General features: G+C 49.8%; 51 protein-coding genes and 1 pseudogene (1 of these 52 running past the window's edge). 23 read left to right on the plus strand and 29 right to left on the minus strand.

Annotated elements, in window-relative coordinates:
- Positions 1–221 (plus strand): annotated as a pseudogene (locus BGK46_RS17860) (IS30 family transposase); the annotation flags it as partial.
- Here the strand turns inward: BGK46_RS17860 and BGK46_RS05065 are convergent.
- Positions 172–1,170: a TonB-dependent receptor plug domain-containing protein gene (locus BGK46_RS05065; protein WP_069587488.1), complete on the minus strand. Its 999-nt coding sequence runs from the start codon at positions 1,168–1,170 to the stop codon at positions 172–174. The pseudogene BGK46_RS17860 and the gene BGK46_RS05065 overlap by 50 nt on opposite strands.
- A 147-nt stretch (positions 1,171–1,317) precedes the next feature.
- Here BGK46_RS05065 and BGK46_RS05070 point away from each other — a divergent pair, with 147 nt between their 5' ends.
- The 4 genes from BGK46_RS05070 (at position 1,318) to glpD (ending at position 6,652) form a co-directional block, all read left to right on the plus strand.
- Positions 1,318–2,040: a riboflavin synthase gene (locus BGK46_RS05070; protein ID WP_069587489.1), complete on the plus strand. Its 723-nt coding sequence runs from the start codon at positions 1,318–1,320 to the stop codon at positions 2,038–2,040.
- A 293-nt stretch (positions 2,041–2,333) separates the two neighbouring features.
- A complete protein-coding gene (locus BGK46_RS05075) occupies positions 2,334–3,212 on the plus strand; it encodes an MIP/aquaporin family protein (RefSeq protein ID WP_069587490.1) in 879 nt (292 codons plus the stop codon).
- Between the two features lie 65 nt (positions 3,213–3,277).
- Positions 3,278–4,798: a glycerol kinase GlpK gene (gene glpK, locus BGK46_RS05080; RefSeq protein WP_069587491.1), complete on the plus strand. Its 1,521-nt coding sequence runs from the start codon at positions 3,278–3,280 to the stop codon at positions 4,796–4,798.
- A 312-nt stretch (positions 4,799–5,110) separates the two neighbouring features.
- Positions 5,111–6,652 (plus strand): glycerol-3-phosphate dehydrogenase, encoded by a 1,542-nt coding sequence (glpD, locus tag BGK46_RS05085; RefSeq protein ID WP_069587492.1) that lies wholly within the window; start codon positions 5,111–5,113, stop codon positions 6,650–6,652.
- Positions 6,653–6,746: 94 nt separating this feature from the next.
- Here the strand turns inward: glpD and BGK46_RS05090 are convergent, their stop codons facing one another.
- The 3 genes from BGK46_RS05090 to BGK46_RS05100 form a co-directional block, all read right to left on the minus strand.
- Complete coding sequence (locus BGK46_RS05090; RefSeq protein ID WP_069587493.1) at positions 6,747–7,607, minus strand: EamA family transporter; 861 nt, start codon at positions 7,605–7,607, stop codon at positions 6,747–6,749.
- 95 nt (positions 7,608–7,702) lie between these two features.
- Complete coding sequence (locus BGK46_RS05095; RefSeq protein ID WP_069587494.1) at positions 7,703–7,984, minus strand: hypothetical protein; 282 nt, start codon at positions 7,982–7,984, stop codon at positions 7,703–7,705.
- Between the two features lie 51 nt (positions 7,985–8,035).
- Positions 8,036–8,611, minus strand: coding sequence for a BON domain-containing protein (locus tag BGK46_RS05100; RefSeq protein ID WP_084781277.1), 576 nt, complete (start codon positions 8,609–8,611; stop codon positions 8,036–8,038).
- Between the two features lie 239 nt (positions 8,612–8,850).
- On the opposite strand from BGK46_RS05100, the gene BGK46_RS05105 reads away from it, so the two are divergent.
- Together BGK46_RS05105 and BGK46_RS05110 are read left to right on the plus strand one after the other, a co-directional pair.
- Positions 8,851–9,372 (plus strand): hypothetical protein, encoded by a 522-nt coding sequence (locus tag BGK46_RS05105; RefSeq protein ID WP_069587495.1) that lies wholly within the window; start codon positions 8,851–8,853, stop codon positions 9,370–9,372.
- Positions 9,341–10,231, plus strand: a complete 891-nt coding sequence (locus tag BGK46_RS05110) for a sigma-54 interaction domain-containing protein (protein ID WP_084781279.1) — start codon at positions 9,341–9,343, stop codon at positions 10,229–10,231. Before BGK46_RS05105 ends, BGK46_RS05110 begins: the two co-directional genes overlap by 32 nt.
- Here BGK46_RS05110 and BGK46_RS05115 read toward each other — a convergent pair.
- Both BGK46_RS05115 and BGK46_RS05120 read right to left on the minus strand, forming a co-directional pair.
- The gene (locus BGK46_RS05115; protein ID WP_175418638.1) at positions 10,174–11,814 is read right to left on the minus strand and encodes a diacylglycerol kinase family protein; all 1,641 of its coding nucleotides are present in this window, start codon (positions 11,812–11,814) and stop codon (positions 10,174–10,176) included. The two genes, BGK46_RS05110 and BGK46_RS05115, sit on opposite strands and share 58 nt — an antisense overlap.
- Before the next feature lie 151 nt (positions 11,815–11,965).
- Positions 11,966–12,946, minus strand: coding sequence for a rhodanese-related sulfurtransferase (locus tag BGK46_RS05120; protein ID WP_069587497.1), 981 nt, complete (start codon positions 12,944–12,946; stop codon positions 11,966–11,968).
- A 411-nt stretch (positions 12,947–13,357) separates the two neighbouring features.
- Here BGK46_RS05120 and BGK46_RS05125 point away from each other — a divergent pair, with 411 nt between their 5' ends.
- Positions 13,358–14,740, plus strand: coding sequence for an alanine/glycine:cation symporter family protein (locus tag BGK46_RS05125; protein WP_208759393.1), 1,383 nt, complete (start codon positions 13,358–13,360; stop codon positions 14,738–14,740).
- An 88-nt stretch (positions 14,741–14,828) separates the two neighbouring features.
- Here BGK46_RS05125 and BGK46_RS05130 read toward each other — a convergent pair whose 3' ends face one another.
- The 4 genes from BGK46_RS05130 to BGK46_RS05145 form a co-directional block, all read right to left on the minus strand.
- Positions 14,829–15,824 carry a chemotaxis protein gene (locus BGK46_RS05130; RefSeq protein ID WP_069587499.1) on the minus strand — a complete coding sequence of 332 codons (996 nt, stop codon included), beginning with the start codon at positions 15,822–15,824 and terminating at the stop codon, positions 14,829–14,831.
- Positions 15,825–16,051: 227 nt separating this feature from the next.
- Positions 16,052–17,308, minus strand: coding sequence for an NAD(P)/FAD-dependent oxidoreductase (locus tag BGK46_RS05135; RefSeq protein WP_069587500.1), 1,257 nt, complete (start codon positions 17,306–17,308; stop codon positions 16,052–16,054).
- Positions 17,305–18,684 carry an NAD(P)/FAD-dependent oxidoreductase gene (locus tag BGK46_RS05140; RefSeq protein WP_069587501.1) on the minus strand — a complete coding sequence of 460 codons (1,380 nt, stop codon included), beginning with the start codon at positions 18,682–18,684 and terminating at the stop codon, positions 17,305–17,307. The genes BGK46_RS05135 and BGK46_RS05140 overlap by 4 nt, the downstream gene beginning before the upstream one ends.
- Positions 18,677–19,018: a (2Fe-2S)-binding protein gene (locus tag BGK46_RS05145; RefSeq protein ID WP_069587502.1), complete on the minus strand. Its 342-nt coding sequence runs from the start codon at positions 19,016–19,018 to the stop codon at positions 18,677–18,679. The genes BGK46_RS05140 and BGK46_RS05145 overlap by 8 nt, the downstream gene beginning before the upstream one ends.
- A 336-nt stretch (positions 19,019–19,354) precedes the next feature.
- Here BGK46_RS05145 and BGK46_RS05150 point away from each other — a divergent pair, with 336 nt between their 5' ends.
- The 3 genes from BGK46_RS05150 to BGK46_RS05160 all read left to right on the plus strand — a co-directional run bounded on the left by BGK46_RS05150 (position 19,355) and on the right by BGK46_RS05160 (position 23,405).
- Positions 19,355–20,791, plus strand: coding sequence for a coniferyl aldehyde dehydrogenase (locus BGK46_RS05150; RefSeq protein ID WP_069587503.1), 1,437 nt, complete (start codon positions 19,355–19,357; stop codon positions 20,789–20,791).
- Positions 20,792–20,940: 149 nt separating this feature from the next.
- The gene (locus BGK46_RS05155) at positions 20,941–21,444 is read left to right on the plus strand and encodes a hypothetical protein (RefSeq protein ID WP_069587504.1); all 504 of its coding nucleotides are present in this window, start codon (positions 20,941–20,943) and stop codon (positions 21,442–21,444) included.
- Between the two features lie 377 nt (positions 21,445–21,821).
- Positions 21,822–23,405, plus strand: a complete 1,584-nt coding sequence (locus tag BGK46_RS05160; protein WP_069587505.1) for a S8 family peptidase — start codon at positions 21,822–21,824, stop codon at positions 23,403–23,405.
- Between the two features lie 86 nt (positions 23,406–23,491).
- Here BGK46_RS05160 and rihA read toward each other — a convergent pair whose 3' ends face one another.
- Positions 23,492–24,427 (minus strand): pyrimidine-specific ribonucleoside hydrolase RihA, encoded by a 936-nt coding sequence (gene rihA, locus BGK46_RS05165; RefSeq protein WP_069587506.1) that lies wholly within the window; start codon positions 24,425–24,427, stop codon positions 23,492–23,494.
- A gap of 490 nt (positions 24,428–24,917) precedes the next feature.
- On the opposite strand from rihA, the gene BGK46_RS05175 reads away from it, so the two are divergent.
- From BGK46_RS05175 to BGK46_RS05190, 4 genes are all read left to right on the plus strand, one after another.
- The gene (locus tag BGK46_RS05175; protein WP_069587508.1) at positions 24,918–26,165 is read left to right on the plus strand and encodes an HAAAP family serine/threonine permease; all 1,248 of its coding nucleotides are present in this window, start codon (positions 24,918–24,920) and stop codon (positions 26,163–26,165) included.
- Between the two features lie 314 nt (positions 26,166–26,479).
- Positions 26,480–27,217: a nucleoside recognition domain-containing protein gene (locus tag BGK46_RS05180; protein WP_069587509.1), complete on the plus strand. Its 738-nt coding sequence runs from the start codon at positions 26,480–26,482 to the stop codon at positions 27,215–27,217.
- The gene (locus BGK46_RS05185; protein WP_069587510.1) at positions 27,214–27,681 is read left to right on the plus strand and encodes a YjiG family protein; all 468 of its coding nucleotides are present in this window, start codon (positions 27,214–27,216) and stop codon (positions 27,679–27,681) included. The genes BGK46_RS05180 and BGK46_RS05185 overlap by 4 nt, the downstream gene beginning before the upstream one ends.
- Before the next feature lie 8 nt (positions 27,682–27,689).
- Positions 27,690–28,826 carry a M20 family metallopeptidase gene (locus BGK46_RS05190; RefSeq protein WP_069587511.1) on the plus strand — a complete coding sequence of 379 codons (1,137 nt, stop codon included), beginning with the start codon at positions 27,690–27,692 and terminating at the stop codon, positions 28,824–28,826.
- A 111-nt stretch (positions 28,827–28,937) separates the two neighbouring features.
- Here the strand turns inward: BGK46_RS05190 and BGK46_RS05195 are convergent, their stop codons facing one another.
- The 3 genes from BGK46_RS05195 to BGK46_RS05205 form a co-directional block, all read right to left on the minus strand.
- Positions 28,938–30,359, minus strand: a complete 1,422-nt coding sequence (locus BGK46_RS05195) for a transporter substrate-binding domain-containing diguanylate cyclase (RefSeq protein WP_069587512.1) — start codon at positions 30,357–30,359, stop codon at positions 28,938–28,940.
- 193 nt (positions 30,360–30,552) lie between these two features.
- Entirely contained in the window at positions 30,553–31,167 is a 615-nt protein-coding gene (locus BGK46_RS05200; RefSeq protein ID WP_069587513.1) for a bifunctional 4-hydroxy-2-oxoglutarate aldolase/2-dehydro-3-deoxy-phosphogluconate aldolase, read from the minus strand.
- Between the two features lie 9 nt (positions 31,168–31,176).
- Positions 31,177–32,556, minus strand: a complete 1,380-nt coding sequence (locus BGK46_RS05205) for a GntP family permease (protein WP_069587514.1) — start codon at positions 32,554–32,556, stop codon at positions 31,177–31,179.
- A gap of 152 nt (positions 32,557–32,708) precedes the next feature.
- Between BGK46_RS05205 and BGK46_RS05210 the strand changes: the two genes are divergently transcribed.
- Complete coding sequence (locus tag BGK46_RS05210; protein WP_069587515.1) at positions 32,709–33,230, plus strand: gluconokinase; 522 nt, start codon at positions 32,709–32,711, stop codon at positions 33,228–33,230.
- The gene (gene edd / locus BGK46_RS05215) at positions 33,227–35,020 is read left to right on the plus strand and encodes a phosphogluconate dehydratase (protein ID WP_069587516.1); all 1,794 of its coding nucleotides are present in this window, start codon (positions 33,227–33,229) and stop codon (positions 35,018–35,020) included. Before BGK46_RS05210 ends, edd begins: the two co-directional genes overlap by 4 nt.
- 21 nt (positions 35,021–35,041) lie before the next feature.
- Here the strand turns inward: edd and BGK46_RS05220 are convergent, their stop codons facing one another.
- From BGK46_RS05220 to hmpA, 6 genes are all read right to left on the minus strand, one after another.
- Entirely contained in the window at positions 35,042–36,049 is a 1,008-nt protein-coding gene (locus BGK46_RS05220; protein WP_139130735.1) for a substrate-binding domain-containing protein, read from the minus strand.
- Positions 36,050–36,264: 215 nt separating this feature from the next.
- Positions 36,265–36,678, minus strand: a complete 414-nt coding sequence (gene arfB / locus BGK46_RS05225; RefSeq protein ID WP_069587518.1) for an alternative ribosome rescue aminoacyl-tRNA hydrolase ArfB — start codon at positions 36,676–36,678, stop codon at positions 36,265–36,267.
- 89 nt (positions 36,679–36,767) lie between these two features.
- Positions 36,768–37,463, minus strand: a complete 696-nt coding sequence (locus tag BGK46_RS05230) for a pirin family protein (protein ID WP_069587519.1) — start codon at positions 37,461–37,463, stop codon at positions 36,768–36,770.
- A 152-nt stretch (positions 37,464–37,615) separates the two neighbouring features.
- Positions 37,616–39,484, minus strand: a complete 1,869-nt coding sequence (locus tag BGK46_RS05235) for a DUF4105 domain-containing protein (protein WP_069587538.1) — start codon at positions 39,482–39,484, stop codon at positions 37,616–37,618.
- Positions 39,485–39,589: 105 nt separating this feature from the next.
- Positions 39,590–40,072 (minus strand): DUF3015 domain-containing protein, encoded by a 483-nt coding sequence (locus BGK46_RS05240; RefSeq protein ID WP_069587520.1) that lies wholly within the window; start codon positions 40,070–40,072, stop codon positions 39,590–39,592.
- A 184-nt stretch (positions 40,073–40,256) separates the two neighbouring features.
- On the minus strand, positions 40,257–41,441 hold the full coding sequence (gene hmpA / locus BGK46_RS05245; RefSeq protein ID WP_069587521.1) for an NO-inducible flavohemoprotein: 1,185 nt from the start codon (positions 41,439–41,441) through the stop codon (positions 40,257–40,259).
- 108 nt (positions 41,442–41,549) lie between these two features.
- Here hmpA and nsrR point away from each other — a divergent pair, with 108 nt between their 5' ends.
- Positions 41,550–41,975, plus strand: a complete 426-nt coding sequence (gene nsrR / locus BGK46_RS05250; RefSeq protein ID WP_069360987.1) for a nitric oxide-sensing transcriptional repressor NsrR — start codon at positions 41,550–41,552, stop codon at positions 41,973–41,975.
- Between the two features lie 29 nt (positions 41,976–42,004).
- Positions 42,005–43,816, plus strand: a complete 1,812-nt coding sequence (locus BGK46_RS05255) for an ABC transporter transmembrane domain-containing protein (protein ID WP_371440457.1) — start codon at positions 42,005–42,007, stop codon at positions 43,814–43,816.
- Here BGK46_RS05255 and BGK46_RS17405 read toward each other — a convergent pair.
- Positions 43,813–43,986, minus strand: coding sequence for a DUF6435 family protein (locus tag BGK46_RS17405; RefSeq protein ID WP_106406577.1), 174 nt, complete (start codon positions 43,984–43,986; stop codon positions 43,813–43,815). The genes BGK46_RS05255 and BGK46_RS17405 overlap by 4 nt on opposite strands.
- 292 nt (positions 43,987–44,278) lie before the next feature.
- Here BGK46_RS17405 and BGK46_RS05260 point away from each other — a divergent pair, with 292 nt between their 5' ends.
- The gene (locus BGK46_RS05260; protein WP_069587523.1) at positions 44,279–44,644 is read left to right on the plus strand and encodes a diacylglycerol kinase; all 366 of its coding nucleotides are present in this window, start codon (positions 44,279–44,281) and stop codon (positions 44,642–44,644) included.
- Entirely contained in the window at positions 44,641–46,293 is a 1,653-nt protein-coding gene (locus BGK46_RS05265; RefSeq protein ID WP_069587524.1) for a phosphoethanolamine transferase, read from the plus strand. Before BGK46_RS05260 ends, BGK46_RS05265 begins: the two co-directional genes overlap by 4 nt.
- Before the next feature lie 86 nt (positions 46,294–46,379).
- Here the strand turns inward: BGK46_RS05265 and BGK46_RS05270 are convergent, their stop codons facing one another.
- From BGK46_RS05270 to BGK46_RS05305, 8 genes are all read right to left on the minus strand, one after another.
- On the minus strand, positions 46,380–46,787 hold the full coding sequence (locus BGK46_RS05270) for a hypothetical protein (protein ID WP_069587525.1): 408 nt from the start codon (positions 46,785–46,787) through the stop codon (positions 46,380–46,382).
- Positions 46,788–46,899: 112 nt separating this feature from the next.
- A complete protein-coding gene (locus tag BGK46_RS05275) occupies positions 46,900–47,676 on the minus strand; it encodes a substrate-binding periplasmic protein (RefSeq protein ID WP_139130736.1) in 777 nt (258 codons plus the stop codon).
- 224 nt (positions 47,677–47,900) lie between these two features.
- The gene (locus BGK46_RS05280) at positions 47,901–48,638 is read right to left on the minus strand and encodes a substrate-binding periplasmic protein (protein ID WP_069587527.1); all 738 of its coding nucleotides are present in this window, start codon (positions 48,636–48,638) and stop codon (positions 47,901–47,903) included.
- Positions 48,639–48,999: 361 nt separating this feature from the next.
- A complete protein-coding gene (locus tag BGK46_RS05285) occupies positions 49,000–49,779 on the minus strand; it encodes a substrate-binding periplasmic protein (protein ID WP_084781285.1) in 780 nt (259 codons plus the stop codon).
- Between the two features lie 217 nt (positions 49,780–49,996).
- Positions 49,997–52,861, minus strand: a complete 2,865-nt coding sequence (gcvP, locus tag BGK46_RS05290; protein WP_069587528.1) for an aminomethyl-transferring glycine dehydrogenase — start codon at positions 52,859–52,861, stop codon at positions 49,997–49,999.
- Positions 52,862–52,876: 15 nt separating this feature from the next.
- Positions 52,877–53,254: a glycine cleavage system protein GcvH gene (gene gcvH, locus BGK46_RS05295; protein WP_069587529.1), complete on the minus strand. Its 378-nt coding sequence runs from the start codon at positions 53,252–53,254 to the stop codon at positions 52,877–52,879.
- Between the two features lie 97 nt (positions 53,255–53,351).
- Positions 53,352–54,650: a serine hydroxymethyltransferase gene (locus BGK46_RS05300; protein ID WP_069587530.1), complete on the minus strand. Its 1,299-nt coding sequence runs from the start codon at positions 54,648–54,650 to the stop codon at positions 53,352–53,354.
- 28 nt (positions 54,651–54,678) lie between these two features.
- Entirely contained in the window at positions 54,679–56,079 is a 1,401-nt protein-coding gene (locus BGK46_RS05305) for an L-serine ammonia-lyase (RefSeq protein WP_069587531.1), read from the minus strand.
- Between the two features lie 654 nt (positions 56,080–56,733).
- Here BGK46_RS05305 and BGK46_RS05310 point away from each other — a divergent pair.
- Both BGK46_RS05310 and gcvT read left to right on the plus strand, forming a co-directional pair.
- Complete coding sequence (locus BGK46_RS05310) at positions 56,734–57,336, plus strand: helix-turn-helix domain-containing protein (protein ID WP_069587532.1); 603 nt, start codon at positions 56,734–56,736, stop codon at positions 57,334–57,336.
- Between the two features lie 80 nt (positions 57,337–57,416).
- Positions 57,417–57,671 carry the 5' end (the start) of a glycine cleavage system aminomethyltransferase GcvT gene (gene gcvT / locus BGK46_RS05315; protein ID WP_069587533.1) on the plus strand. Its footprint extends 861 nt past the window's final position, so only the first 255 of its 1,116 coding nucleotides appear in the window; the start codon lies at positions 57,417–57,419; its stop codon lies beyond the right edge, outside the window.

Raw genomic sequence — 57,671 nt, forward strand, 5'->3', positions numbered from 1 at the left:
TTTACGTGTGGGTGTACGTTATAAACGACAACAGTAACGGGCTGCTCAGGCAGTATATTCCCAAGGGCACTGACCTGCGTGAAATCACAGAAGAAGAGGTGATGCAAGCTGTGGCCCGCTTGAATGCTCGACCAAGAAAATGTCTTGGTTTTAGGCAGCCTAGCGTTATCTTTAACAAGTTATGTCAGGCTGCAGACGAGAGTGTTGCACTTCGCAGTTGAATCCGCGGGTATCAATGTAATCATTATAAGGCTGGTAGTGGTAATTTAAGGTGCTGGTATATTCGCGATAATGATTATCCACTGAGGCGGCATACAGCGCGGCATCGTAGCTACCATACTTTTTAATTTTGTAGGGCGTTACCGATGGCATGGCTCCCCGTCGGTTTGCCCACGGTTTTCGCCCTTGGTCATCATAGCGCGTATGGCTGAACATCATATTGTGCGCGTCGGATTGGTAGCGAACTTTACCCAGCAAACTGTGTTGACGGTAGCCAGAGAAGGTAAAAACGTCACCGTTGCCTAGCTCGATATCATCGGCATCACGTCGAGAGCCATGCAATAGCACGGACCACCCAGAGTCAGACGCACCATAGGTGGTGACACTGCGCTTCCATTGATGGTTCACACTGTTGAAACCCGCTTGCGCCATGGCGCCAATCGACGAATCTGGATCAAGAAAGTCAGTGGCCTCTTTCGTTTCCATCACAAAACTGCCTGCGAAAGCGCCAAGGCTGGCGCGAACGTTATGGTCGCCTTTGATAAGGTGTACCGAACGTAGCAGTTGAGGGTCAAGAAAAAAGCTACCATAGCGATATTGTTGAAAGCCGACGGGGGCGCCATCGACACGGATCGAGAGCGCGGAAGGGTGTGAGAATCCCCAGACATTAATGCGTTCACTACCCGGGCGCGCGCCACCATCAAGTGATACGCCCGGCATTTTCATTACCAGCTCACCGATGTTGTGGGCTTGTTCGCGTTGAATATCATCCAGCTCTAACGTGGATTTTCCCGGAGAGATAAGGGTAATTGGGTGCTTTAGCTGCTCGCCTTGTACTTTGACGGTCTCAATCTCTTTGGGAACCGATGTGTCGTCGGTACTCGCGGCTTGGGCACTCATGGAAAGCGCTGCCAAGATGGCAAAGCGTAAAAGAGGATACTGCATGCTCATAAAACTTCACTGACGCATAAAAGCGCGCACTATACGCCTAACTCGTCAATCTGGCAATGCTAATGATAGTGATTATCACTTATTGAGCGAGTGGCGAATACAGCGACTTCGCAGTATGATGAGCCAAAATTAACGATAGGAACGGCTATGTTTACTGGGATTATTCAAGCGGTCGCGACCATTGAGCGTTGCCGCGATCAGGGTGGATTACGAACTCTGGATATCCGCTTCCCCGCTGGATTTTGCGAGGGGCTTGAAATTGGTGCCAGCATCGCTATCGATGGTGTGTGTTTAACGGTTACTGAGCAGCTTGATGAAACCTTGGTACGGTTTGATGTGATGTTGCAAAGCCTTGCCGTCACCACATTAAAAGCGGTAGACGTAGGCGACACGGTTAATGCTGAACGCGCGGCCAAAGAAGGGGCAGAAGTGGGCGGGCACCCGTTATCTGGCCATATTGATTTCAATACTACCGTTCTAGACGTTCAACAGATTGACGATAACTATCGCATTCGCGTCTCTGTGCCGCATGAATGGATGAAGTACATCTTCCCGAAAGGCTACATTGCGCTCAACGGGGCCAGTTTGACGGTATCTGACGTCAATAAAAACGATGGTTGGTTCGAGGTGTGGCTGATCCCAGAGACGCGTAGAATGACAACATTCGAGGCCAAACAGGCGGGAACAGCGATCAATGTTGAAATTGAACGCGGCACGCAAGTGGTGGTTGATACCGTGCGAGATGCCATTGACGAAAAGATGGGCGCGTTGATGCCTTTGTTTGAGCGATTTTTAGCCGCGCACAACGCCGATATCGATGCGATTGGCCATGCGGCGCAGCAAGCCTTGTCCAAGTCGGACGACCAATAAACCATGGTGTTTTCCGCACCGTTAGTAGGAGAGCCGAGGCTCTCCTTTTCTTTTGGTGAGATGTTGACCGATTTTACGTGGCGTTAACGTCATCCACTCCTCCGATCTGCTCAAATTGTGCGCGAACCTGCTCAAATGATGATGTGCTTAACAAAAATGTCAGCAACAATTCATCGATATATGCTCGAACGCTCATTTTTGTTGTTATTTTGTTTTCGAGATGATGAGAGTATGCAAAATGTTAGTGTGGTTTTGAACGTGTAACCCTACTAACAGTGACAAGGATAATCATCATGAACAAAAAAGCGTCGACTTTATTAGGAGAGTGCGTTGCCGAATTTATCGGCACGGGCTTGCTCATCTTCTTTGGTGTGGGCTGTGTCGCCGCCCTAGTACTGACAGGCGCCGACTTCGGCCAATGGGAAATCAGTATTGTGTGGGGCTTCGGGGTCGCGATTGCCATTTACTGTACCGCGGGCGTTTCGGGCGCGCACATCAACCCGGCTGTCACCATTGCACTGGCTGCTTTTCACGGCTTTGAAAAAAGCAAGGTCGTGCCTTATATCGTTTCACAAATGCTCGGTGCTTTTGCCTCGGCGGCACTGGTCTACAGCCTTTATAGCAACCTCTTTGTCGAGTATGAACTGGCCAATAACATTGTACGCAGTAGCCCTGAAGCGCTAGCCACCGCGGGGATTTTTTCAACCTATGCGCATCCTGCTATTTCCTTTATGGGCGCGATGGCCGTTGAATTTGTGATTACTGCAGTCCTGATGTTTGGCATCTTGGCGTTAGGTGATGAAAACAACGGTGCCGCGCGTGGGCCAATGAACCCATTGCTGATTGGTATCCTGATTGCGGTTATTGGTGGCTCACTAGGCCCATTGACCGGGTTTGCCATGAACCCCGCGCGTGATTTCGGTCCGAAATTCTTTGCTTACCTAGCAGGATGGGATTACGCCCTAACCGGTGCGCGTGATATTCCTTACTTTATTGTCCCCATCGTTGCACCAATCCTAGGTGCTTGCTTCGGTGGCTGGTTGTATCCAAAAGCGATCGCGCCTTATCTGCCTCAAGCGGGTCACGGCTGCACGATTCCAAATCAGTGTGAAGACGATGAAGAAGCACTGGTGCAGGCAAAAGAAACTGACGCCCGTGAAGTGAATGCATAAACAATACGGATGGCGCCGATTGGCGCCAAACCGACTAAAATAACAGAGAACAAAAGGATCATATTATGTCTGAGCAAAAGTACATCGTCGCCCTTGATCAAGGCACCACTAGCTCCCGCGCTGTAGTGATGGATCATGATGCGAACATTGTCGGTGTCTCTCAGCGCGAGTTTACCCAAATTTACCCGCAAGCAGGTTGGGTTGAGCACGACCCAATGGAGATCTACGCGACGCAAAGTTCAACGCTGATTGAGGTCTTAGGTAAGACCGGGATCCGCAGTGATGAAATCGCCGGTATCGGTATTACTAACCAGCGTGAGACCACGGTGGTATGGAATAAGGAAACGGGCAAGCCTATCTACAACGCCATTGTTTGGCAGTGTCGTCGTACCGCTGAGATCTGCGAAGAGTTGCGTGGTCGTGGGCTTGAGTCCTATATCCGTGATAATACGGGTTTGGTGCTTGACCCTTACTTCTCTGGTACCAAGGTGAAGTGGATCTTGGACAACGTTGAAGGGGCCCGTGAAGACGCTGAAGCCGGTAAGTTATTGTTTGGTACCGTTGATACCTGGCTGGTCTGGAAGATGACGCAAGGCCGTGTTCATGTTACCGACTATACCAACGCCTCTCGAACCATGTTGTTTAACATTAACGATATGTGTTGGGACCAAAAAATGTTGGACGAGCTGGGTATCCCCGCATCAATGATGCCAGAAGTACGCCGCTCTTCCGAAGTGTATGGTCAAACCAACATCGGGGGTAAAGGCGGCACGCGGATCCCGATTGCAGGTATCGCAGGTGATCAACAAGCGGCCTTGTTTGGTCAGATGTGCGTTGAGGCTGGCCAAGCGAAAAACACCTACGGGACGGGCTGTTTCTTGCTGATGAATACTGGGCAGGAAAAAGTCACGTCCAATCACGGCTTGCTGACGACGGTTGCATGTGGTCCACAAGGCGAACCTGCTTATGCGCTAGAAGGGGCGGTGTTTATGGGCGGCGCCTCGATTCAGTGGCTCCGTGATGAGCTAAAAGTGTTAGAAGACGCTCATGACTCTGAATACTTCGCGACCAAAGTCGATACGTCAAACGGTGTCTATGTTGTGCCTGCCTTCACCGGTCTTGGCGCGCCATACTGGGACGCATATGCTCGAGGAACTATCGTTGGCTTAACACGTGGTGTTAACTCTAACCATATTATCCGTGCCACCTTGGAAAGTATCGCTTATCAAACACGTGATGTGTTGGATGCGATGCAAGCAGATTCGGGTATCAAGCTTGCAGCACTGCGCGTTGATGGCGGTGCGGTGGCGAATGACTTTCTGATGCAATTCCAAGCCGATGTCTTGGATACCGAAGTGCATCGCCCTGAAGTAACCGAAGTTACCGCACTGGGTGCCGCTTATCTGGCGGGTATGGCTGTAGGCTTCTGGGACGGCTTGGACGAGCTAAAAGACAAAGCAAAACTGAATCGAAGCTTTGAGCCTCATCAGGACGAAGAAAAACGTAACCGTCGCTACCGTGGCTGGAAACGCGCGGTGAAATGTGCGCAAGCTTGGGCGTCGCTGCACAACGAAGACGAAGATTAATCCTCGTTACCTCTCCTCAAGGGCGCGCATTCGCGCCCTTTTTTTATCATTCTAGCTGTCGCTTTCATGCATGTCTTAACGTCTACAAAAACAGACTGATATAGACAACCTTCCCGTCAAAACGCGCTCGACGCTACGTAATAAGCCAGTATTTAGTTTACATATCATTCAGGCTGTTAACTATTATTCTACATTAGTCACAGACGATAGGTTTTTTTCGAACATTTTTAGTGACCGAAAACGAAAGTTGATATACAGTTAAACCCATAAATAAATGTTCGTTCGCTCAAAAAGGAACAAGGTCGACTAACAATGACTACGCCAACTACTCATAACGAAACTTTACTCGATATTCTGGTCGTCGGAGGAGGCATCAATGGTGCGGGTATCGCAGCCGATGCAGCAGGCCGTGGTCTGAACGTCGGCCTGTACGACGCAAAAGATTTTGCGTCAGCGACGTCTTCTGCAAGCTCTAAGCTAATCCACGGTGGTTTGCGCTATCTAGAGCACTACGAGTTCCGCCTTGTGTCTGAAGCCTTGGCTGAGCGCGAAGTCTTGATCAACAAAGCGCCGCACATTGCTTTCCCAATGCGCTTTCGTTTGCCGCACCGCTCCTATTTGCGTCCCGCGTGGATGATTCGTTGTGGTCTGTTTCTCTATGACCATCTTGGTAAACGCTCTACGTTGCCCAGCAGCCATAAAGTGAATCTGGCCAAAACTGGCTATATGAAAGACGAAATGAAGATTGGCTTCGAATATTCGGATGCATGGGTGGATGATGCGCGCCTGACATTGCTAAATGCGCAATACACCCGCGAGAAAGGCGGCGAAGTGCGTAACTACTGCCAAGTGGTCGCGGCAGAGCGTGAGAATACGATTTGGCGTGTCACCTTGGAAGATACCCACACGGGAGAGCGATTCGAGCGTAAAGCGAAAGCCTTGGTGAATGCGACAGGCCCGTGGGTTAAGCAGTTTTATGATGATAGCCTGCACGAGAAATCACCGCGTGGTATTCGTATGATTAAAGGATCACACATTGTGGTGCCACGCATTCATCAAGACCCACAGGCGTACATCTTGCAGAACAACGATGGTCGCATTGTGTTTGTGATCCCTTATTTGGATAAATTCTCGCTGATTGGCACCACAGACGTGGAACACAAAGCCGATCCGCGTGCGGCGAAAATTGATGATGCCGAAGTGGATTATTTGGTCGATGTGGTTAACCAGCACTTTACCAAACAATTGTCTCGAGACGATGTCGTTTGGAGCTACAGCGGTGTGCGTCCATTGTGTGATGATGAGTCTGATTCACCGCAGGCGATCACACGGGATTATACCATTGAACTGGAGCAACAGGGCAATCAAGCGCCGCTCGTATCGATTTTCGGTGGTAAACTCACCACTTACCGGAAGTTGGCAGAGTCAGCCATGCGTAAACTGGCGCCTTTCTTTGACAAGATGGGTCAGCCTTGGACCGCAAATGGTGCGCTACCGGGCGGCGACTTTAGCTGCACACGCGAACAGTTGGCAGCATCGTTTATGCAGCGTTATCCTTGGTTAGCGCAAGTGACGGCACAACGTTTTGCAGATACGTATGGCACACGTACACACCAAATGCTCGCTGGGTGTCAAAGTGAAGCGGACATGGGTCGTCGATTTGCAGACGGTGTGTATCAGGCTGAGCTGAACTATCTGATTAAGTATGAGTTTGTTCAGCATGCCGAAGATGCATTATGGCGTCGTACCAAACTTGGCTTGTATCTCTCCGAAGCGCAACAAGCCGCGATTGCGGATTATATTGAGCAACAGCGAGGCAGTGTGCGTACCGTGCCGCTCAGTGAAGCGAGCTAACGCGACCGGATTGCAACAAGACTCGAACTAAGATGAAAAAGGTGCCATGACGGCACCTTTTTTAGTTTACCCACCTGTCGGCTTGTCTATTTGTTTAATGGGTGCGTGAGCGTCTTGCAGATAATGTGCTGCCGAGTGATGCGGTAATCACCATACCAATGGCGAGCCACTGGCGAAGCGCAAGCTGTTCGTCGAGCACCAACAAGCCCGCCATTGCTGCCACGGCAGGCTCTAAGCTCATCATGACACTAAAAGTTTGCTTGGGCATATTACGAAGGGCAATCATCTCTAACGAATAAGGGATGGCGCTAGAGATCAACGCGACAGCAATCCCTAAAGGCAATAAATGCCATTGCAAAATGGCGCCATCGGTCGCGATATAACCGGCTGGTACCAGATACAAAGCGGCAATACTCATGCCCAATGCCACTGTGCCACCACCGGGCGCAAGGTTGCCTGCTTTTTGGCCAAAAAGGATGTAGCCTGCCCAACAACCTCCCGCAGCAAGCGCGTAGGCGACGCCAATCGGATCAAGTGCATCCACACCAGAAAGATCGGGTAAGAGGGTGATGACTCCGCCCACCGCTAAGATAACCCACAGACTATCACGCGCTCGCCGAATGGACAGCAACGCCACGAGTAACGGGCCAGTAAATTCAAGTGCTACCGCAATGCCAAGCGGGATCCGCTCAATGGCAAGATAGAGCAGTAACATCATGCCGCCAAGACAACTGCCGTAGACGATGATGGCTCGCCAATGTCGGCCTCGCGGCCATTGGCGCCAGGGCCGAAAGACAAGGCAGAGTAGCAATGCCGAAAAGCCGACACGTAATGCTGATGTGCCTACCGGACCTACCAGAGGAAATAGCTGTTTGGCAAACGAAGCGCCAAATTGAATGGCACACATTGCGCCAAATACGCTTAAAATCGCTATGAACAGTGCGGGAGCCTGCATAATTGTTCCTCCTTGCCCTCAACAAGGCTCACCTTAACATAGCGACATAAAAAAGCCGCCCTCGAGGAGCGGCGTTTATCGCTTTCATGGCAGAGTTAGAATTTCTGCTTGGCAGAGTCATAGGCGCTTTTTAGCGAACCGAGAGCTTGCTCTGCCCCTTGTTTTATTTCATCCCATGCCTCATCGCTTGCATCTTGCAATTCATCGATGCGCGTTTTCGCTTGTGCTTTGCGGGCGCGTAAATGCTCTATGGTTTCGCGATATTCCGCTTTTGCATGCGCGGAGGCAACATCAGCCTTTGCTTCAAGTTTATCAATTTCTTGGTTCCAGCTATGTAAGCGTTCATGGAACTTATCAATCATCTCTTGGCGGCGCATAACACCTCCTCGGTTAAGTCAGTGGCATTTGGTGACGCTTAACGTCATTGCTTATGCATTTTCGGTTATCTCAAGCTTATCAACGACACGTTCCACGTCTTGTGCGTTTTCCGCCATTAATATGGCTAAATCGCGGGCCGCATCGCTTTTCACCTCGCCAGAGAGTGTGGCAACGCCATCATCAACAGACACTTCGATGTTGGTGCCGCTGATGTCTGGGTCGAGTAGCAAGCTTGTCTTCAGTGACGCCGCAATTTTGGTATCGACCACGGTCTGGCCGAGATCGGCGGCTTGGCTTGCTTGTTGCGAGACAGTGAGTTCGTTTTTAACCCCGGACACGCCGTCTATTTTTTCGACCAATCCACTGGCCAAGCTTTTATCCAGCTCAGTATCTACTTGACCTGTGAGTATCACCACACCTTGCTCTACATCTGTGTCGATATCGAAATTATTGAGGTTTGTGTTCACCAACAGCATGGTTTCAGCTTTACCGTCAATCCAAGCGTCTTTGGCTTGATCTTGCCATTGATTGTTGCTGCTTGCATGCGCGCTTGTGGCACCCAGTGCAAGTGCAAATCCCATTGCGACAAATAAAGGATGAAATCGACCTTGCGGAGTCGTCTTCATTGAACCCTCCTTATTTGATGAATTTGAGCAACCTCGTGGTGTTGCTGAAAGAATCTATTGCGAAGGCCATGCCAAAATTGCAATTTCCTGAAAAATAAATAGTTTTTATTTTTTCTTGCTGAGAGCTAAGTCAAGCGAGCTGTAATTTTTACATATAAACCTGTAAAAATGACTTTCATTGTTGAGAGAGCTGTCCGCCTATGGCACGGTAACGAAACACCCATCAAGGAGGCTCGGTGATGTCTCGGATTTCTGTCGCGCTTTTGTTAAGCGAGCAAGATATAAACTGGATGAGCGACATACTGCGTCAGGCAGATGCCGACACGACACGAGTTACGGACGTGAAGCAGGGACTTCAGGCGTGGCAAGCCGCGCCTGCGGATCTGGTAGTGTGTGATCTTGATGAATTGGGAGACGATGCGGAGCTTATCTGGCAACGGATGGAACAATCACCTGACACCGAGTGGCTTTTACTCAGCCGTGGCGACCCGCATCCCGACTGGAATGCCAAGGCGCAACAATGTGTCGCGACGGTTTTTCGTCGGCCCGTGGATCCCGAGTTGGTTCAAGCGTTTATTGATGACACGCTGATGCAGCAAGGACAATCTTGTAGAGCGAGCAAACCGATATTGACGAGTCAAGCGAACCAGTTCGGATACTTGCTTGGCAGTTCAGCGCCCATGCGGCATTTGTACCGAGTCTTAAAACGGCTGGGTCCGACCGGTGCCAATGTATTGGTTGTCGGCGAGCGGGGTGGGTAAAGAGCATGTCGCGAAAACCTTACATCGATTAGGTTGTGACCCTAACGCCCCCTTTATGGCGATTAACTGCGGAGCCCTGAGTCCTGAGTTGATAGAGAGTGAGTTGTTTGGTCATGTGAAAGGCGCATTTACAGGGGCACACCAAGACCACGCGGGTATTTTTCATCAAGCAGAAGGCGGCACCGTCTTTCTTGATGAAATCACCGAAATGCCGCAGGCGCTGCAGGTAAAGTTGCTACGTGTGTTGGAATCCGGAGAATATCGCCCAGTAGGCTCGACACACAATCAACGCGCCAATGTTCGTCTTGTCGCGGCGACTAACCGCGACCCACAACAAGCAATCGCATCCTCACGATTGCGTGAAGATATCTACTATCGCTTAGCCCAGTTTGTGGTCAATGTGCCACCCCTTCGGGAGAGAGAGGGGGACATTGAGGCACTGACGACCCATTTTTTGGCCGAACTCAATCATCAATTTCACACCCAGAAGGGGATCGAACCTCAAGCGATAAAACGCTTAAATGCCCACCGTTGGCCCGGCAATGTTCGCGAACTCAAGCATGCGATTGAGCACGGCTATTTGCTTTGTGCTGAGACGATTTTGCCCGACGACTTACCGTCAGCGGTGATCACGCCTACCAACACATCGACGGCGATGATTTTACCCGAATCGCTTACGTTAGACGCGCTAGAGCGTTTAGCGATTACCCAAACCTTGGCCCGTTGTGATGGCAATAAAACGCGAACGGCTGAAGTGCTTGGCATTAGTCCTAAAACGCTATACAACAAACTGAATCAGTATCAATCAGTCTCTTCGTCCTCAACTGCGGGTGAAAGGATCGATAGCGATCGCGGCTGAATACGAATGTCGAGCTTGCGGTCGCGATAAATTTCCCCATCGATGACATAGTCGGTGGTATGCGGAAAGCGCACGGCGACATGGGTAGCCTGTTGGTGATGTGTGAAGCGACCAACGGGCGTATCGAGTAAACTGGTAAGGGCCAGCTCAGCGAGCGAGAGAACTGCACCAGTCTTGGTTGCCGATGGGGTCAACCAAGTGACGTCGAGCTTGCCATCCGCGTGATTGGGTTGACCACGGCCTTGGGCAAGCAAGGTCGTCATTGGGGCGGCATTGGCAATAACCATGCTGGTGGTTTCAATGGTTTGAGAGGGCTGCTTATCGATACGAATCGATAAGGTCATTTTGGTATTTTGATTTGCCGCACCCAATAAGCCTTGCAAATAGGCCCATTGCCCACTTTGGTTTTTTTGTTCACGCGCCGCATAGCGGATCATTTGCTGCTCAAAGCCAACACCTACAACCAATAACGCGACACGGCCATTGCAACGTGCGGTGTCGATGCGATGAGGGGTGCCATCGAGAATCACCTCACAAGCTGCATCAATGCTGAGAAATTTTGATTTGATCCCCCAAAGTGCATGACAAAGCGCATTGGCGGTGCCAAGGGGCAGTACCCCGAGCGGCGTGTCGGTGTTGACCAGCGCACGCGCTACCGCATTGACTGTGCCATCCCCGCCTGCGGCAATCACGACATCGGCATGGTGTGCCACGGCGCGACACGCAAGTTGATAGGTACGTCGATTGTGGCGAGTATGATGGACCACCACGCGATAGCCTTCGCCTAAATAGTCTTGAATATACCGTTTGTGCTTTTGCCACTTACCACCACCCGCTGCTGGGTTGGCGATAATCCAAGCAATGGGTCGATCAAGTCTTAATGCGCCGTCTTGCTGGAAGCGTGATAGTGCCCGAAATTGGCGCCGATTAAGCTGAGCTTTGGGACGTATTGAACGAATGCTGTTTAGCACGCTGTTGAGGTTTTTGTCCGGCTCTAGGGCCCATAAATATGCCGCAGCCACCATCACAGAGCGACCACGGCCTAACGCACAGTGCACCACCACGGTCTCGCCACGCATGCGTTGCTGATGGATCCACTGCAACGCTCGCATCAGTTGGCTACGGGAAGGATACGCATGGTCGAGGACAGGCACCGAGAGGTAACTGATTTCACGGGTCTCGCTAAAACTGTTTAAGCTCTCGAATTCAGCGGTCACGTCCAAAATGCCGCCAATGCCTTGAGTTTGAATGTAGTCCAGATCGTGACGAGTCAGCCGAGCACCAACATAAAGGCCGGATGCAATTTTTTGAATAGCAGGTTCGGTATCACGATGACGTGCCCAGCGATTATAAAGGTGCGTGCAAACGAAAAATGGCGCAAATACCCCATGGATGAGGGTTGGGAGTTGGCCGGTGTATCGCTTGCGGAAAAGGCGCGGCTGATTACGCCAGTATGCAAGACTCACGGCAATAAAGGCGATGCCACTCCAAAGCAGCAGTACATCGAGAGCAAGCCAAGGTGTCCAAACTGTGACTAAAATGAGCGCAGCGCCGATGAGCGCGTAGAGTGGGCCAACGATCACATGTTCTCCTTGCAGGCCATCCGTGTGCGTATCAGTATGATTCGCCTAGGTATCGTCAATGACGACTATAGCCTAGCAGGAGAGGAGATAGAAACGAAAACGGCACGCTATCATTGCGTGCCGTGTAAAGTCTCGTGTCGTTATAGACGGATTAAGCGTCTTTCTTTTGTGCTTGTTTCTTTTGCTTTTTCATCGCACGCCGCGCTTCGATAATGTGTTTCGCTTCGCCTCCGACGTGTTGCTCTCCGCGCTCGCGAGCCAGTTGCACTTGACGTTCGCGCTCACGAAAACGCGCTTTCTGCTCCTCGGTATGCTTGTCATGACACTTTGGACAGGATACGCCTTGCTCGTAGTGCTCGCTTTCCATATCGGCTTTAGTAATGGGTAGGCGGCATGCATTACACATCGCGTACGATCCTTTCTCGAGCGAATGATTTACCGCCACGCGGCCATCAAACACATAGCATTCGCCATTCCAAAGGCTATTACTCTCAGGCACTTCTTCGAGGTATTTTAGGATCCCTCCTTCCAAGTGATAGACCTCGTCAAAGCCTTTTTCCTTCAAAAAGGCCGTTGATTTTTCGCAGCGAATGCCACCGGTACAGAACATGGCAACTTTTTTATGCTTGCTTGGATCGAGGTGCTTTTCTACATACTCGGGAAAATCACGAAAGCTTTCGGTATGAGGGTTAACTGCGCGCTCAAAGGTCCCGATTTCAATTTCGTAGTCGTTCCGTGTATCAATGACCAGCACCTCAGGATTGCTAATCAGATCGTTCCATTCCGTCGGCTTCACGTAGGTGCCGACTGTATGGCGAGGATCAATTCCCTCAACACCCATGGTGACGATTTCTTTTTTCAGCTTTACCTTGGTGCGGTTAAAAGGTTGGCTGTCTTCAAAGGACTCTTTGTAGCCAATGTCCGCAAGGCGAGCATCGTTTTTAAACCAAGCAAACAGGGCATCAATTCCTTCACGGCGGGCGGCGACGGTGCCGTTAATCCCTTCTTTCGCGAGCAGTAGCGTGCCGCGTACTTGGTTTTTTTCCATCACCTCTTGCAGCGGGGCGCGAAGGTCTTGGTAGTCATCAAGGGTGACGAACTTATATAGCGCACAAATAACGTAGGCGGACATGTTGTTTCCTCTTGCTGGCTGGAGCGTAAATCCAGTGCATGGGTTGTGGGTTTAAAAGACGCGCGAAGTATAGCGAATGGCACTGGGGCTAAACACCGGCGAAAAGTAAGGTTAAACGTTTTGTGCCCGTGTTGTTTTGGATAGGTGTGGGTCGCTTTATTTATTTGTGTTCAAATCAAAGTGCTGCGGTAATTATTCATCCTAGTGCATTACTGATGAGATCAAAGTCACGTATTGGCTGGGTTTTGGTCGCGATGTTACGGATTTATCCGTAATTTGGATGGGTTTTTAGTCACGCCAGTAAGAATTTATTGCTTTATGGTCTAATTATTTTGCTGGTTGGCGTGCATCGACTAGGCCGGAGTCTAGAGAGCAAAGTAATTAGCCAAGCATCAAGAAAGGATGCGAGACATGATTGAAGAATGGATTAACGCCTTTGTAGGTTTTATCTGGGGAAAACCGATGCTGATCTTGCTGGTCGGTGGCGGATTGTTTTTCACTCTGTACGGAAAGCTCACGCCTTTTCGTTACATGGCGCACAGCGTCAAGCTATTAACCGGTAAAGTGGATGATGGCAGCGGTCATGGTGATTTATCTCATCGCAAAGCCTTAGCGGCCGCACTGTCGGGTACGTTAGGTCTTGGCAATATCGCGGGCGTCGCACTGGCGCTGAGTGCGGGTGGACCGGGGGCGGTTTTTTGGATGTGGCTCACCGCGCTACTGGGGGTATCGACCAAGTTTTATACCTGCACACTGGGAGTCATGTACCGCCACAAAGACGCCAAGGGAAATGTACACGGTGGCCCCATGTATACGGTTCAGCATGGGTTGGGCCCGAAGTTTAAATGGTTGGCGGTGATGTTTGCCATTGCGGGTCTGATGGGATTTGTGCCGTCATTTCAGATCAACCAACTTGGCGCTGTGGTGCAAACTCAACTGTTTCCGGGAGTCGCTTGGTTAGAGAGCAGTGCCTTCTCGTGGGGGATGGGTATTGTTCTGGCCGTGTTCGTCGGCATGGTAATTTGGGGTGGCCTTAAGCGTGTCGCTGACGTCGCTGGGGCTTTGGTGCCTTTGATGGCGGGAAGCTATATGGTCATGGCGGTAGCCGCGTTGGCGCTCAATGCGGAACGTGTGCCCGGTGTGTTCCAGTCTATATTTGCCAGTGCTTTTTCACCGGATGCGATGTTTGGTGGAGTACTGAGTGTGATCATCATCGGTGTGAGTCGTGGTGCCTTTTCTAATGAGGCAGGGATTGGCACTGAAGTCATGGCACACAGTGCGGCGAAAACCAACGAGCCCGTGCGTGAAGGTTTGGTCGCGAGCTTAGGTCCTATCATCGATACCTTAATTGTTTGTAGCTGTACCGCTTTAGTCATTCTCGTGACTGGTGTGCTCGATCAAGCTGAGGGTATGCAAGGGGTGAGTTTGACCATGGCGGCTTTCAAAGCGGCGTTTGGTGCACCAGGCGCGTGGTTGCTAGCGGCACAAGTGCTGATCCTCTCTTTTACCACCGTCTTTACCTTCTGGTATTACGGCTATAAGTGCTTTGTGTATTTGTTTGGCGAAAAAGTCGGCCAGTACTACAAGTATCTGTATCTCTCACTGGTCGTTCTGGGGGCAGTGGTATCACTGGATGTGGTGTTCTTGTTCTTGATCGGTGCGTACGGATTGATGGCGGTGCCGACCATGGTCTCTGGCCTATTGTTAGCGCCGAAGGTAAACCAAGCCGCAAAGGCCTATTTCAGTGGCCGACGTTATCAGTCGCATAGCGGATCACAAGCCACTAACCTTTGAATTAATTTAACAACCAAAAGGCTGCCTAGACGGCAGCCTTTTTTATTGCGGTGAGAGCCACAGGCGTGGTAGGCGAGTACTCGCGTTATCAATCGTCGAGTGGGGCGCCAAAGATATACTTATCTGCCAGTCCGACCATACGACCAATTTCTGGCTTAGTAATGGTGTCATTGGCACCAAGCTGTAAAGCTTTAGCGCGGTTGTCTTCACTCATGATTGAGGAGAACATTACGATGGGCATGGTTTTGTAGGTGTCATTATCGCGTAAGCGCTTGACCAAGTGCATACCATCCATGCGTGGCATCTCGACATCTGAGATAATGGCATCCACAAATTCAGTAATCGCCACACCTTCTTCTTTCGCGATTTTCTCAAACTCCATCAGCTTCTCAAAGGCTTCGCCACCGTCTTTCGCAGACAAAATATTGTAGCCCGCTGAACGTAGCGTATTTTCGATCAGGCTGCGGATAAAGGCAGAGTCATCAACCACCAATACGGTTTTTGCTTCTCGCTTTTTCGCACTGGTTTCGGAAATATTGACGCTGCGGTCTTGGGTCACGTCATATTTTTCCATGCTCAACTCGGGGTTGATGTCGGCGATGATTTTTTCAAAGTCGAGAATCATGATGAGGTTGTTGTTTTTGCGAACCACTGCGACCACACAGTCTTGTTCTCCGGCTTCTAGGAATTGACTGGGTGACTCTACCGCTTCCCATGAGATACGGTGAATGCGACTAATACTGTCGATCAAAAAACCGTTCGTCATGTTGTTAAAGTCGGTGACAATCACAAACTTATTGTCTTTCTCAGGGCGGGTTGGCACCCCTAGCCACCCTGCAAGATCAATCAAGGGAGTGAGTTTTTCACGAGAAGAAAACACGCCAATCATATGAGGCTGTGCATTGGGGTAATCGGTTGTTTCAGGCACTTGAATGACTTCACGGACTTTGGCGACGTTGATGCCGTAGTAACAGGTTTTAGTACTGCCGTCCGGAAGTTGTTTCATAAGGTGAAACTCGATGATCTCGAGCTCGTTAGTGCCACTTTCCGTCAGTATTGCGTTCTTTGATGGCTCGTCGTTCATGCCTACCACATTTCCTATCGATAACAGCGAAGATTGCTGACAAACACAGCGATAAAACCAGTATAAGCCTGTGATCAATAAAGCGACAATATTTGCCAAATAATCGAACGGCGTTCTGTGGTCTATCACGCTAAATTCGGCTTGGAAATCAGCGGTAAGTTACAGCTTAGTAACAAAAAAAGCCTGCACTGAGGCAGGCTTTAGTGGTTGGGACCATGTAATTGGAATTAAGGTAACGCGACTTCAAGATGATAGTTACCGATCATTTTTCCTTGGTCATTCAAGAAGCGCGTGTAGGAGAAGGGTTCAAGATCAATGGTCGTTGGTAGACCACGTACCACTTCATTCATCACCTTTCCGGTGATGGCAGAGGTCAACATACCGGTACGGAAATGCCCACATGCATTGAGGTAACCGTCAATACCCGGCACTGCACCAAGAATTGGCAGTTCATCCGGTGAGCCCGGACGCAAGCCTGCCCAGCAGCGCTTGATATTCATCTTTTTCAGCTCGGGGATAGACTTCATGGCGCCTTGTGCCAGCTGCTTGATGTACTTGATGTCTGTGGTGGTATCAAAACCACGCTCTTCGGTGGTTGAGCCAATCAAGACTTCGCCGTTATCTTTTTGAGCGATGTAACAATCACTGGTGGTTAAACAACCATTTAAAAGCTTCGGTAGCTTCTCAGAGACGATCACTTGGCCTTTGACTGGGAAGACAGGCATTGGCATGCCCGTTGCCCACAAGCTGAGTTTTTCCGCCCATGCGCCACCCGCGTTGATCATGGTGCCACAACCTAGCTTGCCGTTTTCTGTTTCAACCGCGACAACCCGGTTACCTTGTCTCACCACACCCGTAACTTTGGTATTGAGATATAGCTCGACACCGTTTTGCCGTGCTGCTTCCAAATAGGCCTCGTTGAGGCGATAGGGGTTGATTTGGTGATCCCCCTCAAACTCCATCGCACCAATTGCCGCGCGCGACACGTTAGGCTCTTGTGCGTGAAGGTCTTCTTGAGACACCCAGCGGACATGCTCTTGGCGATCAGGTATGGCGGCCGCAATGTGCTCGGCATAGAGTTTGTCGTACTTATCAAACATGACAAACTTCAGACCGGTACGCTCAAACTTAAAGTCCACACCGTGATGCGTCATCAGGTCATCATACAATGCCGGATAGAGCTGGTTAGACAGCATCGCCATATCGAAGAACGGCTTGGGCATAATGTGCGGTTTGATCTCTGGTGATCCACCTTCGCCGCTTTCTTGCATCTGCTTAGAAAGGGTTTTAAACAGGATAACGCCGCAACCAAGGCCGGTTGACTCGCCCATCGCCCATAGGCCACCGGCTGACGCACGTGAGGCGTTTCCGGGGTATTTATAGTCCACAACGGCGATGGATAAGTCGCGCTCGCGGCTTAAATGATAAGCCACCGATGCGCCGATCACGCCGCCGCCACAAATTACGATGTCGTACTGTTTCATGCGTCATCCTCCAACGCAGCAAAAGGAATAGGGTCGAGTGGGAATCGAGGGCGAATCAAAGGCTGAGGCGACGTCGTGCTCTCATTGAGTCGGTCGTAGCAATAGTGCGCACAAGTTTTTCCTTGGCAGTCACCCATGGTGACGCGGGTACGCATTTTCAACGTAATCACATCCTTGACGCCTTGATTGATGGCGTTATCAATGTCCGCCTTTTTCACTTGTTCGCAGCGACAGATCACAGTGTCTTTTTCCGGCAAGCTGAGCAGGCCTGGGCGACGATAGCCTGCCGTATCAAAGCCTTTACGGAAACGGTAGCTCTTTTCGATCTGATGACGCAGAGCCTTAAACTCATTATCAAGATTCGGCATTGAAATATTGCGTGCCTTCAGTGCTGAATATGCCGCAATCTTTCCTTCCAACATGGCGGCTTCTGCGCCGGCAAATTTTACGGTATCACCTGCGCAGTAAACATTGTCGAGGCTGGCTCGTTGCCACTCGTCCACCACGGGGATCGCCCCGCTCATATGATCGTACTGCATATCTAGCCCCATTAGTTGTGCGAGCTGAGAGCGTGCCGCGAAGCCGTAACCCACACCAAGTACATCAGCATCTATGGTTTCGGCACGGCTAACATCTGGGTGCCAATCTTTACTGTAGGGGGCAACCGTGACTTGCTCGACTTGGGGGTCACCCGAGGCTTTAACTACGCCCCAACCGTAATGCATCGGGATATGATGGCGTTTGAGATACATCATCATGGAGAGGCCATCTAGCGCGAGCTGTGGACGGTTAAGGAGGGCGAGCGTTTCACGTGCCAAGTCTTTGAATGGCGCCGCTTCATAGATACCCGCGATATCACAACCGGCTTTGTGAAGCTGACAAGCGACCAAGACAAGCAAAGGCCCTGTGCCGGTGATCACGCAGCGGTGACCGGGACGGACCAATCCGCTTTTTATTTGAAGTTGGATACCACCCAGAAGCATCACCCCAGGCATATCCCAGCCGGGAAAGGGAATGCTGCGCTCTTGGCAACCGGTGGCGAGGATCAATTGCTCATAGTCAATCGTTGATAGCGTGTCTTCATGGGCAGTGAGGAGGTGTTGATCCGCCATTGGCCCCAGTACCCGCGTCAAACTACGTAGGTCAATCAAATCCTGATGCTGGCGATATTGTTCGCGAAGGGACTGTGACGTGGCTTTCCATTTATCATCCAAATGAGGCAGCGCGTCAGTATCTCGCCATGGACCGCGGTAGACGACGCCACCGGGTTTGGGCGCTTCATCAAGAATAATACTCGCGACCTTGTGCTTGGCCAGTGTGACCGCGGCAGACAAGCCGGCAGGTCCAGCACCAACAATAACAACAGGTTTAGACATGGGTTTCTCCTTGCTCGACGGTACTGCTTTCAAGATCCTTACTTTCAACCACAATGTTGGCTTCAGTGCGGACATCCATATCCGGCTGGACGGCGACTTGGCACGCACGTTGTTTATGGCGGCCGTTGATTTCCAGCGTGCAGCAATGACACACGCCCATGCCGCAATAGGCACTGGCTAATCGGCCATAATCATTTTTAGATAGCGCACGGATATTGCTCGCAAGCAAGGTGCTTAGCACGCTTTCTCCAGCGATGGCAGGAACCGTCTCGCCATTGACACGGATCGAGAAGGTTTTGCCAACTGCATCGGTAATGTCTTGGGATCGTTTCATCGTTTTAATTTGCTCATTGGTATGTTGTCGGGACAGTGATGACACCCATTCCACCTGTTTAAGTGAAGGGACCTTATTGTCTTATTTGTTAGGCGAGGCGTATGTTATAGCCGAGTCGTGAAATGCGTGTTACTTTTTGTTGCGTTTTCGTTATTCCTCACAAAAATTAAGGAAAAATAAAAACTATTGTGATCACTATCATGATATCGATCTGTTTTATTGAGTGATGTGAAAGTGAATACTCGTTATGGAGGAGCACGTTCTATTGCGTGAAAGGATTGGCTGTGTCATCAATGAGTGATGAGGAGCAGTAACGGTGATAATCAGGAGACGCAAATGACGGGATCAGGATCTGAATGGTTGGAAGATGTAAGAAGGATGCGCGAGACGTTCGACGCGCAGAAAGCGCAAGCCTCTCAAGTACCATTTTTAGATTACCCTTATCGGCGAGATGCGCTACTGCGCTTGCGTCAGGCCATCAAGAAAAAGTCACCTGCGTTACAACAAGCCTTGAGTGATGATTACGGTTATCGAGCCCCCGTTGATACTGAAATAGCCGACATTCTTCCTTTACTGCACCAAATTGATTACACCCGCCGTCGATTAAAACGATGGATGAAGCCGCAAAAGCGGCGTACCGGGATAACTCTGCTGGGAACGCAATTAGTGGTGCATCAACAACCCAAAGGCGTAGTTGGGATTATCGTGCCTTGGAATTTCCCAATTATGCTAGCAGTCAGCCCCCTTATTTGCGCGTTGGCGGCTGGCAATCGGGTAATGCTTAAGCTTTCGGAGTTCACGCCTAACACCAATCGGGAACTATGCGCGTTAATCGCTGAGGTGTTTAGCCCAACTGAAGTGGCTGTGATTGAAGGGGAAGTGGAAGTATCACGCCGTTTTACCGAGTTAGAGTTCGACCATCTCTTTTTTACCGGCTCAACCCAGGTTGGACGACAAGTCATGCTGTCTGCAGCCGATAATTTGACACCAGTGACCCTCGAATTGGGAGGCAAGTCACCGGTGATTATTGATGATCAGATTGACATGGATGTGGCTGTGTCGCGGCTCATTTACGGGAAGTGTTTAAACGCTGGGCAGATTTGTGTTGCACCCGATTATGTGCTTTGTCCTGAACATCGCCAAGAAGCCTTTATCCACGCCTATCAACACGCGTTTCGAGCCCTCTATCCTGACTTTGAAACCAACCCGGATTACAGCCAGATTATTAACCAAACTCAAGCGACACGGTTAGAAGAAACACTCCAAGATGCCCTTGATAGGGGCGCGCGTCGCTGGTGTGCACTCGACCAGCAAGTCGTGCCGACCGCTGAAAACCAGCGCTGGCCGACCCAGTTACTGACTCAAATCACCGATGATATGCGGGTGATGCAAGAGGAGATTTTTGGCCCGCTCCTGCCGGTGGTTGCCTATCAAGACTTCTCTGATGCCCTGCGTTATATTCAGGCGCGTCCACGACCGCTCGCGTTGTATTTGATGAGCAATGACGCGAAGAAACGCACGCAAGTCACCACACAGCTTCACGCCGGCGGTATGGGTATTAATGAAACCTTGTTTCATGTCGCTGCCGAAGATGCGCCTTTTGGCGGGATTGGCGACTCCGGCATGGGGCAGTATCACGGAGTCGAGGGCTTTTATACCTTTAGTCACAGTAAGACCGTGCTCACTCGCAATAAATGGGACACCAGCTTTTTGGTTAAACCTCCTTACAACCGTTGGTATAAACGCCTAATGCGCTGGTGGCTGATGCGGTAAGTCTGCAAATTTGCACGATAAGGCGTTGCGATATGAGTGCTTTCCCCAGTTACTGAACGCATCACTAAACTTTTCCGAGAAATTGATCTATATCTTTGGTTGTTACATAACTGTTAATGATGGTGCGAAGCAACCAAAGGAGCGACACAATGGCGTTTTCAGTACAACCCGATTCCATGTTGCCAGATATTGGCGATCATGAGCGCGCGATGGTTGAGCAAGAGGTAAAGCTCGCAGTGACCGATGTCAACGGACAATCGTTGGGATATTTGGCGATGGTGCCAGATGCGCAGCGCTTTCTGACTCTGACTCAAGATACCAACGAGGCCTTAAGCTTTATCAAGACGCCTTGCAGTGTTAACGCTGGTTATTACCAGTGGTCGTTTTTTTATGATGACGTCGAGTATGGTCTGGATTGTTTAATTGATCCGGACCGAAACAAGTGTCGACTTTACGCCAATGATCACGCCGCCGCTGCACCATCATGGAAGTTGGGCTATGACAAGGAACTGGGTCCTCTCATGATGGCAGCTCCTATCTCTGCAATTGGTCCCGGTACACGTGTTGCGGTGACATCCGAAGACGCGAGCGTACCCAATGTCCTTGTGGGCGCGCTCGAAGGCGGCGTATTAATTCATGAAGAACCAAATTAACCCTATCTAAATCAAGTTGTTAACTTTTTCTTCGCCAGCGCTATGTCGCTGGCTTTTTTGTTGGATCAATGCTCACTCTCTGTATACAAGATTGAATCAAGTTTCATCTCATTTGTGCAACATGTCAAAAATAACAGATCCCATATGTCTATTCATTGAGACATTTAGATCTGTGTCGAGCACGCGAATTCGCATTGTAAACAAAAGGTTAAATAAGTTGTAAATAACAATGTAGTCAATAATGCTGATGGATTGCACAAATAAAGCAAATCTCACTACAGAAAAAATGCTTTTTGATGCATAGCTTTATAAGCGTGCTTGTTGTTTTTTGTAGGCAATTATTACTTTCTACGTTTAACCATTGTAAGGAATACAATATGTTAAAGCATGTTCTTAGCTGCTGTATCGCATCTGCGCTCGTGACTGCTTCGCCCTCTGTGCTCGCAAAACAAGAGGAAAGTAAACAAGCGATTTCTCAGCAGCAAACGCTAGCACCATTAGTGGTTGCATCAGATAAGCAGGGTATTGAGGACCAATACATTGTGGTGTTTAAGCAACCAATGACACTCAGTGATGACCCACAAGCGTTAAAAACCTTCACACAGCAAACGGTTTCCAGCATGGTCAACCAACACTCAGTTAAGGTTGAGAAAGTGTTTGATCGCTCGTTGAGTGGTTTCGTGGCCAAATTAACACCAGAGCAATTGCGTGCGCTACGCATGGATTCACAAGTTGATTTTATCGAACAAGACAAAACGATTTCCTTGGACCCGGTAATCACCCCAAACGCGAACCAGAGCAACCCAGTTTGGGGGTTGGATCGCATTGACCAACGCAACCTGCCTTTGGATAACAATTACAGTACCAACTTTGATGGCACAGGTGTGACCGCGTATGTAATTGACACTGGCGTGACAACGTCACATGTTGAGTTTGGCGGTCGTGCTCGCTCTGGCTATGATTTTGTTGATAACGACAATGACGCCTCAGACTGTAACGGTCATGGTACCCATGTGGCCGGTACTATCGGGGGTAGCCAATATGGTGTTGCCAAAAATGTCGACATCGTTGGGGTGAGAGTCCTTAGTTGTAGCGGCTCAGGTTCAACGTCTGGGGTGATTGGCGGTGTTGACTGGGTGGCAGCCAACGCCAGTGGACCGTCAGTAGCAAATATGAGCTTGGGTGGCGGTGTATCGACCGCACTGGATAGAGCGGTTGCCAGTGCCGTGCAATCGGGTGTGAGCTTTATGTTGGCAGCAGGGAATTCCAATGCCGACGCCTGTAACAGCTCACCGGCCCGTGAGCCAAGTGGTGTGACTGTGGGCTCTACCACTAGTAGCGATAATCGCTCAAGCTTCTCAAATTGGGGAAGTTGTGTCGATGTGTTTGCGCCGGGCTCTCAAATCAAGTCAGCATGGTATGACGGTGGTTATCGCACCATCAGCGGTACCTCCATGGCGACCCCTCATGTTGCGGGTGTTGCGGCTTTATATTTGCAAGAAAACAGCAACCTATCTCCTGCACAAGTAGCAAGCTTGATTAGCAACCGCGCCAGTGTGGGTAAGATCAATGACACGCGCGGAACGGTTAACAAATTGCTCTATAGCCAAGCTGACAGTAGCTGTGAGCCGGATTGTGGTCCAACGCCGGATCCTAAAGATGAGCTTAAAAATGGTCAGCCGGTCACGGGCATCTCTGGTGGGCAAGGTGCGCAACGCTTTTTCTACGTGGATGTAGAAGCCGGTCAGCGCCTTAGCGTGAATATCAGCGGAGGGTCGGGTGATGCAGACTTATATGTTCGCTATGGCGCCAAACCTACGCTATCGAGCTGGGACTGTCGTCCATACAACTATGGCAACAGTGAAGTGTGCACCGTGCAGAGCACCCAGAAGGGTCGTTATCATGTCATGCTAAATGGTTATACCGCCTTTAGCGGTGTGAGCGTTACGGCACGATATTAGTAGCCGGTGCGCGCGGTTGGCGCGACCATGATGACTTATACCGAATAGACAGCGCGGCGATTGCCGCGCTTTTTTATGAGCGCCTATTAGCTGTATTGGGTTAGACAATCACACAGTAACGAGATAAAGCCTTCACGGTTGACCTTCATCGCCACATCAGCGTTAGCGGCATGACCGGTCACTCGATAGCGATCAACCACAGTCATTCCAGTGGTGAGTTTGCCTTGTGTTTCTATATCCACCCATACGGATTCACAATCGAACAACTCAGGCTTGATAAGCCAAGCAATCGTACAAGGATCGTGGAGGGGAGAGCCGTCGAGTTGCCACTTGGGATCGCGGTGATAACGCATAAAGAATTCCAGCCACCCCGCGACGGTCTGTGCCACGGGGTTATCAATGGCGCGGATAGTGGCAACGTCGGCATCTTTGACCAAGGCTTGATGGGTCACATCCAAGCCAAACATGGTGATAGGGATCCCTGAATGAAACACACGGTGAGCGGCTTCAGGGTCAACATAAATATTAAACTCGGCAGCGGGGGTCCAATTCCCCAATGTGGCCCCTCCACCCATGAGAACGATACGCTTGATGCGATTGGCGAGGTGGGGATAAGTGGCAAGCAGCAGCGCGACATTGGTTAGCGGACCGGTGGCGACGACGGTTATCGGCTGATGGCTAGCTTCTAACACGCGAGCCATCACACTGATGGCATTATCGGGTTGAGCGTCCATCGCGGGTGCAGGAAGTTCAGGGCCATCAAGCCCTGACTCACCGTGGACATTATTCGCCACCACAAGGTCGCGCAGCAGGGGCTTATGGGCTCCCCCTGCGACAGGAATGTCGTGGCGATTTAATAAGGTGAGGATCCGTCTAGCGTTGTAGAGCGTCTTATCCAGCGTCTGATTGCCGGCACAGGTGGTAATGGCCTTAATAGTGAGCTGATCGAGTGCACAAGCCATCACCAGCGCGATAGCATCATCGTGTCCCGGATCGCAATCAATAATAATAGGTTCACCCATTGCACACTCCTTTTTATTGTGTGTTTGGTTGTGGTGTTGCGCGGACTGGCGTTGGTTGCGATTGTGCTGATTAGGACCAGCCGCTCATTTCATTATTTAGTCACGCTACGTGTGATTTGGAGTGGTGACTGTGAGCCAGCTCGTCCTATTGAGGATGGATGGGTGAGCTTTGTAACAGATGAAAAAGATATCATCAAAAAACGTGATTCTTAACATAACAATATGTCAACATGCTATGAACTAAAATGTGGTAGTTACATCATTTTGCAAACAATTCAATCAATCTAAACATTGTTAATAATTTGGTTAATTATTCTGAATAAAATACATTATATCAGATGAATAATTTGGTTATTAAAAATAATTCCAGTTTATGTGACAAGTTTTTAACAAAACAATTAGTACATATATCTATTACATCTGTGTGATATATCCGGTCGAACTCGCTACTATGCAACCGCACAAAATATTATAAATAAGAGAGTTTGACGTGAACCAAACTATAGAAGTCTCCGAAAAGAGTGTATCCACTCGTTGGACCCAACATGACACCCACTGGGCGCTCAGCCTTTTTGGTACCGCTGTCGGTGCTGGGATCCTGTTCCTTCCCATTAACCTGGGTATGGGTGGGATCTGGCCGTTAATCATCATGGCGGTACTTGCTTTCCCCATGACCTTTATGGCACACCGCGGGCTTGCACGTTTTGTGCTCTCCTCTCGCCATAAAGATGCAGATTTTACCGATGTGGTCGCCGAGCATTTTGGTGCCAATGCGGGCCGGATGATCTCGGTGTTGTATTTCCTTTCTATCTTCCCCATTTTATTGATATACGGCGTCGGATTAACCAATACGGTAGACAGCTTTTTAGTCAATCAACTGGGATGGGTATCTCCTAATCGTATCTTATTATCCGGTGTGTTAGTGGCGGGCATGATTGCGATCATGCTGGGTGGAGAGCGCCTCATGTTGCGTGCTTTCGCCGCTATGGTGTACCCCTTGGTGGCTATTTTGGCGTTTTTGTCGTTTTATCTTGTGCCATCGTGGCAAACGCCTAACTTGAGCCTACCGCCGATGGGTGAGCTAGGCATTAACCTGTGGCTTGCGGTCCCTGTGGTGATCTTCTCGTTTAGTCATGCAGCGGCGATTTCAAGTTTTGCTAACATTCAGCGTCGCCACTATGGCAATGACGCGCAAGGCAAGTCAGAGCAAATTCTTAAGCGCGCAGGCGTGATGTTAGTTGCTTTTGTGCTCTTGTTTGTATTCTCGTGCGTGCTGACGCTCACGCCAGCACAAATGGCGGAAGCGAAAGCGCAAAATGTGTCTGTGCTTTCTTACCTTGCTAACGTCACCCATAATCCCTTTATCGGTACGCTGGGGCCGCTTGTCGCATTCATTGCGATCACATCGTCGTTTTTAGGGCATTTCCTTGGCGCGCGTGAAAGCTTGAATGGTTTGGTAACCAAACATAGCAAGCTGACCTACAAGCAAGCGGATAAGCTGGGTGTTGTGGTGATGTTCTTTGCCATCTGGTGGTGTGCGGTGATTAACCCCAGCATCCTCGACATGATGGGCGCATTATCAGGACCTGTGATTGCGATGATCCTCTTTATCATGCCCACTGTCGCGGCCTACAAAGTCAAAGCGCTGGCACAGTATCGCGGTAAAGTCGGTACTTACTTTATCTTTGTGACCGGTATGCTGGCGATTTCTGCGTTACTCTATAACCTGATGGGCTAAGTCAGTACGCTGTCGCCCGATGAAAAAGCGCCTTCGGGCGCTTTTTTATTAGCTTTACTTATGTATTTCTAGTGAATTTCTTATCCGAAGCGATTTACGCACATCCTTTAGTAGTGACAGATAAACTTAATAAAATCAGCCGTTAGTGTCACATTCATCACTCTTTAGTTTGGCTTAATTTGTTAGGTTTTGAATCAGCCCATATTATGTAAATCCTATCTCTCTTCTTACACAATAGTTTGATAATTATCAACTTTCGTTTCCGTGTCTGCCTCGATGATAAGCCCAATGTTGATTGAGCATGAGGGCGGTTTATGACACATCCAACCGAAACAGACAGACAAGTGACATGGGGATGTTACTTGGCTCTGGTCTTTGCGATCGTTTTTTTCTCGGGATTGTTACAATCCAATCAATGGTACGGCGTGTTTGATTTTACCACCTTGAACGGATCCTTCGGGCAGGTGGCTTATCAAGCGACAGCGGCGGCCGATGGGTCGGTGGAGGTAGCAACGACGTCACTTCGCGGTAAAGGCGGGAGTGGTGCACGAGACGGTTTTATTTTTGCGCTGACCCTTATTCCTACAGTGATGTTCGCACTCGGTATGATCAGTGTGCTTGAGCACTATGGGGCACTTGATGCGGCGCGCAGACTCTTAACTCCGCTATTGAAACCAGTATTGGGCATTCCCGGCAACTCAGGATTGGCATTAATTGCCTCTATGCAGAGCACAGATGCGGGGGCGGCGATGACGCGTCAGCTCAAAGATGAAGGGTACTTGACCAAACGGGAAACGGATGTGTTCACCATGTTTCAGTTCACGGCTGGGGCAACCATCGTCAACTTTTTCTCATCGGGTGCGGTGTTGTTTACTCTGACGCTGTCAGATGGCTCGTTGGCCGTGACCTCGTCGATTGGTCTCGCGATTGGTGTGATCTTCTTGTTTAAGTTCATCGGCGCCAATGTATTTCGTGTCTACCTCAATATCACCGAGGGTAAAGGGCCACAGCGAGATACGTCTCAATCCTATCAAGAGGAGCACGCGTCATGACTCATTCTTCCAGCAGTAAACCCATGATCACCGACATCTTTGTCGAAGGGGCAAAAAAAGGTTGGCACATTGCGACGACGTCGACGGTTCCTAATGTAGTCATGGCGTTTGTGATTATCAAGGCGCTCCAAATTACCGGGTTATTAGGCTTGATGGGCGAGGTGTTTTCGCCTGTGATGGCGGTGTTTGGCTTACCCGGCGAAGCGGCTGCCGTGCTAATGGGGGCATGGATGTCAATGGGAGGCGCGGTTGGTGTGGTGATCACCTTGTTTGACCAAGGCATTCTCACCGGCAGCCACATTGCGATTTTGGTCCCCGCCATCTATTTAATGGGCTCACAAGTGCAATACATCGGCCGAGTGATGGGCCCGATTGGTACCGAAGGCCGTTATATCCCCATCATGGTTGGTATTTCGATTCTCAATGCTTTTGGTGCGATGTGGGTAATGAATCTTTTACTTTAGGAGGCATGATGATGTTTTCTTTGCAACGCTACTTGGATGAGTTAGCGCCTCTGGTGAACGTCGACTGTGGCACGTTCCAGCGCGACGGCATTGAGGTGATTGCATCCTTGATGGCTGAAAAGTATGAACAAATGACAGGCTGGCACATTAAGCGTGTAGATTGTGGTAAGGCAGGGGTTGGATTGGAGATCCGAAACCAGCCCACCGACCCGCATATTGATGTAATGATGATTGGCCATATGGATACTGTGTTTCCAAAAGGTACAGCAGCTGAGCGCCCGATGCATGTGGAAGAGGGCTTTGCCTACGGCCCGGGTGTATCCGATATGAAATCGGGCTTGTTGAATATCGTGTATGCATTGCGCGCATTGCCGCACGCTGAACGTGATGCACTCAGCATTTGCATTTGTATGAATCCCGATGAGGAAGTGGGCTCGATACATTCTAGTGACTGGCTGGCGTCCGTTGCACGCGATGCACGTTATGTGCTGGTGGCAGAGGCAGCGCGGGCTGATGGTGGTTTAGTGAAAGCGCGTAAAGGCATGGCACGGTATAAAATAGCCATATCAGGCCGTGCGGCGCACGCGGGGAATGAACCAGAGAAAGGACGTAGTGCGATCACAGAGTTAGCGCACTGGTTGGTGACGCTTGATAGTATGAAAGATCTTGAGGCTGGCACCAGTATTAATGCGGGCGTGATTGAAGGCGGAACGGGAGCGAATATTGTGGCCGCGCATGCATCGGCATTGGTTGATATTCGATTTTGGGATAACACAGCCTATGATGCGCTCGATCAAGCCATTCAAGCCCGCGCTTCTCATCCTTACACGCCTGATGTCACCATTGAATTGGTTCGCGAAGCTTATAAACCGGCAATGGTTCCGACGCCTGAAACAGAGCACTTGATGGATCTTGTCGAAGCGGCTGCATTTGATGAAGGTGTTCCAATTCATTGGAAAGCGGTAGGTGGCGGATCTGATGCGAATAATACCGCTGCCATTGGGATCCCCAGTTTGGATGGTTTTGGGCCAGTTGGGGCGAATTTTCACAGTGACGACGAATACCTTCAACTGGACTCGGTGGAACCCAGAATACGATTGCTCACCCGTGTACTGTCTCGGCTCGCTGAGCAAAAAAATCACTAGTTACCCCGTCGGCGGCGACAAACAGGTGGCCGCCTTTTGCTCACTGCGTGCAGCGTTATCTCACCGTATGAGGACAATCGTCGTAACGGCTAATCAGAGCCAGTTTTGCGGTTAAATAACATTGAGTACGGCGCAGTGCTTGCCTTGCTTTTTGGCTTGGTACATCGCTTTATCTGCTGCGACGATCTCGCTATCGCTGAGCCCATCAGGATAATAGGCCACGCCTAGGCTGATCGTCACAGGCATGGGATGATTAAAGCGCGCGAGGCTTTGTCGCGCAATTTCATCGCACAATAACCGCGCTTGTGATAGTGCTCGTTCGGCACTGGAAAAGGGATGAAGAACCCCAAATTCCTCACCGCCAATACGTGCAAGGACTGCATCATTGGGCAGCAGACTTTTGGCTGTTTCTGCGACAAAGCAGATCACCTCGTCACCATGTGCGTGACCAAATCCGTCGTTAAAGGCTTTGAAATCATCAATGTCAAAGACCATCAGTGCCATGTTTTTTGGCTCTCCTTGTTTGTCTTTTAAACACTGATAAAAAAAGCGTCGGTTATATAGCTGTGTCAATGAGTCAGTGACGGCTTGTTCTTGAAGCTGGCCATTAGCGATTTGTAGCGCGCGCGTTTTTTGGCGAACATTACGTTTAAGCAGCAAAATATAACTGACCACGATCAAGACGCCGAGAGTGATCAGTGTGGGAAACAGGTAAGCGGGATAAACGGTCTCAACGTCATAGTAAACCCAACGGTTGAGGAGTTGGCGTTTGGTATCATCATCCAGCCAGTTAAATTTATTACTTACTTGATTGAGCAAAGCCGTATTGCCTTTGGCAAATCCTGCATATAGGGTCTCGGTATAAAGATGGCGAACCGGAATAAAAAGATTTTGATTGGTGGTGGTGTAAAGATGATAATTCGCGACTTGTAAATCAGCGACGAAAGCTTTTAGCTCACCGGATAACGCCGCATCAAGCATTGCTTGGTTGTTGGGGAAAAGGCGTAATGAAACCAAAGGAAATGCCGTTTCCATAAACTCTTGCTCGTACCCACCTTTTACCACGCCAATCACATTGTCTGTTTCACCAGCAAGCACATAGTCAGCGGATGTGCCCATCATGGATTGACTGAAAAAAACCTGTGTGTCGATGGCAAAAAGCGGCGTGCCGAAATCCATGAATGTGAGGCGTTCTGGCGACTGCAATAAGCCTGCGTGTACATCGGCTTGCCCAGAGCGCACTAAGTCAATGGAGGTTTGCCAATCGGTCAGCAAAAACTCAATATCATAGCCATTGCGGGTACCGAACTCTTGCCAAAAATCAATCAAAATACCTTTGGGCTCTTGGTTGCGGTCAAGATACGAAAATGGCCGCCATGAATGAGAGTTAGCCACTTTTAGCGTTGGCTTTTTTGCCTGTTCTGTGTCGCTATGAGCCGCAAAGGACGCTGGGCTCGACAAGATGGCCAAACAGAAGACTAACGTGAAAACGACGCGCTGGGACCACAGCAAGTAAGCACCCGGCTTCCACATAGATCCTATCCTTATCTTAAGAAAATCTGACTCACCACAACATGGATGAATGCACTATAAACAGTATATGAACAAAATGAATACTTGGTGGAGAGGATTGGCGTTTATTGGTGGCGCTATTCACAGAAGGAAAAGAGGCAGGATGAAATGGAAGGGCGATGGCCCACGCAAATGCGGCGGGCCATCGGTTTAGTTAAGCCGCTACGGCTTGGACGAGACGCGCAATCTCGTCCCATTTTTTAGCATCAATGAGCGTCGCGGGCACCATCCAAGTGCCACCGCATGCCAGCACTTTGGGTAAGGCGAGATAATCGCTCACATTCTCTTCACTCACGCCGCCGGTTGGCATAAAACTGACGGGATACACCGCGGAGAGCGCTTTTAACATCGCAATGCCGCCTGACGCTTCCGCGGGGAAAAACTTCACGGTATCCAGCCCAAGCGACATGGCTTGCTCGACTAAACTGGGATTGTTGATCCCAGGGATGATAGGAATACCACGCTGTTGGCAATGTTCTACCGTGATGGGATTCAGTCCAGGGCTAACAATAAAGTCCGCTCCCGCATCTATCGCGGCGTCGACTTGCGCGGGTGTGAGCACTGTTCCGGCACCAATCAGCATCTCGGGATACGCATCGCGCATTTGACGGATAGCGTTTGCGGCTGCATCAGTACGAAAAGTAATTTCGGCGCAGGGTAGGCCGTTATCGACCAAGGTTTTGGCGAGCGGTACGGCATCTTCCGCATGATTAATCGCAATTACCGGCACGATACGTATCGCCTTAAGGCGTTGATTCAGGTCAGTCATGAAGATCCCTTACAGTAAAACGCTTAACAGCGCTACGATAACAAACGCGATGGTTCCGAGCAGGGTTTCCATCACAGTCCAAGTTTTAAGTGTGGTTTTTTCATCCATTTCGAGCAGGCGCGACACCAACCAAAAGCCCGAGTCGTTGAAATGCGATAAAACGGTTGCTCCACCTGCAATCGCAATGACAATAAAACATAAATCCAATTGAGATAAACCCACAGTATGCGACACGGTGGGCGCAATGAGTGCCGCCGTAGTGGTCAGCGCGACGGTGGCGGAGCCTTGTGCAACGCGCAAGCAGGTGGCAATCACGAACGCGGCCAAAATGATTGGCATACCCGTGTCTGATAGCATGGTGGCAAGTGCCTGACCGATACCGCTCGCGCGCAAGACACCCCCAAACATGCCGCCGGCGCCGGTCACCAAAATGACGGCACAAATTGGTGCTAACGAATCAGAGCACAGCTTTTCCATTTTACTCTTACCCAGCTTTTGGCCGAAGACCAGCAAACAGGTCAATAGGGTGATGAGCAGTGCAACGGGTGTTTTACCCAGCATACGCAAAAAGCCGACCCAAGCACTCTCCCCGTTGACTATACCCGCCACGCTCAGCGCGTTCAGGCCAGTATCAAGGAAAATGAGCAGCACTGGGAGCAATAAAGTCATTAATACAGTTGAAAAGGCGGGGTAATCCTTTTTGCTTTTAAACATGACTTCGGTGTTTAAAAACGCTTTCGCGAGGGGGATATTGAATTTCTTACCCGCATACAAGCCAAATAAATACCCCCCTAAATACCAAGTGGGGAGCGAAACCAGTAGCCCGACGACGAGAAGCAGACCCATGTCGGCGCCGAGTAAATCGGAGGCAGCAACCGGACCGGGATGTGGCGGAACGAAGGTATGCATAACCGCAAACGCCCCTGCGACGGGAAGAGCATACTTTATGGGGGAGCCACCTAAGCGTTTCGCGACACTAAACATGATGGGCATCATCACAATTAGCCCCGCGTCAAAAAAGATAGGAAAACCGAACAGTAACGAGGCGATCCCGAGTGCAAAGGGAGCACGCGCTTCGCCAAACCGAGCGATCAGGGTATCGGCGAGCACATTCGCACCACCGGTGACTTCGAGGAGCTTCCCGATCATCGCGCCAAGCCCGACCAGTAAAGCGACCGATGCTAGGGTGCCGCCAAAGCCGCTCATCATGGTTGGTACCACCTTATCGACAGGGATCCCTGTGGCCAATGCGGTACCTAAACTGACTAGCGTAAGTGATGCAAACGCATGCACCTTCAGCTTCATTATTAGGAGTAATAACAGTGCGATAGCGCCCAATGCTATCAAGAGTAGGGTAGTGGGTTCAGGGCTTTGTGCGAGTAGTTCCATGGCTCACCTCTTCCGACCAGGATGTTTGTGTCAAACTTCACAAATCTCATAGTTACCGGTAACATGTTACCGGTAACCACACTAAGATAAAGACAATTATTGAATGCGTTATCAAAAATGAGATCTGGTTAAAATCTCGCTAAGGAGTCGGTATGGCAATTGGCAGTGTGATTGTGATGGGCGTCAGTGGCTCGGGAAAAAGCACCCTAGGCGTGAAATTGGCAGCGCGCTTGAAGGCCAAATTCATCGATGGTGATGACCTGCATCCACGGGCAAATATCGAGAAAATGGCAAGTGGGCAGCCGCTTGATGATGATGACCGCACGCCATGGCTATGCCGGATCCGTGACGCTGCTTTTAGTCTCGAACACAAACAAGAATATGGGGTGATTGTATGCTCTGCCTTGAAGCGTCGTTATCGCGATCTCATTCGTGAGGGCAATCAGAACGTCACTTTTTTGTTTCTCGACGGCGATTATGCACTGATCCTCGCAAGACTCAGAGCGCGCAAAGGGCATTTTATGAAAACCCATATGCTGGATAGCCAGTTTGCGACGTTGGAGGCGCCGGGTGACGATGAGCCTGATGTTGTCCGCGTTGCCATTGATGCAGACATCGATACTGTGGTGACACGTGCCGTGCACGCCCTAGTAGCCATGGAGGATCGGAAATGACACACCCGACTTTAATGGCCGTGACAGAGGCGTTACGCCAGCGCAGCCAACCGACGCGCACCGCGTTTTTGCGTCAGACTCAACAGCAAGCTGATACAGGGAAAGCGCGCACCACCCTATCTTGCGGCAACATGGCTCACGCCGTGGCGGCGTCGTGTCAACAAGATAAACAACATATGCTGGATATGACCACCGCCAATGTGGCGATTATCAGCGCCTATAACGATATGCTTAGCGCGCACGCGCCCTATGCTCACTACCCTGAACAAATCAAAGCGGCGCTTCAACCTTTGGGCCACACGGCGCAAGTCGCAGGCTGTGTGCCCGCGATGTGTGATGGTGTCACACAGGGCCAGCCGGGAATGGAAATGTCCTTGTTTTCACGTGATGTGATTGCTCAGGCAACCGCGATATCGCTGAGTCATAACGTATATGATGCAACATTGCTGCTTGGTGTCTGTGATAAAATTGCCCCCGGGCAATTGATGGGAGCGCTCGCTTATGCCCATTTGCCGACCTTATTTGTACCCTCCGGCCCAATGGCCTCGGGGACAAGTAACGAAGAAAAAGTCGCGGTGCGTCAAGCCTATGCGGCAGGCAATCTTGGCAAAGAAGCTTTATTGACCATGGAATGCCAAGCTTATCATAGCTCGGGAACCTGTACTTTCTATGGCACGGCCAACACCAATCAACTGGTGCTTGAAGCCATGGGATTGATTCTTCCCGGTGCGGCTTTTGTCGACCCCAACTCAGCATTACGCCAAGCTCTGACCCGCTATGCGGCAACAGCGTTAGCTTCCCAATGTGCGGGAAGTACGAATTACCGACCACTCGCCGATGTGGTGACCGAAAAAAGCGTGGTAAACGGTGTGGTCGCGTTGTTGGCCTCGGGCGGCAGCACCAACCATACGATTCATTTGGTGGCGATGGCGCGTGCCGCTGGCATCATCCTAACCTGGGAAGATATGGATGCACTTTCTCATGTTGTGCCCTTACTGGCTCGGGTCTACCCCAATGGACCCGCTGACATTAATGCCTTTGAGGCGGCAGGGGGCGTGCCCACGCTGATGGCGCATCTGCATTCGCTTGGGTTACTGCATGCGGACACTGTGCCTGCTATCGGCCAGTTTAGCGACCAGCTGACCACACCACGATTAGATAAGGGGCAGCTTGTTTGGGAAACTGCCACCCCATCAACCGATACAGCGGTCATCGCCCAGCCCGGTTCACACTTCAGTGCAACCAGTGGTTTGCGCATGCTGTCTGGCAATATGGGTAATGCAGTGATCAAAGTCTCTGCCGTGGATCCTGAGCACCGTGTGGTTTGTGCGCCCGCGCGGGTGTTTGATTGTCAGCACCAAGTCGAGCAGGCTTATCAGCGTGGTGAGCTCAACCAAGATGTGATTGTGGTGGTGCGTTTTAATGGCCCCGCCGCGAATGGCATGCCAGAGCTGCATAAGCTCATGCCTATTCTTGGCAATGTGCAAAAAATGGGTTATCAGGTCGCATTGGTGACAGATGGTCGGTTGTCGGGCGCATCGGGCAAGGTCCCTGCGGCCTTGCACGTCTGTCCTGAAGCCATGCATGGCGGTGCATTGGCGGGTGTGCAAGACGGCGATCTGATCACATTGGACGCGAAGGCTGGCGAGTTGACTTGCCATGCTGATTTATCTCAGCGTTCCGTAGCAGAGCCGCCTCAAGCGAGCCATACATGGGGACGTGATTGGTTTGCTGCGGCGCGTCAGCAGGTATCACGCGCTGACGAGGGAGCGAGCTATTTATTCTCGTGATCGCCTAGTTAACGGCGATGGTTATAAGCTGCCGCCGCTTGTGATGGTGTGTGGAACAGCTTGTATTTTTTCGGAGATAGTTTCGCCGCTTAACGCTTGAATCAACAGTGTCGCAGCGCGCTCACCAATCAAATCACGCGGCGTCGCGACGCTCGTCAGTGTAGGACTGACCACAGTGCCAATATCGAGCGCATTGTAACCAACAATACTGAGGGTTTGTGGAACAGCAATGCCTTTGGCACGACACGCGAGTAACGCACCGACGGCGAGGTCATCATTGGTACAAAACAGCCCGTCACAGTTGGGATACTGAGCCAAGGTTTGGCTAAGTAGCGTTTCGCCCAAGCTAAATGAAGAATGCTCTTCGGTGGCAACACAGCGAGGGGTTAGTCTTGCTTGTATCATCGCGCGTTCGTACCCTTGTTGCCGCAGCTGAGTACGGGTATCTAACCGAGCCGCCAAGTACACGATCTGCGTTTTCCCTTTATTAATCATGGCTTGAACCGCATCATAAGCGGCTTGCCCATGATCAAGCCCAACGGCCATATCAATTGGCTTTTCTGGAAGCTCCATTGTCTCTACCACAGGAACAGCGGCAGTCTTTAGCATTTGTAACGTGCGTGGGGTGTGGTTAGTTTCAGTGAGGATCAAACCATCCACTTGATAAGACAGCAAAGAGGCAATTTTCTCTTCCTCTGCCTGTTCGCTATAACCGGCGTGCGTAATCAAAATGTCGTAGCCATGCGCTTTGGTGACGCGTTCAATTCCCTGTACTAAATGAGCAAAGACTTGGTTAGACAGCGAGGGGAGCACAATACCAATGGCTTTACTTGATGATTTAGATAGCATCGCAGGGACGCGATTTTGAATGTACCCCAACTCTTCAATCACCGTCGCAATTTTGTCGCGTGTCGCGGGTGCAACTGACTCAGGATTGCGCATATAGCGAGAGACTGTCATTTTGGTCATCCCGACGCGATCGGCAATATCTTGTAAAGTAGCGCGATTTCTTTTGTCTTTCATCTCAATGCACTAGCTGAAAATGTTACTTGTAACATTAGAGCAATCCCATGTCGGATAAGCAAGCAAAAAGGCGTCTAAGGGGTTAGATATGCGCGCAAGATGGGTGGGGTCTCGCTGCATTATGAGGCATCAAAATGTGCTTAAGAAATTAACCGTCAAGCGGATGCGAATTTGTATGCGGCGAAAGCGGGGGGGCGGAATAAAGTGGTGGCGTGAAACGGTTAAGGCGCCACCTTGCCACGTAGCGACTTGGTTTGGCTCTTACGTTTTTTCGCATCCACGCGACGGCGCTGTGAGGCCTTGGTAGGCTTAGTGGGTTTACGTTTGTTCTGTTCTACCATCGCGCTTTTGATCAATGCCTGCAAGCGCTCTAGCGCATCCTCTCGGTTTAATTCTTGAGTGCGATAGTTTTGCGCTTTTATTACCACGACGCCCTCTTTGGAGATGCGTGAATCAGACAGAGCCATTAATCTGGCTTTGTACGCATCAGGCAGTGACGAGGCTTGGATATCAAAGCGTAGATGAATGGCGCTCGATACTTTGTTGACGTTTTGCCCGCCTTTCCCTGCGGCGCGGATGGCCGTGAGCTCAATTTCATTGTCGGGAATCGCCACCTTATTCGATAGAGTGAGCATTCAACCTCTCATGCATGAAGAAAGGGCGCAGTGTACCCAGAATAAGGCCTGCGGCGCAAATAGGCCGGCAGGCCAGCTGAATCCGTGTGTTAGGGGAGATCAAACACCAGTGCTTGGCTGGTTTCGTTGCCCTTATTGCGGAAGGTTATATGATGGATATCTTCAATTTTTGCGCCATCGCCGGGGGCCAGAGATGTCGTTTCAACGTCGAGCGTGCCTGCGACCTGATGCACATAGGCATGGCGTCCAGCTTCCAATGGCAAGGTAACCGATTCACCGGGCGGTAGGATCAGCTGTAGCAAGCGCGCATCTTGTTTGATGTGTAAGGTGCCATCTTCCCCAGTCGGGGTCGCGATAACGGTAAAGCCAGCCTGCTTACCAAAATCTTTTTGCTGATAGCCCGGCTCTCCGCCTTGCTCATTGGGCTCAATCCAGATTTGCAGAAAGCGTAAAGCTTGGCTTGACGAGGCATTATACTCGCTATGATAAATACCGCGCCCCGCCGACATCAGCTGGAACTCGCCAGCCGGTAGGGTTTGTCGGTTGCCTTGACTGTCTTTGTGCTCTATTTCCCCTTCCAGCACCAGACTGATGATTTCCATATCACGGTGTCCGTGGGTATCAAAGCCTGCGGCAGGCGAGACGATATCATCATTGATCACACGCAGTGCAGAGAAACCCATGTGATGGGGATCGTAATAGCTACCAAATGAAAAAGTATGGCGGCTTTGTAGCCAGCCAAAGTTGGCCTGACCGCGCTCGCTGGCATGACGTACTGTGATCATAATGCTTCTCCTCACTGATTCGATGTTGAACAGCGGTGACACTGAACAATAGGTGCAGTGTAGAAACAAAAACGCCGTGCGAACACGGCGTAAGATTGAGCATCTTGTTCTAAAAAGCTGAATGATTCTGGTGAGAGCGGTAAGCGATTAAGCTAAAAGTAAAAGTAGCTAGTAATATGGCCACTCATCTCTTCGCTTTCCCAATGCTGATAACGTGCTTTACTACGGATAGACCAATCCGAAGTAACACGCCAGTTCCATGTCATATCCACTTGTGAATGTGACAGCGAATCACGATTAAGTAGGGGGAGATATTGGGCTTGTAAACCGAGGCGGTGGTCATCAGCAAGCTGCCAAAGCAAGCCAGATTCAATCCCTGTTGCAATATTTAGCTGGTCATCACTGGCATCGCCATGTGAGAGTGCCGTGGACCACAGAGCGTAAGCATGGAGACCATCGGCCTCGCCCCAAGACTGACCGATGCCGCCTTGCACAAACCAACGACTGGACGGCTCTCGCGCAGTAGGTAGGCGATCAAAGCCCGCGCGGATATTCCACGACAGGCTAGAAAAAACCGGCTTTTTCGGGGCGATTGTCATGGCATCGATCAGATAGAGATTATCTAGCTGTGTCTTGCCGTCTTCATCATGACTCATTGCCACATCGACAAAACTGATTTGTGCGCCGGGGACAAAGCCATCTTGAGGATCCAGTAAATCATGATAAGCTGCGCGCCATTCGAGTGTTAACGCATCTGGACGATGCTTTGATACCCTTGCGCCAATTCCTACGCGTGTAGAGCCGTGTCCTTTGTCCGGTGCGACACTGGTATTAGCGACGGGTTCAAATGGAGAGACGGCGCTAACTTGGCTCCGTAATGCAAGTAGCTTAGTGAGACGTTGTGCATAAGGGTCCCGAGGAAGCCCTTGATCATAGAAATCAAAATTGAGCCATTCGTACGCAAATTCATAAATAGCTGCCAGCTGCTCCGCACTATATTGTTTGTGGTCAGGAAAATCGCCATTTTTTGCTTTTTGTGCTGCTTCAAACACGATTGGAGACGTCTGCTGCGACATATTTAACAATCTAGTGCCAAATGACGCGCGGAAGTTGGGCCTTTCAATCAAATCATTATTGGCGAGCGTTTTAACCGTATCTGAAGGAATGGCTTGAAAAGGAAAGTCACTGACTAGTCGCAACTCTTCGCGAGCCAGCTGTAGCAAGGCAAGTAGTTGGTATGAGCAGTTTTCATCGAGAAAGTAGTAATCGAATGTTGCGCGCTGCATTTCCCATAAGTGCAGGAGTACCCGGTTAACCTCTTGTTCGGAGAGGTTAAGGGCATACTCCCAAATATCGCGAGACTCAATGTCATTGTACTCTCGGACCTTACGGTAATAAGGCATGACGGTAAACTGTCCCGGATAGGCGCCAAACAGGCCTTTTGCGGCATATAAAGCAGCGTTATCACTTTCGTTTGGCTCGGCAGCAAAGTTGACGGCGAAGGCGACTAATTCTTTGTTTCTGGTCTGATCCTTGGCATCAATGCGTAGCAGGGTATGGCCGAACATGGATGACGGGTTATTCATAAATGCTGTTGGGAACACTAGCGTCATGGCTTCAGGATCAAGCACCTTTTCCCAGCGTTCAAGTTCGGGACAATCGAGTGTGGCAGTACGTCCTGCTTGAGATTCGAGCCACGTATATCGTGCTGGATAACGGCACTGTGTAGCCTGTGCAACAGCAGTGTCGGCATGGTAAAGCGCGTCAATGGTCGCTGTGAGCTCTTGCTTTGGCTGCGTCTTTCCGTGAGGAGAAAGGAAGAAGGTTTGAGAATCGATCGTACTCTCATAACCAGAAAATGTCTGGGGTAAATAGTGGCCAAGTTTTAGCCAATACGTGTGCTTAGCTAAATTGGGAATGTCAAAGTCACTTTTCTCGGCAAACGTAGGCGCGCTAAACAAACAGAGAATAATGAGACTAATAGAGGAAGATAGAGAGGCGAAAGCGTTGAGAAGTCTCATATCAGTACAACGAGTTATATATGAAAACATGAAAGTGCCCGAGTAGGGCACTTTCGTACTCTATCCTAACCAAGGTGGGAGAGGATATTATCAGCGTTTCATCACTTAGATTTTATACGCTGCAAGCTGTTCATTTTGTGCAACAACCGTGTTCAGGTTGGTCAGTACTTCCTGTGAAGTCACTTGCTCAGACGTCACGATTGACGCAAAGTTTTGCTTAGCAACGTCGTTAAATGCCGCTTTGTCTGCATCATTGATGCCCCAAACTTCAGAAAGCGTTGCCAAGGTTTCACCTTCACCACGAGCGATATCACGCGCTAGGTTGTCCATATTTCCGTCGATGAACATAGCCAATTTCTGCTGTGAATCAATGGTGCCAGTACCGTCACAACCCAATGTACCAAAGGTAATACCAAAGGTTTGGTTACCAGAGGTGCCGTTAGTGGTGGCGCCAAGAACTTTATAAACTTTGCCTTGTTGGCCGTCAAATACCATTGTACCCAGACCACAACCGATATCAGAGTCTGCCATTGCAGCGCCAGAAAGAGGAAGAGTCGCAAGAGCAGCGATTGCAATTAGTTTTTTCATGGTAATCCTTTTGATTAAAAATGTAGGCATTCAGCGTTGCTCCCCATCCCCGTTCTCAAATGTGAGAATAATAGACAGAGTAACGCCAAAAATTTAGTCTGACGATTCTATTGATTGTTTTGTATAATTTCAACTACACCCAATAAACTTGGGGGTAGCCACCCAAAAATAGAAAAAAAACGCACTACAAGGTTTTATGTGGCCCAAAGCACTCATAGTGGAACTGTTCGTCAGGCACGCCAAGTTCGCAAAGTTGTGTTTGAATATGGCGCATAAAGCCAACTGGGCCGCAGAGATATACCTGCACCGTGGCGAGACTGAACGTATCGCTCAACGCAGTGAGATCCATCCATCCGGTATGATCAAAGTCTTGTTCAAGCGTATCTGAGGGTTGAGGTTGGTTATACCAAATGTGCGTCTGAATATGCGCGTACTGACGGGTGAGAGTGCGAACTGGATGATTGAAAGCATGCAGTTTGCCGTTCTCGGTAGCATGCAGCCAAGTGACAGGTGCGTTGTGCTCGGTAAGGCTTTCCAGCATCGCCAACATTGGCGTTGCGCCCACCCCGCCAGAAATTAATACCACGGGCGTATCCTGATCCACGTTCAGTGTGAGATCGCCGGCCGGTGGGGTGAGCATCACAGTACCACCAACGGCTAATTCATCATGTAAGTAATTAGAGACCTGACCTTGTGGCTCCCGTTTTACCGAGATCTGATAATGCTGGCCGTTCGGCGCGTGTGACAAACTGTATTGGCGAATTTCTTGATGTTCAAAGCCAGTATGATTGACCACAATGCCAATGTATTGCCCGGCCGTAAAAGGCGCGACGGGCTGACCGTCTTGAGGGGCAAATACAAAACTGGTGACCTGTTCACTCTCGGGGCGTTTTTCAATCAAAGTAAATGCTCGCTGCCCTTGCCAGCCACCAACTTGGGCGTGGCTATCGTCATAAAGCTGCCGCTCTTTGGCGATAAAAACATCCGCGAGCACTTGGTAGGCTTCAGCCCACGCATCGAGCACGGCTTGTCCCGGCGAAAGTAGTTCATCAATGGTGGCCAATAAATGCTGACCGACAATCGGATAGTGCTCGGCTTGGACCAGCAAACTCGTGTGTTTGTGAGCGATTTTCTCTACCGCGCCCAGTAAAGTGGGCAAGTTGTCTATGTTTTGTGCATAGGCACAAATCGCGTTAAACAGTGCTTCCCGCTGATCGCCATTTTTCTGATGGCGGAGGTTAAAAATGTCCTTTAACTCGGGGTGATGGTGGAATAGCCTTTGGTAAAAGTGGCTTGTCAGCTTAGGGCCAGTTTCGGCGAGCACAGGGGCAGTTAATTTAACAATATCAATGGTTTGTTGGCTTAACATTAGCGTCTCTATAAACATATATATTCAATGCATGTTTTAAGTTGTATCTCAAATATATCTTTTAATCAATAGAAGAATTACAATTTGACCAAGCAGCAAGAGGCGCACATGCAACTAACCAGCTTTACAGATTACGGACTTCGCACCCTGATTTTTCTGGCCTCCTTGCCAGAGGGTGAGCTCACCAACATTACCGAGGTGACACGCTTGTTTGGTGTGTCGCGCAATCATATGGTGAAAGTCATCAACCGTTTAGGGCAGTTGGGATATATTCAAACGGTGCGTGGGAAGAACGGGGGAATTCGTCTACTGCAAGCACCGACCGCGATTACGGTGGGGCAAGTGGTGCGCGATCTTGAACCGTTGGAGCTCGTCAATTGCTCAGTTGAGTTTTGTCATATCACCCCAGCGTGCCGTTTAAAAGAGCGTTTAGCGAAAGCCAAGCAAGCCTTTTTAGAGGAGTTAGATGCATGCACCATCGATGCGCTTATCAACGACAATCGCGAGTTAATGATCCTGCTCACTCGCCCCTAAATGTGCAAGGGCAGCACTAAGTAGAGCTTATGGCTAATTCCGCTTCAACGCGCGCCGTCTCGATGCCATCTGCTTCAAGTCGCAACAGTAAAAATCTGACTGTTCTGTGGGAACTCATCGCGTTTATTCGCCCTTATCGCTGGCAAGTGAGCGCGGCATTGCTGGCCTTGGTGTTTACCGCGTCATTGACGCTCTCGGTCGGACACGGCGTTCGCCTGTTGATCGACCAAGGCTTTGCACAGCAATCACTGGTTGAGCTGGGTAATGCGGTACAGTTTATTTTGCTGATCACGGTATTGATCGCGATCGGTACCTTTTTCCGGTTCTATCTGGTGTCATCGGTGGGTGAACGGGTCAGTGCCGATATTCGCCAAGCGGTGTTTGATCATGTGATTGGCCTACATCCGAGCTATTTTGAAACCCACGGCAGTGGCGAAATCATGTCGCGGATCACCACAGATACCAGCTTGCTGCAAAACATCATCGGCTCCTCCTTCTCCATGGCAATGCGCAGTGCACTGATGTGTGTGGGCGCCATCATCATGCTGTTTGCCACCAATATTAAACTGACCTTGATTGTGCTGGCCTCCGTGCCTTTTATTTTGGTGCCAATACTTATCTATGGTCGTCGTGTGCGGGTGTTATCGCGGCAAAGCCAAGATTCGATGGCGGATGTAGGCAGCTACGCCGGTGAAGCCATCACAAACATTAAAACCGTGCAAAGCTTCGCGGTAGAAGATCACGCCAAAGCCGCATTTGGTCAAGAGGTGGAGCGTGCCTATCAGATCGGACGCGAGCGCGTCAAACAACGAGCCATTCTTATTTCCGGCGTGATCGTGATTGTGTTCAGCGCCATTACTGGCATGTTATGGGTCGGCGGTCGCGATGTGATTCAAGGCAGCATGTCGGCAGGCGATTTGGGTGCCTTTGTGTTTTTTGCCATCATGGTTGCCTCTTCGATGGCTACCTTGTCGGAAGTGATGGGGGAGTTGCAGCGTGCAGCAGGCGCGACGGAGCGCTTGGTGGAACTGTTGCACGTGCAAAGCCATATTCGCACTCCCGCCACCTCGCCGAGTGTCGATGCTCAATCATTAAGCAACGATATTCGTTTTGAAGCGGTACATTTTCATTATCCCACGCGTCCTCATCAAGCTGCGATTGATGCGTTGAACCTTGTGATTCAGCCCGGTGAAGTCGTCGCTTTAGTCGGACCGTCGGGAGCGGGGAAAACTACCGTATTTGAATTACTACAACGCTTTTATGATCCGCAGTCAGGTGCGATTAGGCTGGGCGGGCAAGATATTCGTCGCTTATCCCCGCAAGCGTTGCGCCAACAAATGGCACTGGTGCCACAACAACCCGCTCTGTTTAGCGATGATGTAATAGGCAATATTCGCTACGGCAGGCCAGGCGCCAGTGAGCACGCCGTCAAAGAGACGGCGATTCAAGCGCATGCCGATGGGTTTATTCAGCAATTACCGGACGGCTACAACAGCTTTTTAGGTGAGCGAGGCGTACGGCTTTCGGGTGGGCAAAGGCAGCGAATTGCGATTGCCCGCGCAATTCTCAAGGATCCACGAATTTTATTGCTCGATGAAGCCACCAGCGCACTTGATAGCGAAAGTGAATATGCGGTGCAGCAAGGCTTGGCGGCTTTAATGCGTGACCGCACTACCTTGATTATCGCTCACCGCTTATCGACCATTCAGCATGCTGACCGCATTGTCGTGATGGATCAAGGCAAGCTTGTTGATGTAGGCAGCCATACCGACCTGCTGGCACGCTGCCCTCTGTACCAACGCTTAGTAAAACGGCAGTTTAGCCATGTCTCAAATGGCTAAGCGTTGTTTTCCAATTCTTTGATTTGTTGGTCAATCTTTTCTGCTTCTTCGGTGAGCAATGAATATCCACGAATATCGCCGTTGCGCTGCGCCTGAAAGGCTTGTTGCTGCTTAGCTTCGTACTGTTTTTTAAGCTTTTTAACCGGATTTGGCTTTAAAAATGAGAGCATGTCGCGTCCTAATTTGAGGGTTACGGCTATGATTACGATCTAACCTCATCTTTGGATGACAGCGACTTTGCACTGAATACTTATTGTATCTACTTACTATTGTTGAGTGAGTCTGGCTAGATTAATAGATATATTGCCCGTTTATTTAGATGAAATGATGTTGTTCATATTGCTCGCCAACTCTCACTATTATCGACAAACGATGACACAGCCATACAAAGTATGGACAGAGTTTTTAAACGCCTTCCTATATATTCAAGCGCTTCTCAAATAACCAGACAGTAAAAATAACATGAAACCAGGAAAAACCGGCATTTATCGAATGATAGATGCGACAGGTTATTCAGTGATGGGGTTAAAGTCGGCGTGGAAGTCTGAAGCGGCATTTCGGCAAGAAAGTGTGATTGCTTTTGTTCTTATGATCACAGCCTACTTTATTCCAGTCACCTCGACCGAGCGCATTTTAATGGTAGCGAGTTTAGGGCTTGTCCTTATTGTTGAGTTAGTAAACTCAGCCATTGAGGCCGCGATCGATCGTATCGGTGATGAGTGGCACGTAGTCAGTAAGAAGGCAAAGGATATTGGTTCATCTGCCGTGTTTGTTGCAATTTTTCTCGCCCTGTTTGTGTGGGTGTCATGTGCGGTAAATATAAAATGAGAAAAAGTTATAATAATAAAAGCGGCATAAGCATCACGATGTTTACTGCATTGGCTGCGATCTATTTTTCCGTTGTGATGAATGTTCCCTTTTATAAAGAATTGCAAAGTATTTTTTTATCACTTGAAGAGGTGAAGTCGGGCTTTGTTATTTCTATCCCTCTGTTCTTATTCTTTGCTTTAAATATTGTTTTTTCGTTATTTTCTTGGCCGAGAATAACTAAACCCTTTTTTGTTATTTTAGTGATCCTCTCAAGCATGGTATGTTACGCTGAGTACAATTATGGTGTCATGTTTGATAAAGATATGATAACTAATATTGTCGAAACAGATGCCGGAGAGGCAAGCGCATATTTAAGTTTTTATGCACTTGTTTGGGTGCTGGCCATTGGTGTGACTCCCGCTATTTTTATAATGCGCTGCACCATCCAGCCAGCCGGAAAAGTGTGGCTGCCTCTATTACGGGATAAGCTAATATCCATCACTGTATCGGTAATTTCGCTTGCGATTATATTTGTTTTTTACTATCAAGACTATGCATCCGTAGGAAGAAACAATAGCTACCTTAGAAAATTGATTATACCGACACAATATGTCTATAGTCTCTCTGGTTATGTGAAAGAGCAATACTTTTCGTCGCCGATACCTTACGTAAAGCTGGGCGAAGATGCGAAGCAATCAGACTTAGCGATTCATCAGTCATTGGATAAGCCTAGTGTATTTATCTTCGTTGTTGGTGAAACCGCACGTGCTCAAAACTATCAGGTCAACGGTTATGGTAGAAAAACCAACCCTTATACCGCTGAGCAGGGTGTTATTTCATTTCTGGATGTTGCTTCATGTGGCACGGCAACGGCAATTTCCGTTCCTTGTATGTTTTCAAATTTATCACATCATACATTTGATCGTGATATCGCTGAACATCAAGATAATGTACTTGATGTATTAAAACGCGCTGGGGTTGATGTGCTTTGGAAAGACAATGATGGTGGTGATAAAGGTGTGGCTAAAAATGTAAAATATATAGAGGTCGATAGGCGTGGAAATAATAAGCTCTGTAATGGTAGTACATGCTACGACATGAGTCTTGTTGAAAGTATTGGTAAAGATATCGACGAGATGAAAGGTAATCGTATGATATTTTTACATCTTATTGGCAGCCATGGCCCCACGTATTTTCAGCGTTATCCCAAAGAGATGGCGTATTTCCAGCCTGACTGTGCGCGCTCAGATATTGAAAACTGCAAAACAGAAAATATTATCAACAGCTACGACAACACCATCCGCTATACGGACTATGTGTTGAGCAAAGTGATTGAAACATTAAAAGAGAAAAGTGATCAGTATAACACCGCGATGATGTATGTCTCTGATCATGGTGAATCATTGGGTGAGAATGGTGTTTACTTGCATGGCCTTCCTTATCGTTTCGCCCCTGATTACCAGAAGAAAGTGCCGTTGATGGTATGGCTCTCCGATGGTTTTAAGCAAGCCAAGTCTATCAACGCCTCGTGTTTGCGTGAAAAGGCGATGGAGGCAGGCCATTACTCTCACGATAATATCTTTCATTCGTTACTCGGCGTGATGGACATAGAAACACGTGTCTATCAGCCCGATAATGACATATTTTCTTCATGCCGGATGCAATAGCCGAATGAGACATCATTCGTAAAAGAGGGCGAGCCTTGATAAGGCTCGCCGATGTGCATGGCTTGGCGTGATGAGAATAGGCTTATCTAAAACGAGTAGGTTACGCCCAGTGCGCCACCAAGTTGCAATTCTGGACCGCCGTGGAAATTGACCTCTGGGTGCACTTGGCCATAAGCACTGATCTGTTTGTTGATGGCCCAATCGAGTCCAATCGGCAAACGCACGCCATAGTCGTCATCCCACTCGGCCCAGCCACCGGCGCCCACATACCAATCAACCGGGATATCGGGATTATCAAAAGTGCCGTGTTGAAAAAGGTAATCAAATGCGGTGCCGCCATTGCCGAGGGTAAATCGATAGTGATCGTCGACTTCTAGGACAGCGCTCAGTTGTTGGTCAACGGCAAGTCCTGCCGAGATATTGGTTTTTTCTTTCGCCATCGCTTGAGCCGTGAGACTCACTGCAAGTAGAAGACCGAGAGCGATAGGTTTCATAGTGTGCCTTAAAACTGCTTGTTCATATGGCACAGAATGTAGCGGTGTCAGCAGAACAATCTGTCAAGCGTATGTCAGCCGCTTCTAAAACCTTGTGCAGGAATGTCAGCGATTAATCATTAAAAAAGTCATCAATGATCGCTTGGTACTCTCCGGTGGCTTTCATATCTGCTAACGCGTGATCAAATTGGTCGCGCAGAGCTGATAGCCCTTGCACTTTAGAAAAGGCAATGTAACTGGGGGTGTCTTCAATCGGATGGGGGTTGATCTCGACAATACCTTTCATATTCAGCTGACTAATCAGTGCGCGTGCACCAAAATGGTTACTGAGCCACAAGCGAGATCGGCCACTTTCCAACATCCGAAGGCACTGTGGCGCGCGAGTCAGGCGGAAAACCTGATCGAATTGATTTTGCGCCAAGGCAGCATCCATTCGACTGCCGTAGCTGACTTGATTGATCACGCAGACGGAGTAAGCGCTAAAATTGAACGATTGAATAGCCTCTTCAGAGATACTGACATCGGGGCGATGAACAAATCGGATCCCTTGCTGAAATAAAACCTGCTCAGAGTAATCGAGAAAGGCCTCGCGCTCTGACGTTTTGAATATGGTGAATATACCATCCGCTAGGCCGGTTCGGACTTGGTAGAGTGCTCGCGCCCATGGCAGCACTTCAATCTCGACATCGTAGCCCAGCTTGGCGAAGGTTCGACTGACCACCCGCACCGCCACACCATCTAGAGAGCCATCCGAGGTTTGAATATAGGGAGGGTATTCTAACGTGACCAAGCGCACGGTTGACGTAGTAGCATGGACCATTCCGGCCATTCCCAACAGCAGTACCATCAACAGCACGCGTACAACAGGGCGTCGACATAAACTCAGCAAGGCTTAATCACTCTCAGTAAACTGGTGCATTGCCTTAAGTTTAGCCAGCGAGCAGTAGGACGGGGGAAATTTTTGCTGAGCGAGGCATTGCGGAGAGCGGGATTAGCCAAGGCTGGCACTGCAGGCTGTTGAATCGCAATAGTGGAGATATGGATCAATAAAAAACGCGAGCCGAGCGGCTCGCCATTAACATCACTATTTATTATCTAAATTCAGGGAATAACTTATTTCCAGTCTTGAACACCGTATCTAGATAAGATCTCATCTAGCTCGCCGTTTTTACGCAATAATTTAATCCCATCGTCTAATGCTTGTACAATATCTTTTGAATCAGGGTTATTTGGACCACAGGCAATATATAAGTATGCTTCACCAAGTAAACCAGCTGGCACGATACTATCAGTAAGATTCATTTCCTTTAATTTGCTGCCCATCACTACGGTAGACTCTGTAATCAAGTCGATTCTTTTTGCTAAAAGTTTTCTTATGTTTTTTTCTAGAGCATCATTCCCCGCTAAGGGCACACTATTTCTATCAAGCCAAGCATCTACTTCTTCATCATAGTAATATCCCAATATGGTTCCAACTCTCTGATTCGATAAAGAGGATAAATCAATATATTGGAAATCATCATCTCTATTTTTATAAAATGCGGCTTGAAATAGACCGTATGGTTCTTTACCAAAAACAAAACCAGGAGCATCTAAATCCCCAGCGCCGACGATACAATGAATACTATTCGCCCTCGCACTTTTAATAGCTCTTTCCCAAGGCATAATTCGATACTCAAGCGTTAATCCTTTATCTTTCAATGCCAATTCAGCGATTTCTATCATAAAACCAGGGTTATCCGCTTTTGGGTCTCCATTCATTGGGTACCATTCGTCACCGGCAACTATGATGGTTTTAGATAACGCACTTAAGGAATAAAAAAAGATCGCCAGAAATAATAATATTTTCATTAGTTAATCCACGATGCCTTAATAAATTTTTCCTTATTATGTATAGTAGATGATGGCATTATAATCAAATCGGGTATGCGACATCTAAAGTTTTGCTGGCATTGTTGCTTAATTGATGGAATTAAATCAAGACGCTACGATCTGAAAGGCTACATCTATTAATGTAGTAGCCAACTAAAGCCGGCCGCGGTTTCAGCAACGGTGCAGTGTTGGTCGACGGCAAGATCCTCCGAGAGAGATAGATTTCATAGTGTGTCTTAAAACTGCCTTTTCAGATTGTACAGAGTGCAGCGGTGCTCGGAGAACAATCGGTTAAGCGTTTTTCATCCGCTTCTAAAACCTTGTGCAGGAATGTCAGCGATTAATCATTAAAAAAGTCATCAACGATGGCTTGATATTCTCCGGTCGCTTTCATGTCTGCTAATGCGTGATCAAATTGGTCACGCAGAGTTGAGAGTTCTTTTGCTTTAGAAAACGCAATGTAACTGGGGGTATCTTCGATAGGATGAGGATTGATCGTGACCATATCCTTCATATTGAGCTGGTTAATCAGGGCGCGTGCCCCAAAATAGTTGCTGATCCACAAGCGTGCGCGGCCACTTTCCAACATCCGAAGGCACTGTGGTGCAAGCGTTAGACGCAAAACCTGATCGAATTGATTTTGTGCCAAGGCAGTATCTATTCGGCTGCCGTAACTGAATTGGTTGATCACGCAGACGGAGGAGTAAGCGCCAAAATCGAACGATTGAATGGCGTCTTCAAAGATTCTGACATTGGAGCGGTGAACTACTCGGATCTCTTGTTGGAATAATACCTGCTGAGAATAATCGAGAAAGGTTTCACGCTCTGACGTTTTGAAAATGGTGAATATACCGTCCGCTAGGCCGGTTCGGACTTTATAGAGTGCTCGCGCCCATGGCAGCACTTCAATCTCGACATCGTAGCCCAGCTTTGAGAAGGCTCGACTGACCACCCGCACCGCTACACCATCCACTGAACCATCCGCTGTTTGAATATAAGGTGGATATTCTTGCGTGACTAAACGTACGGTTGACGTAGTAGCATGAACCATTCCGGTCATTCCGAACAGCAGTACCATCAATAGCAAGCGTACAGTAGGACGTCGACATAAATTCAGCAAAGCCTAATCCCTCCCAGTACCATGGCGGATTGCCTTCATTTTAGCCTACAAGTATAAGGCGGGGGAAAATTTCGCTGAGTAAGGTGTTGCGGAGAGCGATATTAGACGAGGCTGCCACTATAGGTTGTTGAACCCCAATGATGGATAGCACTCAACAATAACAAAGGCGAACCGAGCGGCTCGCCTTTAAAATCACTATTGCCGAAAGCGGAGTCGATTACTCATCCATATAGCTTTCAATGCTAGGGCAAGAGCAAATCAGGTTGCGGTCACCGTAGACGTTATCGACACGGTTGACTGATGGCCAGTATTTGCTTGCCTTGTTATGGGCAGATGGGAAGCAAGCCAACTCACGTGAATAGGCGTGAGACCATTCGTCAGCCATCAGATCTGCTTGGGTGTGGGGCGCATTGACCAATGGGTTGTCTTCCAGCGTCCACTCACCGTCTTGCACCTTGGCAATTTCCTCGCGGATGGCAATCATGGCATCACAGAAGCGATCCAATTCCTCTTGGCTTTCACTTTCGGTCGGCTCAACCATTAGGGTGCCCGCGACCGGGAACGACATGGTCGGCGCGTGGAAGCCATAATCCATCAAGCGTTTGGCGATGTCTTCTTCGCTGATGCCGGATGCCTCTTTGAGCGGACGAATGTCGATAATACATTCGTGTGCAATGCGTCCGTTTTTGCCGCGATAAAGCACGGGGTAGTAGGGACGCAAACGCTCCATCACATAGTTGGCACCGAGAATCGCCAACTCGGTCGCGCGCGTCAGGCCTTGTTCACCCATCATGGCGATGTACGCCCATGAAATAGGAAGAATCGAGGCGCTACCCATAGGTGCAGCCGAGACGGCAAATTCGTCGCCTTGCTCGACATGGCCGGGAAGGAAAGGCGCAAGGTGCGATTTCACGCCAATCGGTCCCATGCCTGGGCCGCCGCCACCGTGGGGAATACAGAAGGTTTTGTGCAGGTTGAGGTGCGAGACGTCTGAGCCAATGTAGCCCGGCGTTGTCAGCCCTACTTGCGCATTCATGTTGGCGCCATCCAAGTAAACTTGGCCGCCAGCCTCGTGCACCAGCTCGCACACTTGCTGCACGGTTTCTTCGTACACACCATGTGTCGATGGGTAGGTGATCATAATGCACGAGAGCGCATCGCGGTGTTTATCGATCTTGGCTTTCAGATCGTCAATGTCGATGTTGCCGTCGTTATCACAGCCAACGACAACCACTTTCATTGAGACCATGGCCGCGGAGGCAGGATTGGTGCCGTGCGCGGAGCTTGGGATCAAGCACACATTGCGGTGACTGTCACCACGGCTTTCATGGTAGCGCTGAATCGCGATTAAGCCCGCATACTCCCCTTGCGCGCCTGAGTTGGGCTGCATGGAGATCTCGTCGTAGCCGGTGATTTCACACAGCATGTCACGCAGTGATTTGCCCAGTGTTTGATAGCCTTTGGCTTGCTCCAATGGCACAAACGGGTGCAGGGCGCCAAACTCTGGCCAAGTGACAGGGATCATCTCGGCCGCGGCGTTTAGCTTCATGGTACAGCTGCCCAGCGGGATCATGCCGTGGGTAAGGGAGAAGTCTTTGTTTTCCAACGCCTTCATATAGCGCATTAGCTTGGTTTCACTGTGATAGCGGTTAAAGACGGGGTGCGTTAGGTACGCGCTACTACGGCGGCATGCGGCAGGGATCGCGGCAAATTCATCGGCTTCAATATCGCTCGCCAAGGCTTCCGCATTGCCTTGACCGGTAAGCGCGGTAAGTAATTGATTGACTTCTGTCAGCGTGCTCGCTTCATCAAAGCTCACGCCGAGCTGGCCATCCAGTTTACGCAGATTAAAACCGGCATCTTGCGCTTGTTGGTACAAGGCATCGGTTTGCTCGCCTGTGTTGAGCGTGACGGTATCAAAGAAGCTGTCGTGAGTAAGGCTCAATCCCGCCGCTTGTAACGATTTGGCAAACAACGCGGTGAGATGATGCACACGGCGGGCAATTTTCTTTAAGCCTTCTGGACCGTGATATACCGCATAAAAAGCAGCCATGTTGGCGAGCAACGCTTGGGCGGTACAAATATTGGAGGTCGCTTTTTCACGGCGAATATGTTGCTCGCGCGTTTGCATCGCCATGCGCAGGGCTTGGTTGCCTTTGCTATCGACCGATACGCCAATCACACGGCCTGGCATGGTGCGCTTGAGCTTGTCACGCGTGGCCATAAAGGCGGCGTGTGGGCCACCGTAACCCATAGGTACACCAAAGCGTTGTGCTGAGCCAATCACCACATCCGCGCCCATTTCACCCGGTGCTTTGAGCAAGGTGAGTGAAAGTAGATCGGTAGCGACCGCAACCAGTGTCTTCTTGCTTTGTGCGTCTGCAATAAGTGCGCTGAGATCGCGTACTTCACCGGTGGTGCCAGGATACTGGAGCAGGGCGCCAAATACGTCGTACTGATTCAGCGTGTCGGTGTCATCAACAATGATGTCATAGCCTAAGAAGTTGGCGCGCGTTTTAATCACATCCAAGGTTTGCGGGTGCACATCGCTGGCAACAAAAAAGGCGTTGCCTTTGTGCTTGCCGCCACGCTTACACAGGGTCATGGCTTCGGCGGCTGCGGTGGCTTCGTCGAGCAGCGATGCGTTGGCCAAATCCATCCCCGTTAAGTCCATCACCATTTGCTGGAAGTTCAGCAATGACTCTAATCGGCCTTGCGAGATCTCGGGCTGATAGGGGGTATAAGCCGTGTACCAGCCCGGGTTTTCCAACACATTGCGTAAAATAGGCGGTGGAGTATGCGTGTGGTAGTAGCCTTGGCCGATCAGGCTGCGCTTAATGGTGTTTTGCGCGGCAATGTTGCTAAGTTCGGCCAGCATCTGGGTTTCGCTTTTGGGCGCACTCAGGTTTAGCGGTTTTGGCAAGCGAATGTCAGCAGGGACAGTTTCTTCAATTAAGTGCTCAAGGCTGGTGGCATTAATCGCCGCCAGCATCGCATTTTGCTGATTGGTATCGGGACCATTGTGGCGCGCGATAAAATCATTATCGGCCACTAGGCTATCGAGTAAACGAGTTTGCGTCATGGTATTCGTCCTGAATTAGTCTTCAATCGTTGCCGCGTAAGCGTCTGCATCCATCAAGTGATCCAAATTGGTATCGTCAGCCAGCTTAATTTTGGCAATCCAGCCACCTTCAAAGGGTGCTTCGTTGACCAGCTCTGGACTATCTTCCAAATCTTCATTGATAGCGACGACTTCACCATCCACGGGGGCATAGATGTCAGACGCGGCTTTCACTGATTCCACCAAAGAGAAGCTCTCACCTTGTTCAGTACTGTCGCCAACCTCGGGTAGATCGACAAACACGACATCACCAAGCAGTTCTTGGGCATGATCAGTGATCCCCATAGTGACAGTGCCATCGCCATTTTCTTTAACCCACTCATGGCTTTTCGAAAACTTCAGTGTCGCGTCCATTTGTTACTCTCCTGCTTTAAATACGAGCTGCTCAAACAATGAGCGATTTACAATGTAAAATGAGGTGGCGTTGGTGACGCCAGCTCTTAAATTCAATTTATTGGCGATACAGGGGGAAACGTGCGCAAAGTTGCTGCACGTCTTTACGCACGCGTGCCTCGATGTCGGCGTTGCCTTCTGGCGCCTCGACGAGGGCATCCAACACATCGCCTATCCATTCGCCGATTTGACGAAATTCATCGGTGCCGAAACCGCGGCTAGTGCCGGCTGGGGTGCCGAGACGAATGCCGGAGGTGATCATGGGCTTTTCGGTATCAAAGGGAATGCCGTTTTTGTTACAGGTGATCCCAGCACGCTCAAGTGCTTGCTCAGTTTGATTGCCCTTTAAGCCTTTCGGGCGCAAATCAACCAGCATCAAGTGGGTATCGGTGCCGCCGGTAACAATGTCGCAGCCACGGACTTGGAGCACTTCCGCGAGCGCTTTGGCGTTAGCAACCACTTGATCAATATATAGTTTAAACTCAGGCTCTAATGCCTCACCCAATGCAACGGCTTTAGCCGCAATCACGTGCATCAGCGGGCCGCCTTGCAGACCGGGGAACACCGCTGAGTTGATCTTTTTGTTGATATCTTCGTGATTGGTGAGGATCATGCCACCGCGCGGGCCACGCAGGGTTTTATGGGTAGTGGTAGTGACCACATGCGCATGCGGCAATGGCGAGGGATGGGCGCCAGTGGCAACCAAGCCAGCGATATGCGCCATATCAACCATCAGGTACGCGCCTACTTCATCGGCAATGGCGCGGAAACGGGCGAAATCGATATGGCGAGGGATCGCGCTGCCGCCGGCGATAATCATCTTGGGTTGATGCTCTCGAGCCAGCACAGCGACTTCATCGTAATCAATTTCTAGACTGTCTTTGCTCACGCCGTACTGCACAGCATTAAACCATTTACCGGACAGAGCAGGGCGCGCGCCATGAGTGAGGTGGCCGCCAGCATCGAGCGACATACCTAAAATGGTGTCACCGGGTTGCAGTAGCGCCAGCATTACCGCGCCGTTGGCTTGTGCGCCCGAGTGCGGCTGCACATTGACATACTCGCAGTTAAACAGTTGTTTGGCACGGGCTTGAGCGATGGCTTCGACTTCGTCAACGTGCTCGCAGCCGCCATAATAGCGGCGGCCCGGATAACCTTCGGCGTATTTATTGGTTAAGCAGGTACCTTGCGCTTGCATCACGGCTTGCGAAACGATGTTTTCTGACGCAATCAATTCGATTTGTTGCTGCTGGCGTTTATGTTCCGCGTTAATCGCGGCCATCACGGCACCGTCTGATTCAGACAAGTTGGTTGAGAAGAATTGCTCAAGTTCCACGTTTGGGTAGCTGGGTTTCATTGCTTCATCCTTGTTGACTGGCCGTGGCTTAGCAGGCCACCACATTAATTGGGATCACATTGGTAGCAAGGCCGCCTTGCGAGGTTTCCTTGTACTTGCTCATCATGTCGAGCCCTGTTTCGTGCATGGTTTTTATCACGCTATCGAGTGACACATGGTGTTCACCATCACCGCCCAATGCGAGGCGGGTTGCGTTAATCGCCTTCACTGCACCCATAGTGTTGCGTTCGATGCAGGGCACCTGCACCAAGCCATTAATGGGATCGCAAGTGAGCCCTAGGTTGTGCTCCATGCCGATCTCTGCTGCGTTTTCAATCTGCGCATTGGTGCCTCCCATGGCAGCAGCGAGCCCCGCTGCTGCCATGGAACAGGCTACTCCAATTTCTCCTTGGCAACCCACCTCGGCCGCCGAAATCGACGCGTTAGTTTTATACAACGAACCAATGGCAGCAGAGGTCGCCAAAAAGGTACGAATACCTTCTGGATTGTTGGGAGAGACAAATTTGTCGTAATACGCCAACACCGCTGGGATCACACCTGCTGCGCCATTGGTCGGCGCGGTAACCACTCGGCCACCGGCGGCATTTTCTTCGTTGACTGCCATGGCAAACAGATTGACCCAATCATTGCTGTCTGTCGGTAATCCATGCGCTTGTTTGTCATGAATGGCGTCGTACATCCCTTTAGCGCGTCGCTTAATATTTAAACCGCCGGGTAAGACGCCGCCTTGTTGAATACCGCGGTCGATGCACTCGCGCATCACTTGCCAAATATGATCGAGCCCTTGATTGACGGTACCCCGCGTCGCACTGGGGGCGGTATACTGAGCTTGGGCAATTTCATTGGTAAACATCAGCTCACTGATTGTCATGCCCGTTTTTTCGCATTGCTCAAGTAACTCTGCCGCACTTTTGAACGGATAGGGGGGCGTAAAGTCGGAGGCCAGCGCATCCGTTTCACCTTCTTCCACCACAAATCCACCGCCAACCGAAAAATAGGTTTTTCGTGCCAAGCATTTGTCTTTTTTGTCATAAACACTGACGGTCATGCCATTGGGATGGGCGGGTAACACCTGATCGTAGTGAAACACCAAATCCGCATCCCAACTAAACGGGACATAATGACTACCAGCAAAGGGCAGTTCGCCGCCGTTTTTAACCATTTTGGTCATGGTTTCAATGTCGTCTGATTCGATGGTGGCGGGCATTTCGCCCATTAGCCCCATCACACACGCGACGTCCGTGGCGTGGCCCTTTCCGGTTAACGCCAAGGAGCCGTATAAATCGACGCTCACGCGATGAATCGCATCGAGCGAGAGTGTTTGGATCGCGAATTGTGAAAAGCGTGCGCAGGCCAACATTGGCCCAACGGTGTGCGAGCTGGAGGGTCCGACACCGACTTTAAACAGGTCAAACATGCTGTGACTCATGGCATGTCTCCTACACAGGTAAGGTATGTATTGTTATTCGTAGATGTCTTTGTAGACACCTTGCATTGCTCACTCATCAGCAGTGCTACCTACAGTTTATATCCTTGCCACAGTACGCTAGCTGAAACGGGTCGCTGCAAGCGGCGAGGGTGACAACTAAGGACACGCTCTGATGATGATTTAAACATTTTGTTAACGTACCTAAGCCATAACTTTTCCGCAAAATAAATTTCCAATAGGAAACCTATGTTGTGATCGCGATGACAGAACGACCTCCTGCAGTGCGATCGACTTCTCAACGCAAACGTTTGCCTTTTTATCCTAAGCTGAGGTAAATTGCAAACAGCGTCAGGTGTCTCATTATCATTTTTTGTACAGTAATGCCCTGACAGCTTGTCATTTATGGACTTTTCTTCTCAAGCGTATTGTCGGCGATCCCATTGGTTCGCGAATTTGAGAGGAACGAGGCGATTGCACCTTGTCCAATAGGACTATATTTCCAATAGGAAACTTTTTTGTTAAAAGTGTTAACTATGCCGATGCCGTTCGAGGGTGGGATGTGTCAGAATGCGGCGTTAATAGAGTTAACAATGTCAGCGCGGAGGCAGCCCAACGGTGTCAACAAACCATTTAACACAGGATGTGTATCCCTCAATGCAGGTAGAAAAAGCGCAAATGGATGATGAACAACGTGCGCCAATTGCGCCGTTGCGGTTGGGCCCAAGATTAAAGACGATTCGGGTTGGCTTAGGGCTGACGCTCGAAGAAGCAAGTCAACGCACGGGATTAGCGCGTTCGACCTTATCAAAGATAGAGAATGAGCAAATCTCCCCGACCTTCCAAGCGATGCAAAAACTTGCTCACGGCCTAGACATTGACGTGCCTCAGTTGTTTGCGCCACCCAAAAAACGGCAAGCAACAGGGCGCCGTGATATCACACGAGCCGGTCAGGGTAAGGCGCATCCAACCGGTACCTACGAACACGAGCTACTGGCAACGCAACTGAGCAACAAGAAAATGATGCCATTTAAATCGCGTGTCCGTGCTCGCGCTTTTGAAGATTACAGTGACTGGATCCGTCACGACGGTGAAGAGTTCTTGCTGGTGTTGGAAGGCAGCATTCGCTTTTACTCCGAGTTTTATGAAGCGATCACCCTCAATGAGGGAGATAGTGTTTATTACGATGCCACGATGGGACACATGTTGGCATCGGTCAGTGAGGATGACGCACTCATCTTGTGGGTGACCGCATCTTAACGCAATGTCACGAAAACCGGCGACGCATCGTCGAGTAGCATTACTTTTTATCGCCATTTAGGCAGAACATGGAGTGAACAATGGCAGAGTTACTAACGACCCCACTACACGCATTACACATTGAGATGGGCGCAAAGATGGTTCCCTTTGCTGGCTATGATATGCCCGTTCAATATGCGCTCGGTGTTCGCAAAGAGCATCTCCATTGCCGCGAACACGCAGGTCTGTTTGATGTATCGCATATGGGGCAGGTTCGTCTCGAAGGAAAGGATGCAGCCAACGCGCTAGAAGCCTTAGTGCCTGTTGATGTCATTGATTTACCGGCAGGAAAACAA

It is taken from the genome of Salinivibrio sp. SS2 (assembly GCF_001722075.1).
In the GTDB taxonomy this organism is placed as follows: Bacteria; Pseudomonadota; Gammaproteobacteria; order Enterobacterales; family Vibrionaceae; genus Salinivibrio; species Salinivibrio proteolyticus.

What these genes read in the sequence shown, in the direction of transcription:
- BGK46_RS05185 (WP_069587510.1), top strand. Translation starts at nt 27,214, where the DNA reads ATGACTCATTCTTCCAGCAGTAAACCCATGATCACCGACATCTTTGTC.
- BGK46_RS05210 (WP_069587515.1), top strand. Translation starts at nt 32,709, where the DNA reads ATGGCAATTGGCAGTGTGATTGTGATGGGCGTCAGTGGCTCGGGAAAA.
- BGK46_RS05305 (WP_069587531.1), bottom strand. Translation starts at nt 56,079, where the DNA reads ATGAGTCACAGCATGTTTGACCTGTTTAAAGTCGGTGTCGGACCCTCC.
- BGK46_RS05130 (WP_069587499.1), bottom strand. Translation starts at nt 15,824, where the DNA reads ATGAACGACGAGCCATCAAAGAACGCAATACTGACGGAAAGTGGCACT.
- gcvP (WP_069587528.1), bottom strand. Translation starts at nt 52,861, where the DNA reads ATGACGCAAACTCGTTTACTCGATAGCCTAGTGGCCGATAATGATTTT.
- arfB (WP_069587518.1), bottom strand. Translation starts at nt 36,678, where the DNA reads ATGCTCACTCTATCGAATAAGGTGGCGATTCCCGACAATGAAATTGAG.
- BGK46_RS05260 (WP_069587523.1), top strand. Translation starts at nt 44,279, where the DNA reads ATGAAACCAGGAAAAACCGGCATTTATCGAATGATAGATGCGACAGGT.
- BGK46_RS17405 (WP_106406577.1), bottom strand. Translation starts at nt 43,986, where the DNA reads ATGCTCTCATTTTTAAAGCCAAATCCGGTTAAAAAGCTTAAAAAACAG.
- hmpA (WP_069587521.1), bottom strand. Translation starts at nt 41,441, where the DNA reads ATGTTAAGCCAACAAACCATTGATATTGTTAAATTAACTGCCCCTGTG.
- BGK46_RS05105 (WP_069587495.1), top strand. Translation starts at nt 8,851, where the DNA reads ATGTCTCGGATTTCTGTCGCGCTTTTGTTAAGCGAGCAAGATATAAAC.
- BGK46_RS05135 (WP_069587500.1), bottom strand. Translation starts at nt 17,308, where the DNA reads ATGAAACAGTACGACATCGTAATTTGTGGCGGCGGCGTGATCGGCGCA.
- glpD (WP_069587492.1), top strand. Translation starts at nt 5,111, where the DNA reads ATGACTACGCCAACTACTCATAACGAAACTTTACTCGATATTCTGGTC.
- BGK46_RS05125 (WP_208759393.1), top strand. Translation starts at nt 13,358, where the DNA reads ATGATTGAAGAATGGATTAACGCCTTTGTAGGTTTTATCTGGGGAAAA.
- BGK46_RS05280 (WP_069587527.1), bottom strand. Translation starts at nt 48,638, where the DNA reads ATGAAAATATTATTATTTCTGGCGATCTTTTTTTATTCCTTAAGTGCG.
- BGK46_RS05140 (WP_069587501.1), bottom strand. Translation starts at nt 18,684, where the DNA reads ATGTCTAAACCTGTTGTTATTGTTGGTGCTGGACCTGCCGGCTTGTCT.
- BGK46_RS05310 (WP_069587532.1), top strand. Translation starts at nt 56,734, where the DNA reads ATGCAGGTAGAAAAAGCGCAAATGGATGATGAACAACGTGCGCCAATT.
- BGK46_RS05110 (WP_084781279.1), top strand. Translation starts at nt 9,341, where the DNA reads ATGTATTGGTTGTCGGCGAGCGGGGTGGGTAAAGAGCATGTCGCGAAA.
- BGK46_RS05120 (WP_069587497.1), bottom strand. Translation starts at nt 12,946, where the DNA reads ATGTCCGCCTACGTTATTTGTGCGCTATATAAGTTCGTCACCCTTGAT.
- edd (WP_069587516.1), top strand. Translation starts at nt 33,227, where the DNA reads ATGACACACCCGACTTTAATGGCCGTGACAGAGGCGTTACGCCAGCGC.
- BGK46_RS05190 (WP_069587511.1), top strand. Translation starts at nt 27,690, where the DNA reads ATGATGTTTTCTTTGCAACGCTACTTGGATGAGTTAGCGCCTCTGGTG.
- BGK46_RS05155 (WP_069587504.1), top strand. Translation starts at nt 20,941, where the DNA reads ATGGCGTTTTCAGTACAACCCGATTCCATGTTGCCAGATATTGGCGAT.
- BGK46_RS05300 (WP_069587530.1), bottom strand. Translation starts at nt 54,650, where the DNA reads ATGAAACCCAGCTACCCAAACGTGGAACTTGAGCAATTCTTCTCAACC.
- BGK46_RS05145 (WP_069587502.1), bottom strand. Translation starts at nt 19,018, where the DNA reads ATGAAACGATCCCAAGACATTACCGATGCAGTTGGCAAAACCTTCTCG.
- BGK46_RS05265 (WP_069587524.1), top strand. Translation starts at nt 44,641, where the DNA reads ATGAGAAAAAGTTATAATAATAAAAGCGGCATAAGCATCACGATGTTT.
- BGK46_RS05075 (WP_069587490.1), top strand. Translation starts at nt 2,334, where the DNA reads ATGAACAAAAAAGCGTCGACTTTATTAGGAGAGTGCGTTGCCGAATTT.
- glpK (WP_069587491.1), top strand. Translation starts at nt 3,278, where the DNA reads ATGTCTGAGCAAAAGTACATCGTCGCCCTTGATCAAGGCACCACTAGC.
- BGK46_RS05150 (WP_069587503.1), top strand. Translation starts at nt 19,355, where the DNA reads ATGACGGGATCAGGATCTGAATGGTTGGAAGATGTAAGAAGGATGCGC.
- BGK46_RS05100 (WP_084781277.1), bottom strand. Translation starts at nt 8,611, where the DNA reads ATGAAGACGACTCCGCAAGGTCGATTTCATCCTTTATTTGTCGCAATG.
- BGK46_RS05230 (WP_069587519.1), bottom strand. Translation starts at nt 37,463, where the DNA reads ATGATCACAGTACGTCATGCCAGCGAGCGCGGTCAGGCCAACTTTGGC.
- BGK46_RS05200 (WP_069587513.1), bottom strand. Translation starts at nt 31,167, where the DNA reads ATGACTGACCTGAATCAACGCCTTAAGGCGATACGTATCGTGCCGGTA.
- BGK46_RS05070 (WP_069587489.1), top strand. Translation starts at nt 1,318, where the DNA reads ATGTTTACTGGGATTATTCAAGCGGTCGCGACCATTGAGCGTTGCCGC.
- BGK46_RS05235 (WP_069587538.1), bottom strand. Translation starts at nt 39,484, where the DNA reads ATGAGACTTCTCAACGCTTTCGCCTCTCTATCTTCCTCTATTAGTCTC.
- BGK46_RS05195 (WP_069587512.1), bottom strand. Translation starts at nt 30,359, where the DNA reads ATGTGGAAGCCGGGTGCTTACTTGCTGTGGTCCCAGCGCGTCGTTTTC.
- nsrR (WP_069360987.1), top strand. Translation starts at nt 41,550, where the DNA reads ATGCAACTAACCAGCTTTACAGATTACGGACTTCGCACCCTGATTTTT.
- BGK46_RS05205 (WP_069587514.1), bottom strand. Translation starts at nt 32,556, where the DNA reads ATGGAACTACTCGCACAAAGCCCTGAACCCACTACCCTACTCTTGATA.
- BGK46_RS05270 (WP_069587525.1), bottom strand. Translation starts at nt 46,787, where the DNA reads ATGAAACCTATCGCTCTCGGTCTTCTACTTGCAGTGAGTCTCACGGCT.
- BGK46_RS05255 (WP_371440457.1), top strand. Translation starts at nt 42,005, where the DNA reads ATGGCTAATTCCGCTTCAACGCGCGCCGTCTCGATGCCATCTGCTTCA.
- BGK46_RS05180 (WP_069587509.1), top strand. Translation starts at nt 26,480, where the DNA reads ATGACACATCCAACCGAAACAGACAGACAAGTGACATGGGGATGTTAC.
- BGK46_RS05095 (WP_069587494.1), bottom strand. Translation starts at nt 7,984, where the DNA reads ATGCGCCGCCAAGAGATGATTGATAAGTTCCATGAACGCTTACATAGC.
- BGK46_RS05240 (WP_069587520.1), bottom strand. Translation starts at nt 40,072, where the DNA reads ATGAAAAAACTAATTGCAATCGCTGCTCTTGCGACTCTTCCTCTTTCT.
- BGK46_RS05065 (WP_069587488.1), bottom strand. Translation starts at nt 1,170, where the DNA reads ATGAGCATGCAGTATCCTCTTTTACGCTTTGCCATCTTGGCAGCGCTT.
- BGK46_RS05090 (WP_069587493.1), bottom strand. Translation starts at nt 7,607, where the DNA reads ATGCAGGCTCCCGCACTGTTCATAGCGATTTTAAGCGTATTTGGCGCA.
- gcvH (WP_069587529.1), bottom strand. Translation starts at nt 53,254, where the DNA reads ATGGACGCGACACTGAAGTTTTCGAAAAGCCATGAGTGGGTTAAAGAA.
- rihA (WP_069587506.1), bottom strand. Translation starts at nt 24,427, where the DNA reads ATGGGTGAACCTATTATTATTGATTGCGATCCGGGACACGATGATGCT.
- BGK46_RS05160 (WP_069587505.1), top strand. Translation starts at nt 21,822, where the DNA reads ATGTTAAAGCATGTTCTTAGCTGCTGTATCGCATCTGCGCTCGTGACT.